The sequence below is a fragment of the Pseudomonas sp. NFACC56-3 genome, from assembly GCF_900100025.1.
Lineage (GTDB): Bacteria > Pseudomonadota > Gammaproteobacteria > Pseudomonadales > Pseudomonadaceae > Aquipseudomonas > Aquipseudomonas fluorescens_AA.
Genome location: NZ_FMTK01000002.1, coordinates 1 through 57,671, shown reverse-complemented (window position 1 = coordinate 57,671; position 57,671 = coordinate 1). Strand labels below are relative to the sequence as shown.

At 61.4% G+C, this 57,671-nt stretch carries 48 protein-coding genes and 1 pseudogene (1 of these 49 running past the window's edge); 16 read left to right on the top strand and 33 right to left on the bottom strand.

Annotated elements, in window-relative coordinates; genetic code table 11:
- On the top strand, positions 1-753 hold the 3' portion of the coding sequence (locus tag BLO80_RS03275) for a phosphate/phosphite/phosphonate ABC transporter substrate-binding protein (protein WP_092326764.1). Its footprint begins 30 nt before the window's first position; 753 of the gene's 783 nt are visible here — the last part of the coding sequence; the start codon falls outside the window, past its left edge; its stop codon occupies positions 751-753.
- A 36-nt stretch (positions 754-789) separates the two neighbouring features.
- Here BLO80_RS03275 and BLO80_RS30555 read toward each other — a convergent pair whose 3' ends face one another.
- Both BLO80_RS30555 and BLO80_RS30550 read right to left on the bottom strand, forming a co-directional pair.
- A complete protein-coding gene (locus BLO80_RS30555; RefSeq protein WP_371857799.1) occupies positions 790-1,557 on the bottom strand; it encodes a methyl-accepting chemotaxis protein in 768 nt (255 codons plus the stop codon).
- A 93-nt stretch (positions 1,558-1,650) separates the two neighbouring features.
- A pseudogene (locus BLO80_RS30550) lies at positions 1,651-2,652 on the bottom strand (cache domain-containing protein); the annotation flags it as partial.
- A gap of 374 nt (positions 2,653-3,026) precedes the next feature.
- On the opposite strand from BLO80_RS30550, the gene BLO80_RS03265 reads away from it, so the two are divergent.
- The gene (locus BLO80_RS03265) at positions 3,027-4,070 is read left to right on the top strand and encodes a GlxA family transcriptional regulator (protein WP_092326761.1); all 1,044 of its coding nucleotides are present in this window, start codon (positions 3,027-3,029) and stop codon (positions 4,068-4,070) included.
- Positions 4,071-4,157: 87 nt separating this feature from the next.
- Here the strand turns inward: BLO80_RS03265 and BLO80_RS03260 are convergent, their stop codons facing one another.
- Both BLO80_RS03260 and BLO80_RS03255 read right to left on the bottom strand, forming a co-directional pair.
- Positions 4,158-4,571, bottom strand: a complete 414-nt coding sequence (locus BLO80_RS03260) for a hypothetical protein (protein ID WP_092326760.1) — start codon at positions 4,569-4,571, stop codon at positions 4,158-4,160.
- Positions 4,572-4,862: 291 nt separating this feature from the next.
- Entirely contained in the window at positions 4,863-6,065 is a 1,203-nt protein-coding gene (locus tag BLO80_RS03255; RefSeq protein ID WP_092326758.1) for a YbfB/YjiJ family MFS transporter, read from the bottom strand.
- A gap of 111 nt (positions 6,066-6,176) precedes the next feature.
- Here BLO80_RS03255 and BLO80_RS03250 point away from each other — a divergent pair, with 111 nt between their 5' ends.
- Positions 6,177-7,052: a LysR family transcriptional regulator gene (locus tag BLO80_RS03250; protein WP_092326757.1), complete on the top strand. Its 876-nt coding sequence runs from the start codon at positions 6,177-6,179 to the stop codon at positions 7,050-7,052.
- A 204-nt stretch (positions 7,053-7,256) separates the two neighbouring features.
- Here BLO80_RS03250 and BLO80_RS03245 read toward each other — a convergent pair whose 3' ends face one another.
- The gene (locus BLO80_RS03245) at positions 7,257-7,979 is read right to left on the bottom strand and encodes a pirin family protein (protein WP_092197034.1); all 723 of its coding nucleotides are present in this window, start codon (positions 7,977-7,979) and stop codon (positions 7,257-7,259) included.
- Between the two features lie 310 nt (positions 7,980-8,289).
- Here BLO80_RS03245 and BLO80_RS03240 point away from each other — a divergent pair, with 310 nt between their 5' ends.
- Both BLO80_RS03240 and BLO80_RS03235 read left to right on the top strand, forming a co-directional pair.
- Positions 8,290-9,240: a GlxA family transcriptional regulator gene (locus tag BLO80_RS03240; RefSeq protein ID WP_092326755.1), complete on the top strand. Its 951-nt coding sequence runs from the start codon at positions 8,290-8,292 to the stop codon at positions 9,238-9,240.
- A 183-nt stretch (positions 9,241-9,423) separates the two neighbouring features.
- Positions 9,424-10,914, top strand: a complete 1,491-nt coding sequence (locus BLO80_RS03235; protein ID WP_092326753.1) for an ATP-binding protein — start codon at positions 9,424-9,426, stop codon at positions 10,912-10,914.
- Here the strand turns inward: BLO80_RS03235 and BLO80_RS03230 are convergent.
- Positions 10,861-13,665 carry an ATP-binding protein gene (locus tag BLO80_RS03230; protein WP_092326752.1) on the bottom strand — a complete coding sequence of 935 codons (2,805 nt, stop codon included), beginning with the start codon at positions 13,663-13,665 and terminating at the stop codon, positions 10,861-10,863. The two genes, BLO80_RS03235 and BLO80_RS03230, sit on opposite strands and share 54 nt — an antisense overlap.
- Before the next feature lie 258 nt (positions 13,666-13,923).
- Between BLO80_RS03230 and BLO80_RS03225 the strand changes: the two genes are divergently transcribed.
- The 7 genes from BLO80_RS03225 (at position 13,924) to BLO80_RS03195 (ending at position 20,788) form a co-directional block, all read left to right on the top strand.
- Positions 13,924-14,745, top strand: a complete 822-nt coding sequence (locus BLO80_RS03225) for an alpha/beta fold hydrolase (RefSeq protein WP_092326750.1) — start codon at positions 13,924-13,926, stop codon at positions 14,743-14,745.
- Between the two features lie 183 nt (positions 14,746-14,928).
- The gene (locus BLO80_RS03220) at positions 14,929-15,876 is read left to right on the top strand and encodes a LysR family transcriptional regulator (RefSeq protein ID WP_060741535.1); all 948 of its coding nucleotides are present in this window, start codon (positions 14,929-14,931) and stop codon (positions 15,874-15,876) included.
- Positions 15,873-16,286 (top strand): DoxX family protein, encoded by a 414-nt coding sequence (locus tag BLO80_RS03215; protein ID WP_092326749.1) that lies wholly within the window; start codon positions 15,873-15,875, stop codon positions 16,284-16,286. The genes BLO80_RS03220 and BLO80_RS03215 overlap by 4 nt, the downstream gene beginning before the upstream one ends.
- Positions 16,279-16,914 carry an antibiotic biosynthesis monooxygenase gene (locus BLO80_RS03210; RefSeq protein WP_092326747.1) on the top strand — a complete coding sequence of 212 codons (636 nt, stop codon included), beginning with the start codon at positions 16,279-16,281 and terminating at the stop codon, positions 16,912-16,914. Before BLO80_RS03215 ends, BLO80_RS03210 begins: the two co-directional genes overlap by 8 nt.
- A 118-nt stretch (positions 16,915-17,032) precedes the next feature.
- The gene (locus BLO80_RS03205) at positions 17,033-18,871 is read left to right on the top strand and encodes an amidohydrolase (RefSeq protein ID WP_024617381.1); all 1,839 of its coding nucleotides are present in this window, start codon (positions 17,033-17,035) and stop codon (positions 18,869-18,871) included.
- Between the two features lie 147 nt (positions 18,872-19,018).
- The gene (gene ycaC, locus BLO80_RS03200; protein ID WP_014337664.1) at positions 19,019-19,648 is read left to right on the top strand and encodes an isochorismate family cysteine hydrolase YcaC; all 630 of its coding nucleotides are present in this window, start codon (positions 19,019-19,021) and stop codon (positions 19,646-19,648) included.
- A 261-nt stretch (positions 19,649-19,909) separates the two neighbouring features.
- Complete coding sequence (locus BLO80_RS03195; RefSeq protein WP_092326746.1) at positions 19,910-20,788, top strand: LysR family transcriptional regulator; 879 nt, start codon at positions 19,910-19,912, stop codon at positions 20,786-20,788.
- Positions 20,789-20,844: 56 nt separating this feature from the next.
- On the opposite strand, the gene BLO80_RS03190 is transcribed toward BLO80_RS03195, so the two are convergent.
- From BLO80_RS03190 to BLO80_RS03115, 16 genes are all read right to left on the bottom strand, one after another.
- Positions 20,845-21,321 carry a hemerythrin domain-containing protein gene (locus BLO80_RS03190; protein ID WP_072406835.1) on the bottom strand — a complete coding sequence of 159 codons (477 nt, stop codon included), beginning with the start codon at positions 21,319-21,321 and terminating at the stop codon, positions 20,845-20,847.
- Between the two features lie 303 nt (positions 21,322-21,624).
- Entirely contained in the window at positions 21,625-21,900 is a 276-nt protein-coding gene (locus BLO80_RS03185; RefSeq protein ID WP_092326744.1) for a type II toxin-antitoxin system RelE/ParE family toxin, read from the bottom strand.
- Positions 21,900-22,172, bottom strand: coding sequence for a CopG family ribbon-helix-helix protein (locus BLO80_RS03180; RefSeq protein WP_092326742.1), 273 nt, complete (start codon positions 22,170-22,172; stop codon positions 21,900-21,902). Before BLO80_RS03180 ends, BLO80_RS03185 begins: the two co-directional genes overlap by 1 nt.
- Before the next feature lie 253 nt (positions 22,173-22,425).
- Entirely contained in the window at positions 22,426-23,889 is a 1,464-nt protein-coding gene (gene nuoN, locus BLO80_RS03175; protein ID WP_003203388.1) for an NADH-quinone oxidoreductase subunit NuoN, read from the bottom strand.
- Positions 23,890-23,896: 7 nt separating this feature from the next.
- Positions 23,897-25,429 (bottom strand): NADH-quinone oxidoreductase subunit M, encoded by a 1,533-nt coding sequence (gene nuoM, locus BLO80_RS03170; RefSeq protein ID WP_092326741.1) that lies wholly within the window; start codon positions 25,427-25,429, stop codon positions 23,897-23,899.
- Between the two features lie 39 nt (positions 25,430-25,468).
- Entirely contained in the window at positions 25,469-27,322 is a 1,854-nt protein-coding gene (gene nuoL / locus BLO80_RS03165; RefSeq protein WP_092326739.1) for an NADH-quinone oxidoreductase subunit L, read from the bottom strand.
- Complete coding sequence (nuoK, locus tag BLO80_RS03160; RefSeq protein WP_003180046.1) at positions 27,319-27,627, bottom strand: NADH-quinone oxidoreductase subunit NuoK; 309 nt, start codon at positions 27,625-27,627, stop codon at positions 27,319-27,321. The genes nuoL and nuoK overlap by 4 nt, the downstream gene beginning before the upstream one ends.
- Positions 27,628-27,631: 4 nt before the next feature.
- Positions 27,632-28,132, bottom strand: coding sequence for an NADH-quinone oxidoreductase subunit J (gene nuoJ / locus BLO80_RS03155; RefSeq protein WP_003180049.1), 501 nt, complete (start codon positions 28,130-28,132; stop codon positions 27,632-27,634).
- Between the two features lie 9 nt (positions 28,133-28,141).
- Positions 28,142-28,690 carry an NADH-quinone oxidoreductase subunit NuoI gene (nuoI, locus tag BLO80_RS03150; protein ID WP_003180051.1) on the bottom strand — a complete coding sequence of 183 codons (549 nt, stop codon included), beginning with the start codon at positions 28,688-28,690 and terminating at the stop codon, positions 28,142-28,144.
- 11 nt (positions 28,691-28,701) lie between these two features.
- Positions 28,702-29,709, bottom strand: a complete 1,008-nt coding sequence (nuoH, locus tag BLO80_RS03145; RefSeq protein WP_025212983.1) for an NADH-quinone oxidoreductase subunit NuoH — start codon at positions 29,707-29,709, stop codon at positions 28,702-28,704.
- Positions 29,706-32,420 (bottom strand): NADH-quinone oxidoreductase subunit NuoG, encoded by a 2,715-nt coding sequence (gene nuoG, locus BLO80_RS03140; protein ID WP_092326738.1) that lies wholly within the window; start codon positions 32,418-32,420, stop codon positions 29,706-29,708. Before nuoG ends, nuoH begins: the two co-directional genes overlap by 4 nt.
- Before the next feature lie 141 nt (positions 32,421-32,561).
- A complete protein-coding gene (nuoF, locus tag BLO80_RS03135) occupies positions 32,562-33,920 on the bottom strand; it encodes an NADH-quinone oxidoreductase subunit NuoF (RefSeq protein WP_092326736.1) in 1,359 nt (452 codons plus the stop codon).
- On the bottom strand, positions 33,917-34,414 hold the full coding sequence (gene nuoE / locus BLO80_RS03130; protein ID WP_092196990.1) for an NADH-quinone oxidoreductase subunit NuoE: 498 nt from the start codon (positions 34,412-34,414) through the stop codon (positions 33,917-33,919). The genes nuoF and nuoE overlap by 4 nt, the downstream gene beginning before the upstream one ends.
- Before the next feature lie 2 nt (positions 34,415-34,416).
- Positions 34,417-36,201 carry an NADH-quinone oxidoreductase subunit C/D gene (gene nuoC / locus BLO80_RS03125; RefSeq protein WP_092326734.1) on the bottom strand — a complete coding sequence of 595 codons (1,785 nt, stop codon included), beginning with the start codon at positions 36,199-36,201 and terminating at the stop codon, positions 34,417-34,419.
- Positions 36,202-36,273: 72 nt separating this feature from the next.
- Complete coding sequence (locus BLO80_RS03120) at positions 36,274-36,948, bottom strand: NuoB/complex I 20 kDa subunit family protein (protein ID WP_030141322.1); 675 nt, start codon at positions 36,946-36,948, stop codon at positions 36,274-36,276.
- 10 nt (positions 36,949-36,958) lie between these two features.
- Positions 36,959-37,372 (bottom strand): NADH-quinone oxidoreductase subunit A, encoded by a 414-nt coding sequence (locus BLO80_RS03115; protein WP_003203367.1) that lies wholly within the window; start codon positions 37,370-37,372, stop codon positions 36,959-36,961.
- A gap of 809 nt (positions 37,373-38,181) precedes the next feature.
- Here BLO80_RS03115 and BLO80_RS03110 point away from each other — a divergent pair.
- The gene (locus BLO80_RS03110) at positions 38,182-40,074 is read left to right on the top strand and encodes a HAMP domain-containing methyl-accepting chemotaxis protein (RefSeq protein ID WP_371914565.1); all 1,893 of its coding nucleotides are present in this window, start codon (positions 38,182-38,184) and stop codon (positions 40,072-40,074) included.
- Positions 40,075-40,182: 108 nt separating this feature from the next.
- Here BLO80_RS03110 and aceA read toward each other — a convergent pair whose 3' ends face one another.
- The 10 genes from aceA to BLO80_RS03060 form a co-directional block, all read right to left on the bottom strand.
- Positions 40,183-41,508 carry an isocitrate lyase gene (gene aceA, locus BLO80_RS03105; RefSeq protein WP_014337679.1) on the bottom strand — a complete coding sequence of 442 codons (1,326 nt, stop codon included), beginning with the start codon at positions 41,506-41,508 and terminating at the stop codon, positions 40,183-40,185.
- A 456-nt stretch (positions 41,509-41,964) separates the two neighbouring features.
- Positions 41,965-42,726: a secretin N-terminal domain-containing protein gene (locus BLO80_RS03100; protein WP_092196981.1), complete on the bottom strand. Its 762-nt coding sequence runs from the start codon at positions 42,724-42,726 to the stop codon at positions 41,965-41,967.
- Positions 42,727-42,968: 242 nt separating this feature from the next.
- A complete protein-coding gene (locus BLO80_RS03095) occupies positions 42,969-43,394 on the bottom strand; it encodes a GNAT family N-acetyltransferase (protein ID WP_092326731.1) in 426 nt (141 codons plus the stop codon).
- A complete protein-coding gene (locus tag BLO80_RS03090; RefSeq protein WP_092326730.1) occupies positions 43,387-44,553 on the bottom strand; it encodes a ribosomal protein uL16 3-hydroxylase in 1,167 nt (388 codons plus the stop codon). The genes BLO80_RS03095 and BLO80_RS03090 overlap by 8 nt, the downstream gene beginning before the upstream one ends.
- 84 nt (positions 44,554-44,637) lie before the next feature.
- Entirely contained in the window at positions 44,638-46,008 is a 1,371-nt protein-coding gene (purB, locus tag BLO80_RS03085) for an adenylosuccinate lyase (RefSeq protein WP_092326728.1), read from the bottom strand.
- Between the two features lie 168 nt (positions 46,009-46,176).
- Positions 46,177-46,800: a high frequency lysogenization protein HflD gene (gene hflD / locus BLO80_RS03080; RefSeq protein WP_060741554.1), complete on the bottom strand. Its 624-nt coding sequence runs from the start codon at positions 46,798-46,800 to the stop codon at positions 46,177-46,179.
- On the bottom strand, positions 46,797-47,921 hold the full coding sequence (gene mnmA, locus BLO80_RS03075; RefSeq protein ID WP_060741555.1) for a tRNA 2-thiouridine(34) synthase MnmA: 1,125 nt from the start codon (positions 47,919-47,921) through the stop codon (positions 46,797-46,799). Before mnmA ends, hflD begins: the two co-directional genes overlap by 4 nt.
- 59 nt (positions 47,922-47,980) lie before the next feature.
- Positions 47,981-48,427: an NUDIX hydrolase gene (locus tag BLO80_RS03070; RefSeq protein ID WP_060741556.1), complete on the bottom strand. Its 447-nt coding sequence runs from the start codon at positions 48,425-48,427 to the stop codon at positions 47,981-47,983.
- Positions 48,428-48,603: 176 nt separating this feature from the next.
- Complete coding sequence (locus tag BLO80_RS03065; protein ID WP_092326727.1) at positions 48,604-49,485, bottom strand: hypothetical protein; 882 nt, start codon at positions 49,483-49,485, stop codon at positions 48,604-48,606.
- A gap of 476 nt (positions 49,486-49,961) precedes the next feature.
- Complete coding sequence (locus BLO80_RS03060) at positions 49,962-52,187, bottom strand: NADP-dependent isocitrate dehydrogenase (protein WP_092326725.1); 2,226 nt, start codon at positions 52,185-52,187, stop codon at positions 49,962-49,964.
- A 482-nt stretch (positions 52,188-52,669) separates the two neighbouring features.
- Here BLO80_RS03060 and icd point away from each other — a divergent pair, with 482 nt between their 5' ends.
- Complete coding sequence (gene icd, locus BLO80_RS03050) at positions 52,670-53,926, top strand: NADP-dependent isocitrate dehydrogenase (RefSeq protein ID WP_060741560.1); 1,257 nt, start codon at positions 52,670-52,672, stop codon at positions 53,924-53,926.
- Between the two features lie 80 nt (positions 53,927-54,006).
- Here icd and cspD read toward each other — a convergent pair whose 3' ends face one another.
- The gene (cspD, locus tag BLO80_RS03045; RefSeq protein ID WP_092326724.1) at positions 54,007-54,282 is read right to left on the bottom strand and encodes a cold shock domain-containing protein CspD; all 276 of its coding nucleotides are present in this window, start codon (positions 54,280-54,282) and stop codon (positions 54,007-54,009) included.
- Between the two features lie 227 nt (positions 54,283-54,509).
- Here cspD and clpS point away from each other — a divergent pair, with 227 nt between their 5' ends.
- Both clpS and clpA read left to right on the top strand, forming a co-directional pair.
- Positions 54,510-54,872, top strand: coding sequence for an ATP-dependent Clp protease adapter ClpS (gene clpS, locus BLO80_RS03040; protein ID WP_003180089.1), 363 nt, complete (start codon positions 54,510-54,512; stop codon positions 54,870-54,872).
- Positions 54,873-54,901: 29 nt separating this feature from the next.
- On the top strand, positions 54,902-57,172 hold the full coding sequence (gene clpA, locus BLO80_RS03035; RefSeq protein WP_072406802.1) for an ATP-dependent Clp protease ATP-binding subunit ClpA: 2,271 nt from the start codon (positions 54,902-54,904) through the stop codon (positions 57,170-57,172).
- Positions 57,173-57,671 lie beyond the last annotated feature (499 nt).

The window sequence follows — 57,671 nt, the reverse complement described above, 5'->3', positions numbered from 1 at the left end:
CCCGCCAGGGTTTTACAGGCACAGGACGCCTGGCTCCAGCGCACCCTGGAGATTCTGGGTGAGCGCCATGAGCGAAAGCCGATCGTCGATCCCGTGTCCCATTGGCTTTCCCCTGATCTGTTGTTATCCCAGACCTGCGGTTATCCATTCGTCACGTCACTGCGGGGGAAGGTGAGGCTGATAGGGCGTCCGAGCTATGAGCTTGCCCATAGCTCGGGGGGTGACCATTGCAGTTTGCTGCTGTGTAGAGCTGATTCGCCCGTGACTGATCTGGCGGATTTGCAGGGCAGCCATGGGCTGATCAACGCCCGGGATTCCAACTCTGGGATGAATTTATTGCGCCACACGTTGGCGGGGATCAGCGACCGTGGTTTTTTCTCGAAACTCACCTTCACCGGATCCCACAGGGAGAGCATGCGAAGACTGAAAAAGGGCGAGGGCGATTTGGCTTCCATCGACAGTGTCACCTACGACTATCTGGCGAGAGACCACAGTGAGGAGATCGACGGCCTCAGGGTCCTGGTGCGAAGTGTGCGCAGTCCCTGCCTGCCTTATATAACGTCGATTCGTCGAACGGCGACGCAGGCAGAGTCTATCCGGCGCGCAATGAACGAAGCCTTGAGTCAGCTTCCCGAGATTTCCCGTGACCTGGCGATCAGGGAAGTCCTGCCAGCCAGTGAGGCTGACTATGAGTGTCTTTTGGAGTATGAGCGCAGTGCGGCCAATCGCGGCTTTTCGTTCGTATCATCCTGAGCGGCGAGCCGTCCCTGGCTCGCCATCTCGAACACGCTAGAACCTGAAGCGCCCAACCAAGCCCTTGAGCTGCCCGGAAATATCCGTCAAACGCCCCGAGCCGGTCTGTGCCGAGTGAGCGAACTCCTCGACCAACTGGGCATCGGCATGAATCTGCGCGATGTGCCGGTTGATGTCTTCGGCCACCTGGTGCTGCTCCTCTGCCGCTGTGGCGATCTGGGTGTTCTGGTCGCGAATCGAGTCCACCGAATTGCGGATCTTGTCGAAGCTGTCACGGGCCTGTTGAATGCGCTCGACGCTGGTGTGCGACACCTGCAGGCTGCTTTGCATCTGCTGGGTGACTTCCTGGGTGCGCCGGGCGAGGTTGCCCAGCAGGCTGTCGATCTCGCCGGTGGAATCGGCGGTGCGCCGTGCCAGGGCCCGCACCTCGTCGGCCACCACGGCGAACCCACGACCTTGATCGCCAGCCCGTGCGGCTTCGATCGCGGCGTTGAGGGCCAACAGGTTGGTCTGTTCGGCAATCGAGCGAATGGTGTCGAGGATGGTGTTGATGTTCTTGCTGTCCTGCTCCAACGCCTGCATGGTCTGGGTCGATTTTTGCAGGTCTTCGCTCAGTTTCAGCACGCTGCCGGTGGCTTCGCCGATGTGATGCTGGCCGTCGTGCACATCGCGGTAGCCTTCGTCCGCACTGGAGGCGGCCTGGCTGCAAGAACGGGCCACTTCGTTGGCGGTGGCAACCATTTCGTTGAACGCGGTGCTCACCAATTCCACGGCCTGGCGCTGGCGCCCGGCGGCATCGTTCATGTTCTGGGCCACGTGGCTGGTATCGGCCGCAGCGGTTTGCAAGTCGGAAGAGGCGCTGCCGATGCGTTGCATCAGTTGCGCGATCATGCCCAGGAACTGGTTGAACCAGCCCGCCAGGGTGGCCGTTTCGTCCTTGCCTTGCACGATGAGTTTGCGGGTGAGGTCGCCTTCACCTTCGGCGATTTCCTGCAGGCCATTGGCAACGCCGCGAATCGGCCGCACGATCACGCTGGCGAAACTGGCGCCCACCACGGCGAAGACCACGGCCAGCGCGGCGGCGATGGCAGCGATCAGCCAAGTCAGGCTCGCGGCCTCGGCCATCACTTCATCGCGCTTGATCAGGCCGATGAAACGCCAGCCCAACCCTTTGGAGCTGACCACATTGGCCATGTAGGGCACGCCGTCGATCTCGATCTGAGTCACGCCATCGCTGCTTTTGGCCAGCTCGGCATAGTTGGGGCCAAGGTCGGCCAGCGGCTTGAAGTTGTGCTTGGCATCGGCGGCGTCCACCAAGACGTTGCCGTTGGCTTCCACCAGCATCAGGTAGCCGCTGTCGCCCAGCTTGATGTTCTTGACCAGTTCGGTGAGCTGCTTGAGCGACACGTCCAGGCCGACCACGCCCACGACGTTGCCGCTGGCGTCGGCGACGGTGTGTACGGTGCCGATCAGCGACACATCGTCCGGCGCCCAGTAATAGGCGTCCGTGCGCACGGTAGTACCCGGCGCGGCGATGGCCGCCTTGTACCAGGGGCGCACGCGCGGGTCATAGTTGGTCATCTTCGGGTCGTCAGGCCAACTGGCGTAGCCACCGTCGCTCGTTCCCACGGACAGATAGGCGGTGGTCGGATGGCTCTTGGCGAATCGGTCGAATATTTCCAGAAGCTGTTGGTTGATCTCGGGGAGCGGTGTTTGTGCCGCATCGGCCAGGGAGTAGTTTTTCAACCCTTTGGCGGCGATGATCCGTGGATCCTTGGCGATGTATTCGACGTTCTGGCTGATGCCATCGAAGAACTGCTTCATGCCGTTGTCGATCTGGCGGATTTCACGGCCGCTGCTATCCAGGAAGTTGGCCTTTGCGGCGTCGCGCAGGTTCATTACGACAAGCACCGCCACCAGGATAACCGGGAGGCAGGCGATGGTCGCGAACGCCCATGTCAGCTTCTGTTTGATATTCATGACTTCTCCCGCGGAATATTTTAAGTGTTGGAACGGCAGAAACAGCAGTGATTGGCGTTGCGAGTCTCTGGAAGGGAAAAGCGCCTATACCTACTGCCAGTGTATCGACCAAAGTCGTAGGCACTTGAGGCTTGCCATTTTTGGCGCGGGACGATCGGTGGAGGGCGTAGGCGCGATTGCAGCTGACTTGACTAGCCTGGAAGATAGCGTGGTTTGCTCTGTGTTTTCGCCCTGCGGCTCGGGCACTCACGTGCAGTAAATCCTCATTGTCTTTAAGGTATTAACGAGGCCCTATGCCAAGCGCATTCGAGAGCGTACTCAAAAACAAGAACATGGCTTATCGACCGCTCGGCGCGGCGCCCGCCAGCCAGGCACCGATCCGTGTCGCGTTCGTATTGATGGACAACTTCTCGATGATGTCTTTCACCGGTGCGGTGGACGCGCTGGTGACCGCCAACCTGATGAGCGACATGCCCCTCTACGAGGTGCTGACGGTGGGGGTTTCAGGTGGGCAGGTGACGAGCGACCTGGGCATTGTCATCTCGACGGATGTCGAACTGGCGCAGATGTCGGAAAACCAGGACGTGCTGATTGTCGCCGGGGGCTTTCGCGTGAAGTTGCAAGGCCATCCCTTGCTGCGCCGCAAGCTGCGCGCCAATGCGGCGTCCGGGGCGATCCTGGGTGGCTTGTGGAACGGTGTTTTTTTCGTTGCCGATGCCAATCTGTTGGATGGTTTCGAATGTGCTGTCCACCCGGAGAGCCGCGCCATGATGGTGGAGGTGTTTCCCCATGTGAAGGTGTCCAGCCGGGCCTATGTGGTGGATCGGGAGCGGGTCAGTTGCGCGGGCGCCAACAGTTCGCTGCGCATGATGCTCCAATTGATTCGCCAGACGGGCGGAGCGGCGCTGGTGGGGGCCATCGAGGAAATTCTGCGTTGTGATGAGTCCGGCGACGATGTGACGGACTTGCCGCCGGTTTTCGTCGAGACCGACCCGACGCTGCCGGAAAGTCTCAAGTTGGCGTTGGAGCTGATGTGGCAGAACGTAGAGGAGCCCTTGACCATCGATGAGCTGGCGGCGTGCGTGAAGATTTCCAAGCGCCAGTTGGAACGACGGTTCTGCAGTTTTCTCGGCGCGACCCCGACGCGCTATTACCTGGAGCTGCGCCTGACGCGGGCTCGCCAGCTCATCCAGCAAACCAATCGGTCCGTGACCGAAATCGCCGTGGCGACAGGCTTCGTCAGCTCCCCGCACTTCCAGCGTCGTTTCCGGGATTTCTTTGGCGTGCCGCCTGGCAGTTACCGTTCGAAATCGGAGCGCAAGCAAGCCTTGCGCTAAAGACGCTACCGGATCGGGAAGAGAGTTTTTGGGGCGGGGAGGGCTGCGCAGCTCAGCGGGAGCAAGCTCCCGCGTCACGGACACAAATCAGCTGTTATTGCCGGTTTTTGTTTCGGTGGGCAGCTCTTCGGTTTGTGAAGCGGCTTTCGAGGCGGTCAAAGTCGTGTCCTTGCAGAGCACTTTGCCTACTTCGTCGGCTATCGAGCCGTCGACGATTCGCCCTTGCATCTGGTCGAACTGGGCTTTTTCCAGCACTGCGAGGCTGTTGTACATCCCCATGTACCGTACATTGCGGCTGGCGCAGTCGAGTTCGAGTTTTGTGTAGTTGGTGAAGTAAGCCCCCGATCTCTGTACGATGGCCTGGATGGCTGAGCCGGTGTCGGTATACGACACGATGGAGTACACGGCATCCGAATCATCGTAAAGGTACTTGATGTTCTGGACATCCGCGGCTGCACTACACGTAATCGAGATTAAAGCGAGGAACGTAACGGTTTTCATGCTTTCTTCCGTGAATAAGCAAGTCAAGGGATTAGTGGCAAATTGAGATCAATTTTGCCGGAGTTTCATGGATGGGGTCAATTAACTTCGGACGGCCTCGATGACCGCCGGTCAGAAACAAAATATTTCGGGAACTTTATAGGCCCCTCTAGCTCGTGGCAATAGACAAGCGCATTTCAGCGGGGTAGTAGGCTCTGCCCGAGACGCACCGTAGCTCCATTAGAGCAAAGCCTGTATTCGTCCAATCGCCTGACTTTTTTTAGAAGTTTTTCGTCTGAGCTGCATCGATAATCACGGTTTCAGGATTTTCGAGCTTTTTTCTGCGCCGAAAGGGAAATCGAGCATCAATGCAAAAAGAATCGCCCCGGCGGAGATCAGGAAAAGCAATCCGTGGTGCCCGCCACTGGCATTGAACAGGGCCGAGTAGGCAAACCCGGCCAGCGCCTGGAAGGTGGCGAACGAAACAGTGGCCCGGCTCCAGGCCAGTTGTTGACGATGAGGGTCAGGGACCAGTTCATGCACTCGGGCCAGGGCCAAGGGCACGATGCCCGGCGGAAACGAACCGATGATCACGGCTAACAGCGCCAGTGCCATGAAGGTGTGTGAAACCGCCAGCAAGCCGAGAGCAATCGCTTGCACGGCCAGGACCAGGCGGATGCTCTTGCGCGCGCCGAGGTGATCGGCGAGAAAACCATAGCTCACCGGTCCGATGATCGCCCCAAGGCCATACATTACCCAGACCATTGCGCCGACATGTGCGCCGGCCCCGAGGCCACGCGCCACGTAGTCGACCAAAAAGACCATCGCAGGCACGAGCCCCGCGGCCATGAACGCATACTGGGCGAACAATTGGAAAACCGCAGGGGGCATGGGCTCGTCGGGCGCAGCGCTGGCTGTTACCTGCACCGTGTCCCGGGGCCAGCCAAACCAGCTCAACCCGGTCAATGCCAGCGACAGGGCGCCAAGCCCCAGCCAGGTGGCCGGCAGGCCCAGGCTCAACAGCGGCGGCACAATCGTGCCTGAACCGGCGATGCCAAGGCCGATGCCAAGGAAAATCGCGCCACTGGCCAAGCCTTTGCGTGCCGCCGGTACATGGGGCAATACAGTCGCCGCCACCAGTACCATGATCGCGCCGCCGGCGATCCCCGACAGTAGTCGCCAGGCGAAATACCAGGTCACCGACACCGGGAAGGCACAGGCGAAAAATGCGCCGGTCACGACGATCATCATCAGCCGCAACGCGTTCCGGTTGGTCAGTCGGTGGGCCATGGGACGGCCGAGCAGGGCGCCGATCAGGTAACCGACCAGGTTCGCCGCTCCCAGGTAGACCACGTCGTTGGCGGAAAACCAACGGGCCTCGATCAATGCCGGAATCAGTGGCGTATAGGCGAAGCGCGCCAGGCCGATGCTGACGAGGCTGGCGCAGAGGCCGGCGAAAATGGGCAGCCAGATGCTTGTGGGAGGTGATTCGAGCGTAGCGGATGAGGAGGGCATGACGGCGTTTCCTGTGAAAGGTTTATAGCCTCCAGCATATCGGCTATCGTCGCTGCGTTTGCGCAGCGATTTAGCGTCAGAGTGATGCATATGTGCATCGGAGGAGGTCGAGTGAATTGGGATGATGCGCGGGTGTTTCTGGCCGTTTGCCGAGCGTCGACCTTGCGCGGTGCCGCGCGGGTATTGGGGGTGGATCAGGCGACTGTGGGGCGGCGCGTTACGGCGTTGGAGAAGTCTTTGGATGCCGCATTGTTCCTGCGTACTTCAGACGGTTACGCACTGACGGCCGTCGGCGAGGCGGCGCTCAAGGCGGTGGAGAAGATGGAGCATTCGGCGCTTGAGTTGGAGCGCCGGATTCAGGGCCTGGATGATCGCCTGCTCGGCAATGTCCGGGTCGCCACCACCGACTCATTGGCCATCGACTTCTTGATTCCGGCCATTGCCAGCCTGCATGAGCGCCATCCCGATGTGCGCGTGCAACTGGACGCGTCCACGCAGATCCTCAGCCTGGTCAAGCGCGAAGCGGACATCGCCGTGCGCAACACCCGGCCCGACAACCCTGACCTGATCGCTCGGCGAATCGCCCGTTGGCCGGTAGGATTGTTTGCGTCCCAAGCCTATGTCGAAGCCCGTGGCGTACCGTCGCCCGGCAGCGAGTTCGAGGGGCATGACTTGGTGGTTTATCAGCCGTACTGGCAGGGCAGCAAGGATTTCACCCTGGTCTCGGAGCCGATCAATCGCGGACGGATCGTGGCCAGCCTGAGTTCGAGCCTGTTGGTGCGCCGGTCGATTGCCGCAGGCCTGGGTGTCGGAGAAATTCCGCTGTACATGGGCGCGCGTGACGGGTTGCTGAGGATCTGGCCGGAGCGCACACGTGCGCTGCCTTACGAGGTCTGGCTGGTTACCCACGCGGACCTGCGCCATACCGCACGGGTGCGGGCGGTGATCGATGAGATTGTCGAGGTGTTTGCACAGGAGAATGAGTGAAGCGTCGGGGGCGGCCATCCATTCAATGTGGAGGCTCCATTACGAAACACCCTGTAGACCCTGTGGGAGCGAGCTTGCTCGCGATGGCGTCAGGTCAGCCGATCCTCATGTGGCTGACACTCCGCCATCACGAGCAAGCTCGCTCCCACAATGGGTGTTTCATAGCCTCCGTGACAATTTCTCCTACAGGGCCTAAAGGATGTTTCATGGCATCTGTGGCAGTTCCTGCGGCCGCAGATCGAACACGAGCACCTCGGCATCCTGGCCGTGACTCAAGGTCAGGACCTGCTCCTCGCGCACCCGCACACCATCACCTTCCTGTAATTGCACGCCATTGAGCTCGACAGCGCCTCGGGCCACATGCACGTAGGCATAGCGATCCGGGGCCAGGGTCAGGGTGGCGCTTTGTTCGCCATCGAACAGCCCGGCGTAGACCCGCGCATCCTGGCGCACCTGGAGCGAGCCGCCGGCGCCGTCCGGGGAGATGATCAATTGCAGGCGACCGCGTTTCTGCTCGCTGCTGAAGTGCTCCTGTTGATAGCGTGGCGTGGCGCCACTGACGTTGGGCACGATCCAGATTTGCAGGAAGTGCACCGGCTCGTCCGCACTGTGGTTGAACTCGCTGTGGGCCACGCCGCTGCCGGCGCTCATCAACTGCACATCACCGGGGCGAATGACCGAGCCCGTGCCCAGAGTGTCCTTGTGTTCCAGCGCCCCTTCAAGCACGTAGGAAAAGATCTCCATGTCTCGGTGGGGATGCTGGCCGAAGCCCTTGGCCGCGGCGACCCGGTCGTCGTTGATGACCAGCAGGTCGGAGAAGCCCTGTTCGTTGAGGTTGCGGTAGCTGGCGAACGAGAAGGTGTGGAACGAGGTCAGCCAGCCGTGGCGGGCAATGCCGCGGTCCGAAGCTTTGCGAAGGGTCAGCATGATGATTCTCCTGATGTCTGTGGGCGGCGGCTGGGGCCGTTCGCCGGGTTCAGAAGAAGGTTAATGGTTATGCCGAAGTTCAATAAGCAGGCGGAAAACGAAAGACTGTCCGTTATTAGTGGACAATCGAGAATGCCTACCGGCGGATGCCTGGCTTCGCCATAATGCTGACGAGAAACCCTGTGGGAGCGAGCTTGCTCGCGATAGCGTCGGATCAGTTGGAATTGATGTAACTGACACACCGCTATCGTGAGCAAGCTCGCTCCCACAGGGGTATTCATAGTTTCTGGATTTTTTGGCGTCTTTCTTGATGAAAACCGTTGCAATGGTGCTGTTCCCGGATTTTTTGCTGCTCGACATGGCCGGGCCTCTGGAAGTGTTTTCCATCGCCAATCGTTACCTCCAAGCGGACCTGCGTTATCAACTGTTGACCCTGGGGACTGAGCGCGGGCCGTTGCGAGCGTCCAACGGCGTGGCGGTGCAGGCCGATATCCATATCGACCAGGCATGGGCGGCGTATGACGTGTTGCTGGTACCGGGCGGGCCGGGGGCCTATAACGACCGGCATCCGGGGCTGCACACCTGGCTGCGGGCCGCGGCGCAACGGGCTACGCGCTACGGCTCCATCTGCACCGGTGCCTTCGTGCTCGGTGAGGCGGGCTTGCTCGACGGTTATCGCGTCACTACCCACTGGCATTACACCGAACGCCTGATACAACGTTTCCCCAAGGCCCAGGTGGAAACCGACAAGATCTTCCTGCAGGACCGCCGTCTGATCACCTCGGGCGGTGTCACCGCCGGGATCGACCTGGCCTTGTCCATCGTGGCCCAGGATCACGGCCGCAAAGTCGCGTTGGACGTGGCCAAGGTGTTGTTGGTGGTGATGAAGCGCCAGGGCGGCCAGGCACAGTTCAGCCCCTCGGTGGCGGCGGTGTCGACGCAGGAATCGGCCATTACCCGGGTGCAGAATCATGTGATGGAGCATCTGGAAGAACCCTTCACCATCGAGCGCATGGCCGCCCTGGCCTCCATGAGCGCGCGGCATTTCGCCCGGGTCTTTGCCCGTGAAGTGAAGATGACGCCCATGGAGTTCCTGCAGGGCGCGCGCATCGACCGGGCGCGTCAGCTGCTGGAAACCACTGACCTGCCGCTCAAGACCGTGGCGTTTCGCAGCGGCTTCGGCAGTGTGCGGCACATGCGCTTTTTGTTCGGTGAAAAGCTCGGCCTGACCCCGGTGCAATATCGTCAGCAGTTCAGTTGAGGCGTCGTGTCCGTCCAGGGCACCGTGATGTCCGTGACGCTCCCAGTGCCAGCATTGTCCTGAAATCTGCGCCTGCCAAGATTACGGCGAACCCCTTGGAAAGGATGCGCAGGAGCCCGGGGCAGACGTGTTCGGTGATCCGCCCGCTGACGCCCGCCCCGGTTATCCAGCGCTGGATCGCCCATGAACAGTTTCGTCAAACCTGATAGCGAGCCGGCGGTGGGCTTCGGTCCGTTCGCCTTCTACCGGCAGCAACGGCTGGTCACCCGTGACGGCCAGCCCCTCGCGCTGGGTGGCCGGGCCCTGGATGTTCTGCAGGTACTGGTGGAGCACGCCGGCCACTACGTCAGCAAGCAAACCCTCATCGCCCACGTCTGGCCTGACAGCGTCGTGGAAGCCATCAACCTGCGGGTGCACATCGCGGCGCTGCGGCGGGCCTTCGGCGACGGGCGGGATGGTGTCCGCTATATCCTCAACCATCCGCGACAAGGCTATTGCCTGGCGATGCCCCTGGTGGTGCAAGAAGGCGTTGAGTCGCCTTTGAGTCCCAGGGCCGAGCGACACAATCTGCCCACGCGCTTGAGCCCGGTAATCGGCCGCGACAGAGTCCTAGGGCGGCTGCTGGCGCAAGTGCCCCGTCAAGCCCTGACCACCGTGAGCGGCCCGGGTGGAGTCGGCAAGACCACCGTGGTGTTGCGGGTGGCGGAACTGCTGCTTGAGCACTTTGACGACGGGGCCTGGTTCGTTGACCTGGCGGACGTCAGCGATTCTTCACAGGTGATGGCGCGGGTGGCCGGCACGCTGGGCCTGGCGCCCGGTTCTTTGGGCCGGGGCCTTGAGTCCCGCCGCATGTTGCTGGTGCTCGACGGTTGCGAGCACGTGCTCGATGCCTGTCGGGAATTGGCCCAGGCACTGGCTACGACGGCGCCCGGGGTGTCGTTGTTGTGCAGCAGTCGCGAGCCCCTGGCCCTGCCGGGCGAAAAAATCGTGCCGCTGCCGGGCCTGGCCGTGGCATCGCCCCTGGAACCCGAGCACCAGATCGTGGCGTGCCCGGCGGTGCAGTTGCTCATCGAACGGGTGGGCGCCCGGCAACAGGGTTTCCAGCCCGTTGGCCGCGACTGGTTGATCCTGGCCCGGATCTGCCAGCGCCTGGACGGTTTGCCGCTGGCGTTGGAACTGGCGGCGGCCCAGGTCGACGCCTTGGGGCTGGCCGGGGTCCTCGAACAATTGGATTACGGCTTGTCACTCTTGAGCCTCGGGCGGCGTACGGCGGTGGCCCGGCATCGAAGCCTGGAGGCCGTGCTGGATTCGAGTGTCGAGCGTTTGAGTGCTGACGAACAAACCGTGTTTCAGCGCCTGGCGGTGTTCGAGGGGCCGTTTACGCTCAGGGCGGCGCAGGCAGTGATCAGTTGCGCTGAGCTGAGTGTCGGGCGATTGCCTTCGTTGCTATTGCGCCTGGCGAGCGTGTCATTGCTGATGGTCGAGCCGCTGGCCGACGGAGGGTGTTTTCGACTGCTGCACACCACGCGCGCCTATGCCCTGGACAAATTGCGGCGCAGTGGTCAGTGGCCCGTGTTTCATCGGCGTTATGTGCTGCAAGGCGCTTGGGGCGCGCGCCATTCAAGGCCCCAACCGGCGAGTCAGCCCCTGGAGCAGCGCGCCGGCTTCCAATAGGTCGGGAGTGTTGAACCCCTCGCTGAAACGTCGGTAGACCGGCCCGAGCAGTTCCTGCGCGGCTTGGACTTGCCCGCGGCGTTGCCACAAGCGGGCCAGGGACGTGGCGCAGCGCAGTTCCCACGCCAGGGCATGATGACGACGGGCGACGGCCAGGGCGGCCAGCAGTTGCGTTTCGGCGGGGCCTTCCAAGGAGGGCTCGTTCCGCGCCAGCCAGGTCTCGGCGCCGGCCCGCAGGAGCTCCGCCGAACACCAGCCCGCGGCGCCACTGCGGGCGCGTTCCAGTTGCGTCGGGCTGACAACGTCAGGACGCAGGGTGACGGCGATGTCCTGGATCAGTCCGTTTGTCGGGCTCGTCTCCAGGGGCTGGTCGTTGAATACGCTGTCGTAATGACAGGCCCAGTCATGGAACAGCATCACCGAATGTTTCTTGGCCTGCTGCTTCAACAGGTCGAGCCTTTCCCGGGCAGTCGGATGATCGCCGGCGTAGTGGGCGATCACGCAACCGGCCAGCGCCAAGGTGTAGCAGATCGAAGTGCCATGATTGATCTGCAAGGCGATCTGCAGCGCCAGGTTGGCGGTACGCTGGGCTTTCTCGGCAAAACCTTGCAGCCAGAGGATGCGCGCCAGAATCGTCAGCGCGGCCACGCTCTGGTCGTATTGCACGCCGAAGCCGTGGCTGAAGCGGCTGAGGCGGCCGCTCTGGGCCAGGCGCTGGATCACCTGTTCGGCCTCACGCCGCGCCGCGCCCTGGTCGCCGGTGAAATGCAGCGCCAGCACCCGCAGGCGTTGGGTGCTCAAGGACAGGATCGGGTCGCCCTGCAAACCGAGCCGGTCGAAATCCAGGCTGTGTGCCAGGGCCTGTTGGTAGTTGCCACAGCTGAGGTCCACGGTCATTTGCCCGGACACGGCCCGCAGCTCGCTGGCCAGGTCCTGGCATTGCCGGGCCAGTTGTCGGGCGGTGGCGAAGGCACGGACCGTGGCCGGCGTGCCACCCTCGGTGTGGTAGTTGAAACTGGCGTGGGCCAGCTCCAGGGCCAGGGTCAGGCGTGGGCATGGTGTGGGGTTGGCCCGCAACAATTGCAGCGCCTTGTTGACGTAGAGGCCGTGCTCCTTGAGCAGCGACAGCTCTTGCCAGAGGGGCAGGGTGCGGGCGGTCAGGCGGATCGCCACGGCGTGTGAACCCTGCGGGCCCAAGCCGCGATCGAGCGCCGCGCGGATGTCGTCGCGATAGTCGGCGTAGCGGGCGATCCACAGTCGGGTAGGGGTGTTCTCCCAATCGTTTTCCGCTTGCCCCATGAGCGCCAGGCAGCGTTCGGCATGGCGTTCCTGGCTGGCCGCCAGTTCCCCGGCTTCGGCCAGTTTTTCCAAGGCATAACGGCGGGTGGTGTCCAGCAGGCGATAGCGCACCTCTTCATCGCCGATCTCGACGTTGAGCAACGACTTGGCGACCAACTGGCTGACCGACACCAGTACCTGGTCGGGTGCGACATGCTGGCCGACGATCACCGCCGCGGCCGAGGCCAGGTTGAAACTGCCCATGAACACCGCCAGCCGCCGCAGGCAAGTCTGCTCGCAAGCCGTGAGCAGCGCGAAGCTCCAGTCCAGCGTGGCGTGCAGAGTTTGCTGGCGTGGTGCGGCGTCGGTGTCGTTGTGGAGCAGGGCGACGTTGTCTTGCAATTGCCGGTGCAGTGCTTCGAGGCTGAAGCGGCCGAGTTGTCCGGCGGCCAGCTCGATAGCCAGGGGAATCCCGTCCAGCCGCTGGCAGATGTCGACGATCAACGGCACCTCGCGGTCGGTCAGTTCGAAGTCGTCACGGCTGGCCATCGCACGTTCGGCAAACAGTTGCAGCGCCGGGTACTCCAGGGCGGGATAACCCTCGATGGGCGTTTCCCGGGGCGGGCATGCCAGGGCATCCAGGCGCTGCACGTATTCGCCTTCGGCACGCAAGCCTTCGCGGCTGGTGGCCAGGATGTGCAGGTGAGGGGCACCGCGCAGCAAGGTTTCGCTGAGCTGGGCGATGGCGTCGATCAGGTGCTCGCAATTGTCGATCACCAGTAGCAGATGCCGCTCTTTGAGCTGTCGGGCGACGGTGTCCAGCGAATCACCGTCCTGCAGCGGCAAGTCGAGCAATGCGCACAGGTTGGGGACGATCATGGCCGCATCGTTGAGCGATGCCAGGTCCAGCAGATGGGTGCCGTCACGGTAATGGCCGATCAGCCGTTCAGCGACCCGCAGGGCGACGGTGGTCTTGCCGATGCCGCCGGTGCCTACCAGGGTAATGAAACGCTTTCGGGGCAACTGGGTCACCAGGTTTTCCACCAGGGCCTGGCGTCCGATCAGGCGTGTGCGCTGCAGCGGCAGGTTGCGCGCCAAGGACGGATGAGGAATGCGCGCCAATGGGTCGAGGGATCCGAATGACACCGGCGCGACAAAGCTGTAGCCGCGCTGCGCCACGGTGACGATGTAGCGCTGCCCGGCCTGGCCGTCCCCGAGGGCCTTGCGCAGTGCCGCGACGTGTACGCGCAGGTTGGTGTCTTCCACCACGCTCCTGGGCCAGACCCGGGCGATCAGTTGCTGCTTGCTCACCACCTCGCCTGCGTGTTCGAGCAACACCAGCAGAATCTCCACGGCCCGCCGTCCCAGGCGCAACGGTTGCTCGCCCTCCAGTACCAGGCGTCGGCGCGGATGGACCCGGTAAGGGCCGAAATGCACCGTCTGTTCGACGGGCAGGCTGAGGTATTGGCTCATGGTGCTCTCAATGTTCTGGGCCCGATGCCTGGGCTTTACCCGAGCATATTCCTCAGGTTTGGTTTCAAGCGCAACGGCGCGGGCTTCCCTGCCAGGCACAGTTCCCTGTGGCGAGGGGATAAATCCCCTCGCCACAAAAGCAGTCTTAATCCGGGTTTTTAACACTTCAGTCCCGAAAAAATTAACAACGTTTAACTCACGCCCATGCCCCCTCTGACCAGACCATAAAGCGATCCACTCATCTCAAGGAGTCATGTCATGAGCACCTTCATCACCCGCGACGGCACCGAGATTTACTACAAGGATTGGGGCAGTGGTCAACCGGTGGTCTTCAGCCACGGCTGGCCCTTGAACTCGGACAGTTGGGAGGGGCAGATGATGTTCCTGGCGTCCAACGGGTATCGGGTGATCGCCCATGACCGCCGTGGACACGGGCGTTCCAGCCAGCCCTGGGACGGCAACGACATGGACACCTACGCCGATGACCTGGCCGAGCTGATCGAACGCCTGGACTTGAAGAACGCGGTGCTGCTCGGCTTCTCCACTGGCGGTGGGGAAGTGGCGCGCTACATCGGTCGCCATGGCGCCGCCCGGGTCGCCAAGCTCGGCCTGATCTCGGCGGTGACGCCGCTGATGGTCAGGACCGCGGCCAATCCTGGCGGCTTGCCCATCGAAGTCTTCGACGGTTTCCGCCAGGCCTCCCTGGCCGACCGTTCTCAGCTATACAAAGATGTGGCCAGCGCGTTTTTCGGCGCCAACCGTCCGGGCGCCAAAGTCTCCCAAGGCATGATCGACTGGTTCTGGATGCAGGGCATGCTCGCCGGCCACAAGAACACCTACGACTGCATCAAGGCGTTCTCGGAGACCGATCTTTCCGAAGACCTGCGCAACATCGACGTGCCGACCCTGGTGGTCCATGGCGATGACGACCAGATGGTCCCCATCGAGACCGCCGGCATCGCCGCCGCCAAGTTGCTGAAGAACTCGCAGTTGCTGGTGTACCCGGGCGCGCCCCATGGCCTGACCGATACCCACAAGGATCGGCTGAACGCGGACCTGCTGGCGTTCATCCGGGGCTGAAGGGGAGGTGCCGGACTTGCCCTGATGCTATGAGGCAAGCACAGATCTCATGTGGGAGCGGGCTTGCTCGCGAAAGCGGAGTGTCAGTCGACGAAGATGTTGAATGTCGGTGCGCCTTCGCGAGCAAGCCCGCTCCCACAGGGACTCCACCAACCCTTGGCATTCAACAGGACCCAAAAACCCATGAACCGCAACGATTTACGCCGTCTCGACATGAACCTGCTGGTGATCTTCGAGGCGCTGATGTTCGAGAAAAACCTGACCCGCGTCGCCGAAAAGCTGTTCATGGGCCAGCCGGCGGTGAGCGCGGCGCTGGGGCGGCTGCGGGATCTGTTCGATGACCCGTTGCTGATCCGTCACGGTCGTGGCATGGAGCCGACCCCGCGAGCCCTGGCGATCCTGCGAGAGCTGCAACCGGCCATGGACACCATCTCCGGCGCGGTCAGCCGGGCCAAGGCGTTCGACCCGTCCACCAGTTGCGATGTGTTTCGCATCGGGCTGTCCGACGATGCCGAATTCGGCCTGTTTCCGCCATTGCTGAGTCAACTGCGCGAAGAGGCGCCGGGGATCATCGTGGTGGTGCGCCGGGCCAATTTCCTGCTGATGTCGTCGCTGTTGGCCAGCGGTGAAATCAGCGTCGGCGTGAGCTACACCACCGATCTGCCGGCCAATGCCAAGCGTAAGAAACTGCGGGACATTCCTTGCAAAGTCTTGCGTGGCGACAAGCGCCCGGGGCCGCTGACCCTGGACGAGTACTGCTCGCGGCCCCACGCCATGGTGTCGTTTTCAGGCGACTTGAGCGGCAACATCGACCTGGACCTGGCCCGCATCGGCCGGACCCGCAAAGTGGTGCTGGCGGTGCCGCAATTCAGCGGGCTGCGAGCCTTGCTGGCGGGCACCGAGCTGATCGCCACCGTGCCTGACTATGCCGCCTGCGCGCTGGTGGAAGGCTGCGCGCTGCGTGCCGAGGACCCGCCATTCGAGATCAATGCGGCTGAACTGTCGATGGTCTGGAGCGGCGTGCATGACAACGACCCGGCCGAGCGCTGGCTGCGCTCGCGCATTGCCAGCCACATGTCCCAACCATTGCCGGCCGCTGCCTCGGCCGCTCCGGACGGAGCCCACCGATGAACATGACCGATGAACGCCCGTGGCAGGACCTGGGTTTGTTGTTCCTGCGCCTGAGCGGCGGGTTGTTCCTGCTGTGGGTCCATGGGCTGCCGAAGCTGTTGCACTACAGCGTCGAGCTGACCCGCATCGAAGACCCCTTTCACCTGGGGGCGGCGCCAACCCTGATCCTGGCGATTTTTGCCGAGGTGTTGTGTCCGCTGCTGATCATGGCCGGTGTGCTGGTGCGCCTGGCGTGCTTGCCCATCCTGTTTCTGCTGGCCGTGGCGCTGCTGGTGGTGCATCCGCAATGGAGCCTGGAAGAAGGGCAGTTCGGTTGGTTGCTGTTGATCATATTTACCAGCGTATTGATCGCCGGGCCCGGGCGCCTGGCGCTGAACGCGCGTTTTGTTGGAGTGCTTCGCCATGTCTGAATCTCAAACCATCTACTCTCCTGGGAGCCCGGCCAAACCCGGCCTCGATGAAATCGTGACCCTAGTGGTCAAGCACCGGATCAAGGCCGGCCAGGACGCGGCCTACGAGGCCTGGCTGCGCCGCATCGTGGGCCTGGCCGGTCAGTGGCCCGGACACCTGGGCGTGGATGTGGTGCGGGGCAAGCAGGGCGGGTTGTCGCTGTTCACCTGCGTGCTGCGTTTTTGCTCCACCGAGACCATGCAACGCTGGTTGGACTCCCCCGAACGCCGCGAGCTGGTCGCGCAAGCCACTCCCATGCTGGCCGACGGCGACCAGACCGAAGTCGGGTCGCACAAGGAATTCTGGTTCGCCCCGCTGGCCGACGCCGCCACACCGCCGCCGCGCTGGAAACAGGCCGTGGTGACGCTGCTGGTGATCCTGCCCCACACGCTGCTGGTGCCGCTGATCTGGGGGCCGGTGCTGCAACTCGATGCCTTCCTTTCCAACTACGTGGTGGCCACGTTCCTGATCACCCTGACCATCGTGCTCTCGGTGGTCTACGTGTGCATGCCTTTGGCGACACGCCTGTTCGCGCCTTGGCTGCAACCCAGGACCCATGAGCACCTGGAGCCCGGCCATGGCCAATAAGGACGATCCGACCGACCCGCTGCGCCGCCAACTGTTGGCCGCCGGGTCCCTGCTCAGCGCGGCGGCGGCTTTTTGGCCTCGTCTGTCCCTTGCCTCTACTCATCCAGAAGGAAATCCGATGAACGCCGATCTGATTCTATTCAACGGTCAATTCCATACCGTCGACCGCGAGAAACCTCGGGCCAGCGCAGTCGCCATCAGCCAGGGCCGCTTCGTCGCGGTAGGCACCGATGCCGAGGCCATGGCCCTGCGGGGCAGCGGCACCCAGGTCATCGACCTCAAGGGCCGTACCGTTATCCCCGGCCTCAACGACTCGCACTTGCACCTGATCCGTGGCGGTCTGAACTACAACCTGGAACTGCGCTGGGAAGGCGTGCCGTCCCTGGCCGATGCCTTGCGCATGCTCAAGGACCAGGCCGACCGCACGCCAACGCCACAATGGGTGCGCGTGGTGGGCGGCTGGAACGAATTCCAGTTCGCCGAAAAGCGCATGCCGACCCTGGAAGAACTCAACCAGGCGGCCCCCGATACGCCGGTATTCGTGTTGCACCTGTATGACCGCGCCTTGCTCAACCGCGCCGCGCTGCGGGTCGCCGGCTACACCCGTGACACGCCGAACCCGCCGGGTGGCGAGATCGTGCGTGACAGCAAGGGCGAGCCCACCGGCATGCTGGTGGCGCGGCCCAACGCGATGATCCTTTACTCGACGCTGGCGAAAGGGCCGAAGCTGCCGCTGGAATACCAGGTCAACTCCACTCGCCAGTTCATGCGGGAACTCAATCGCCTGGGCCTGACCAGCGCCATCGATGCCGGCGGCGGTTTCCAGAACTACCCGGACGACTACGCGGTGATCGAGCAGTTGGCCCGCGAGCAGCAGTTGACGGTGCGCATCGCCTACAACCTGTTCACCCAGAAGCCCAAGGAAGAACTCAGCGACTTCAAGAACTGGACCGGCAGCGTCAAGCTGCACCAGGGCGACGATTTCCTGCGGCACAACGGCGCCGGGGAAATGCTGGTGTTCTCGGCGGCGGATTTCGAGGACTTCCTGGAGCCGCGTCCGGACCTGCCGCCGGGCATGGAGCAGGACCTGGAACCGGTGGTCCGGCACCTGGTGGAGCAACGCTGGCCATTCCGCTTGCACGCCACGTATGACGAGTCCATCAGCCGCATGCTCGATGTGTTCGAGAAGGTCAACCGCGATATTCCGTTCAACGGCCTGCCATGGTTCTTCGACCACGCCGAGACCATCACGCCGAAGAACATCGAACGTGTGCGGGCACTGGGCGGCGGCATTGCGATCCAGGACCGCATGGCCTTCCAGGGCGAATACTTCGTCGACCGCTACGGTGCCAAGGCCGCCGAAGCCACGCCGCCGATCAAGCGCATGTTGGCCGAAGGCGTACCGGTGGGCGCCGGCACCGATGCCACCCGCGTCTCCAGCTACAACCCCTGGACGTCGTTGTACTGGATGGTCAGCGGCCGCACGGTCGGCGGTCTTTCGTTGCACGAAGAGGGCCTGCCGCGCCTGACCGCGTTGGAACTGTTTACCCATGGCAGCGCCTGGTTTTCCTCGGAGCAGGGCAAGAAGGGCCAGATCAAGGTCGGCCAACTGGCGGACCTGGCGGCCCTGAGCGCGGACTTCTTCAGCGTCGAGGAAGAAGCCATCAAGTGGATCGAGTCGGTGCTGACCGTGGTCGACGGCAAGGTGGTGTACGCCGCCGGTGACTTCGAAAAACTCGGCCCGGCCAGCGTTCCGGTGCTGCCCGACTGGTCGCCGGTGGTCAAGGTGCCGGGCCATTGGCGCCCGACTTCACCGTTGCAGGCTCAGGTCCACCAGTGCAGCGGCCCGTGCACCGTGCATGCCCACAGCCATGAACGCGCACGACTGTCGAACGTCCCGGTCAGCGATTTCCAAGGCTTCTGGGGCGCGTTTGGCTGTTCCTGCTTTGCCTTCTGACTGATCCACACAGATTCCCCTGTGGGAGCGGGCTTGCTCGCGAATGCGGACTGACATTCAGCATTTTCGTCGACTGATACACCGCTTTCGCGAGCAAGCCCGCTCCCACCAGGGTTTTGTCACAATCCATCCTAAAGGAGTCATCCCATGAGCAACGTTCCCGCCTACAACCGTCTGAACAAAGACGACGCGGTGGTCCTGCTGGTCGATCACCAGACCGGCCTGATTTCCCTGGTCCAGGACTTCTCGCCCAACGAGTTCAAGAACAACGTGCTGGCCTTGGCCGACCTGGCGAAGTTCTTCGAACTGCCGACCATCCTGACCACCAGCTTCGAACAAGGCCCCAACGGCCCGATCGTGCCAGAGCTCAAGGAAATGTTCCCGGACGCGCCCTACATCCCGCGTCCAGGCCAGATCAATGCCTGGGACAACGAAGATTTCGTCAAGGCGATCAAGGCCACCGGCCGCAAGCAACTGATCATTGCCGGCGTGGTGACCGATGTCTGCGTGGCATTCCCGACCCTGTCGGCGCTGGCGGAAGGTTTCGACGTGTTCGTCGTGACCGATGCCTCGGGTACGTTCAACGAGACCGTGCAACAGGCCGCCTGGGTCCGCATGACCGCCGCCGGTGCGCAGATGATGAACTGGTTCTCGGTGGCCTGTGAGCTGCATCGCGACTGGCGCAACGACATCGAAGGCCTGGGCAACCTGCTGTCCCAGCGCATTCCGAACTACCGCAACCTGATGAACAGCTACTCGGCGTTGACGGCCAAGTAAGCGGTTCATGCTCAATGACGCCCGCCTTTGTGCGGGCGTTTTTGTGCCTGGCATCAGGTTCTTGCGAGCGGATCCGCCGCTATCGCGAGCAAGCTCGCTCCCACATGGGTTCCCAGTGATTACAGAGCCTGAATACACCCCGAACCCTGTGGGAGCGAGCTTGCTCGCGATAGCGTCAGCCCATCCAACATCTTTCCAACCTGCCTTGCTCCATCCACAATGCCCAACTCATCCCCCTGACTGTCCACCCCAGGAATGACAATGAACCCCTTCGAAGAAATGCGCATCTTTGCCCAGGTCATGGAGTCAGGCAGTTTCACCGCCGCGGCGGACAAGCTGGGGCTGTCCAAGCAGTTCGTCAGCCGCAAGCTCATGGCGTTGGAACAGCGCCTGGGCGTACGCCTGCTCAATCGCTCGACCCGCCGGCTGGACGTCACCCCGTTGGGCCAGCGCTATTACGAAGCGTCGCTGCGCCTGCTCAATGACGTCGAACAGGTGGAGCAGGGGATCAGCGGCCAGAACACTGAGCCCCGCGGCACGATTCGGCTCAGCGCACCGCTGTCCTTCGCCATGGCGCATCTGGGCAGCCTGTTGCCGTTGTTCCTGCAGCGCCATCCGGGCGTCAGCGTCGAAGTGGACCTGAGCGACCGTTCGGTGGACCTGCTGGGGGAGGGCTATGACCTGGCGCTGCGCATCGGCGTGCTGGAGGACTCGACGCTGATTGCCCGGCGCATCGCGACCATCGAGCGGGTGTACTGCGCCAGTCCCGCCTACCTGGCGCAGAAAGGCACACCCACGCGACCGGAAGACCTGCGCCATCATGACTGCCTGCCCTATGGTCACAGCCGCCAGGTGCAGTGGCGTTTCGCGGGGGCTGGCAAACCGTTGACCCTGGAGGTCACGGGACGCATGCGCGCCAATAACGGCGATGTGCTCAGGGACGCGGCCATCGCCGCAATGGGGGTCACTTACCTGCCCACCTTCATTCTCGGCGATGCCTTGAAGGATGGTCGGTTGATCAAGGTGTTGGAGGGGTTCGAAACCGAGCCCCTGGCGCTGTCGGCGGTCTACCCGCAACACCGCCAGGGCTCACGCCCGGTACAGGCGCTGGTGGAGTTTCTGCGCGAACAAATGCAGTAAAACGCCGCAATGCATTCAGCCGTCACGGACGGGCTAAAGCATTACGGCGTTGAGAGTCAGGCGGCGAGGTTGGCGCTGCTCAGCTCTTTTTTGTACTGCGCTTTCATGGTTTCCATTTCCTCACCCAGGGCATCGAGTTTGGCTTTGCCCAGCAGCTTTTTCGCTTGAGGGAACATCTCTTTCTCTTCTTCTTCGATGTGGTGCTCAAGCAGTTCCTTGACCACTTTCACGCGACCGGCAAATTCTGGCTGGGTTGGGTCGGTGGTTTTCAAATCCGGCAGCACCAGTGAATCGACGGTGCGGTGTTCTTCCTTGGCTTCGTAATACATTTCCGCCTCATCCTTGCCGCCCGCCTGCTTGAAAGCCGGATAGAGAATCTCTTCTTCCAGACGGGTATGGATGGAAATTTCCATTTCCAGTTTCGCCAACAGGTCGGTGCGTTTTTTCACGGCGCGTTCGGTCGACTCGCTCAGTTGAGTCAGGATGGCTTTGACGCGTTCATGGTCGGCTTTCAACAGATCGATGGCGTTCATAAGTAGCTCCAGGCAATTCACGGTTACGGGTCGGCTTCAAGCGCCAACGCCGCGTATGAGATGAATTGCATCAGCCGTGCCAGCCGAAGCGTCTTAAAAAAACGTTTAAAAACAATTGGTTGTATTAAGGTGGTTTTTCATGTTTCGTGCAAGCTGCAAGAGGGCGGGAGAAAGGGTCTTGCACTTTGACTGGCAGGCGCGCTGAGTTTCTGTGGGAGCGGGCTTGCTCGCGAAAGCGGTAGGTCAGCTTGCATCGATGTTGAAGGTGCCGCTGTCATCGCGACCAGGCTGGCCGAGTCGACGTTATCGATCCTCACGTGTGTGCCACAGGCGCAGCAGGTACAGGGTGGAACCTACTATTTCGTAACGCATCTCGTAGCGGCCGACCTGAATTCTGCGCACATCCCGAGGTTCGAACTCTTCCAGACGTTCACCCATGCGCGGGTTGACCAGTAATGAGGTCGGTGCAGTCGTGAGCTGTTGTACTGTTCGTGCGGCGGCGGGTTGGTTCACCGATGCCAGAAACTCGTAGAGTCGGGCTATGTCGGACAGTGCCTTACGGGTCCACTTCAACCCCATCAGCGCGGGACCGGTAACGGAGTGTCGGTGTTGAGACTATCGGCCCAAGCCTGGACCGCCTGGTGATCAATTACACGGCCAGCGTCAACATCGGCCAGGGCCTCGTGGGTCAGACGACTGCGCTCCTCTTCCTGATCTATCCAAGCAGATAGAGCCTGTTTGACGATCCAGTTCCTGGAGCGCTCAAGGCGCTCAGCCATCAGGTCGACTTTTTCGGCCAGTTGCACTGGGACGTGGGCGGTGACAGAGCGAGTTTTCGTGGTGGTTGCCATGATGGTTGACCCCTTATCAATGGGCGGGAATAGCCAGCCTTCTCAAACAACCGCTTCCAGGCCGATGATTAGCGATTTATTTTGTATCGTTGTACAGCAATCTGATTCAAAGTTAATCATATTGAATAAGGTGGCAGCGTCAAGGACCTGAATCAGTCCGCGCTTATCTCGTATCATTCTTCGCGAACGAGAGCCAAAAAAAATGCCCGTATCTCGCGATACGGGCATTTCAGTGGTTACGACGCTTAGATGATCAACCCGTCAAGCCAGCCTGCTGGACCAAAGTCAGCAACGGCTGCGGGTACACGCCAAGGAAGAACGCCAACACGGCGATGGCCAGCAGCATCACGCCGCCTGCCTTCTGTTCCCAGTGCAGCTCGGCATCGTGACGACGCAGGTTCGGTTCCATCAGGTACAGGGTGACCATCACGCGCAGGTAGTAGAACACGCCGATGGCACTGCCCAGCACCAGGGAGCCGACCAGCCACCATTGGTGAGCCTCGACGCCGGTGGCGATGATGTAGAACTTGCCGATGAAGCCGGCGGTCAGCGGGATGCCGGCCAGGGACAGCATCATCACGGTCAGCACGGCGGTCAGGTACGGACGGCGCCAGAACAGGCCGCGGTATTCGTACAGGGCGTCGGCGTCGCGGCCGTTGTACGGCGAGGACATCAGGGTGATCACGCCGAAGGCGCCGAGGCTGGTGATCACGTAGGTGACCAGGTACACGCCGATGGCTTCCACGGCCAGGCCCTTGCTGGCGATCAGGGCGATCAACAGGTAGCCGAAGTGGGCGATGGACGAGTAACCCAGCAGACGCTTGAGGTTGCTCTGGGTCAGTGCCAGCAGGTTACCGAACAGGATCGACGCGATGGCGATGATGGTCAGCACGTTGCTCAGTACACCGCTGCTGGCCACGGGCGAGATCTGGAACAGCCGCACCATGACCGCGAACACCGCCACTTTCGACGCGGTGGCCAGGAACGCCGCCACTGGCGCCGGGGCGCCTTCGTAGACGTCCGGGGTCCAGAGGTGGAACGGTACCAGCGACAGTTTGAACGCCAGGCCGATCAGCATCATGCCCAGGCCCAGTTGTGCGATCGGGCTAGGCAGGCCGGTGGCCGCCAGGGCCTGGCCGATGCCGACGAAGCTCAGGGTACCGGCTTCGGCGTAGAGCAGGGCCATGCCGAACAACAGGAACGCGGAACCGGCCGCCGACAGCACCATGTACTTGATGCCGGCTTCCAGGGAGCGCTTGTTGAAGAAGGCGTACGCCACCAGGCCGTAGACCGGTACCGACAGCAGTTCCAGGCCGATGAACAGGCTGGCCAGGTGCTGCGCGCTGACCAGCACCAGGCCACCGGCGGCGGCCATCAGGATCAGCAGGTACAGTTCTTCGCGGTTGCCCGGGTAACCCGAGCCGCCATCGCCGAGGTAGGCGTGGGCGAGGGTGACGCAGGCCAGGGTGGCGACCAGGATCAACGCCATGTAGAGGCAGGCGAAGCTGTCGATCTGTATCAGTGGCGTGACCGCCAGTGGCGCGACTTTCAGGGCCGGCAAAATCGACAGCAAGGCCAGGTTCAGCCCCGCCACCGACAGCAGGAAGGTCTGCGAGTGATTGCGCCGCCAGGCGATCGCCAGCATCACCACGATGATCGTGGCGCTGGTGATCAACAGCGGCGCAAGCGCGATAAAGTGTTGAATCGTGAATTCCATAGCGCTCTTACCGGGCCGAAGCGAGTTGAGAGAAGGCGGTGCCGAGCCACTGCTGCACGCCATGCATCGTGGCGGCAGAGGTGTCGAGGAACGGTTGCGGAGACACGCCGAGGTAAACCAGCAGCACCGCAAGGCCGAGCACCATGATCAGTTCGCGACCGTCCATGCCACGCAACACTTCGTCCGACTTGGCCGGACCGAAGTAGGCGCGGTGGATCATGATCAGCGAGTAGACCGAACCGAACACCAGGCCAGAGGTGGCAATCGCCGTGATCCAAGGCGCACTGACGAACGAGCCGATCAGGATCAGGAACTCGCCGACGAAGTTGCCGGTGCCCGGCAGGCCCAGGGACGCGGCCGCGAAGAACAGGCTGATGGCCGGCAGGTAGGCGATGCGCGACCAGACGCCACCCATTTCACGCATGTCCCGGGTGTGCAGGCGTTCGTACAACTGACCGCTGAGGATAAACAGTGCGGCGGCCGACAGACCGTGGGCGAGCATCTGGATTACCGCGCCTTGCAGGGCCAGCTGGCTGCCGGAATAGATCCCGATCAGCACGAAGCCCATGTGCGAAACGCTGGAGAACGCGATCAGGCGCTTGATGTCGGTCTGGGCGAACGCCAGGAACGCACCGTAGAAAATCCCGATCAGGCCCAGGGTCATGGCAATCGGCGCGAACTCCGCCGAGGCATTGGGGAACAGCGGCAAGGCAAAGCGCAGCAGGCCGTAGGCCGCGGTCTTCAGCAGGATACCCGCCAGGTCCACGGAACCGGCGGTCGGCGCCTGGGCGTGGGCGTCCGGCAGCCAGGAGTGGAACGGCACCACCGGCAGCTTCACCGCGAACGCGATGAAGAAGCCCAGCATCAGCACGTACTCGGTGGTGCGCGACATCTGCACTTTCAACAGGTCGGCGTAGTTGAAGGTAATCACGCCGGTGTTGTTGAAGTTGACCAGCACCAGGCCAAGGATCGCCACCAACATGATCAGGCCGGAAGCCTGGGTGAAGATGAAGAACTTGGTCGCCGCGTAGATCCGGGTTTTCTTGCCGTCCGAAGAACTGTGACCCCAGAGCGCGATGAGGAAGTACATCGGCACCAGCATCATTTCCCAGAAGAAGAAGAACATGAACAGGTCCAGCGCCAGGAACACGCCGACGACACCGCCCAGGATCCACATCAGGTTCAGGTGGAAGAAACCGACGTGACGCTGGATCTCTTTCCAGGAGCAGAGGACTGAGAGAATACCCAACAGGCCGGTCAGCAGGATCATCAGCAACGACAGGCCGTCGAGGGCCAGGTGCACGCTGATGCCGAAGCGCGCGATCCAGGCGTGCTTGAACTCAAGTGCCCAGGTCGGATCGGCGCCAGGGGCCGGAGCGAATGAATAGTCGCCGGTCGCCCACAGCCAGAGGCCGAGCGCGAGTTCCAGGGACATGGTCAGCAGCGCAATCCAGCGCGGGAGCGTGGAGCTGGAGCGCTCCGCGATCCAGCACAGCAGGCCGCCGATGAAGGGGATCAGGATTAGCCAGGGCAGAATCATGACGGGCTCGTTTCCTTTCGCAAGTTCGCAAGGTTCATATCAGACCGCTACCAGCACGATGGCGCCGATAACCAGCACGGCGCCAGCCGCCATGGAAGCCGCATACCAACGCAATTGACCGGTCTCGGTACGGCTCAGGGCGGTGTGGCCGCCCTTGGCCATGCGCGGGATCAGGCCAATGGTCTGGTCGAGCGGGTCTTTGCGCAGAATGTGGCTGATCGCAAGGTATGGCTTGACGAACAGTTTGTCGTAGATCCAGTCGAAGCCCCAGGCGGCGAACCACCAGGCCGAAAGGAGTCGCCCGATGCCGCTGTTGGCAACCGCCGTGACGAAACGACGCTTGCCCAGGAACAGCAGGGCGGCCAGCAGGATACCGGCCAGGGCGATGGCGCCGGAGGCGATTTCCAGGCTGTGCTTGGCTTCGCCGCCGGCATGGCCGACGCTTTGTGGCAGCACATCGGCCAGCGGTGGGGTGATCAGGGCGCCAACGAAGGTCGACAGCACGATCAGCACCGACAGTGGCAGCCAGTGGGCAATGCCGTGGCCGGCGTGGGCTTCGGTCTTGGCTTCACCGTGGAACGCGATGAAGATCAGGCGGAAGGTGTACAGCGAGGTCATGAACGCACCCACCAGGCCGGCATAGAGCAGCCCTTGGTTACCACTGGCGAACGCTTCCCAGAGGATCTCGTCCTTGGAGTAGAAACCGGCGGTGACCAGTGGCAGGGCGGCCAGGGCCGCGCCGCCGACGATGAAACTGGCGTAGGCCAGCGGCAGCTTCTTCCACAGGCCGCCCATCTTGAAGATGTTCTGCTCGTGGTGGCAGGCCACGATCACCGCACCGGACGCCAGGAACAGCAGGGCCTTGAAGAAGGCGTGGGTCATCAGGTGGAAGATCGCGCCTTCCCAGGCACCGACGCCCAGGGCCAGGAACATGTAGCCGATCTGGCTCATGGTCGAGTAGGCGAGGATGCGCTTGATGTCGGTCTGCACCAGGGCGGCAAAACCGGCCAACACCAGGGTCACACCGCCGACAATGCCGACCAGGTGCAGGATGTCCGGCGCCAGGGCGAACAGGCCGTGGGTACGGGCGATCAGGTAGACACCGGCGGTCACCATGGTCGCGGCGTGGATCAGTGCCGAGACCGGGGTAGGGCCGGCCATCGCGTCCGCCAACCAGGTCTGCAGTGGCAGTTGCGCGGATTTACCGACGGCACCGCCCAACAGCATCAGGGTCGCCAGGACGATCCAGAAGTCACCGACCTTGAAGTGTTCCGGTGCCTTGACCAGCAGTTCCTGAATATTCAGCGTGCCCAGTTGCTGGAACAGGATGAACAGGCCGATGGCCATGAACACGTCGCCGATCCGGGTCACGATGAACGCCTTGAGTGCGGCGTTGCCGTTGTTGCGGTTGCTGTAGTAGAAACCGATCAACAGGTACGAGCACAGGCCCACGCCTTCCCAGCCGAAGTACAGGAACAACAGGTTATCGCCGAGCACCAGGAACAGCATGCTGGCGATGAACAGGTTGGTGTAGGCGAAGAAGCGCGAGTAACCGGCTTCACCGCGCATGTACCAGGAGGCGAACAGGTGGATCAGGAAACCCACACCGACCACTACGCCAAGCATGGTGACCGACAGGCCGTCCAGGTACAGGGCGAAGTTCGGTGTGAAGCCTTCCACCGCCATCCACTGCCACAGCACTTGCACGTACCTGCCACCTTCCGGCGGGGCGACGTTGAATTGCCAGATCACGTAGGCCGTGACGATGGCAGACAGGCCGATGGAGCCCACGCCAACCAGCGCCGACAGGTTTTCCGACCAGCGTCCACGGGAGAACGACAGCAGCAGGAAACCGACAAGAGGAAATATGAAAGTCAGGAAGAGAAGGTTCATCCGCGCATCTCGCTGGCAGCGTCAATATCGAGAGTGTGGAAGCGGCGATACAGCTGCAACAGGATCGCCAGGCCGATACTGGCCTCGGCGGCTGCCAGGCTGATCACCAGGATGAACATGATCTGTCCATCCGGCTGCGCCCAGCGAGCGCCCGCGACGATGAAGGCCAGGGCGGAGGCATTCATCATGACCTCCAGGCTCATCAACACGAACAGGATGTTGCGGCGGACCATCAGGCCGACCAGACCGAGACAGAACAGGATGCCGGCAACCGCCAGGCCATGTTCGAGAGGGATAGCAGGCATGTGATTACTCCTTCGCCTCGTTACGGCCCAAATGGAACGCCGTGACGGCTGCGGCGAGCAGCAGCATCGAGGCGAGTTCGACCACCAGCAGGTACGGACCGAACAGGCTGATGCCCACGGCCTTGGCGCCTACGGTGGTGTGGCCGATGGCCTGGCCGCTCTGGTGAGCGAACAGCACATACAGCAGTTCACCCAGCAGCAGGGCGGACAGGATCACAGGTCCCGCCCAGATGCCGGGCTTGAGCCAGGAGCGTTCCTGCTGGACCGCGGCCGGGCCGAGGTTGAGCATCATCACCACGAACACGAACAGCACCATGATGGCGCCGGCGTAGGCGATCACTTCCAGGGCACCGGCGAACGGCGCGCCGAGGGCGAAGAAGGTCATGGCCACGGCGATCAGCGAAATGATCAGGTAGAGCAGGGCGTGCACGGGGTTGGTGTTGGTGACCACACGAAGCGTGGACACCACCGCGATACCCGATGCGAAATAGAAAGCGAATTCCATCTTTCTTCCTTAAGGCAGCAAGCTCTTCACGTTGATCGGTTCGGCTTCGTTCTGCGCGGCGCCCTTTGGCTTACCGGCAATGGCCATACCTGCAACACGATAGAAGTTGTAATCAGGGTTTTTACCGGGACCGGAAATCAGCAGATCTTCTTTCTCGTACACCAGGTCCTGACGTTTGAACTCGGCCATTTCGAAATCCGGCGTGAGCTGGATCGCGGTGGTCGGGCAGGCTTCCTCGCAGAGGCCGCAGAAAATGCAGCGCGAGAAGTTGATGCGAAAGAAGTCCGGGTACCAGCGACCGTCTTCGGTTTCAGCTTTCTGCAGCGAGATGCAACCCACCGGGCACGCCACGGCGCACAGGTTGCAGGCCACGCAGCGCTCCTCGCCGTCGGGGTCGCGGGTCAGGACGATGCGGCCACGGTAGCGGGGTGCCAGGTAGACCGGTTCTTCCGGGTATTGCAGGGTGTCGCGCTTGCGAAAGCCATGGCCGAAGATCATGACCAGGCTTCGCAGTTGGGTACCGGTACCCTTAACGATGTCGCCAATATATTTGAACATGGGTCAAATCCTCACTGAACCGCGGCCGCTGGCGCGTTCATCAAAACGATCGCTGCGGTCACCAGCATGTTGATCAGGGTCAGCGGCAGGCAGAATTTCCAGCTGAAATCCATCACCTGGTCGTAGCGTGGGCGCGGAATCGAGGCGCGCAGCAGGACGAACAGCATGATGAAGAACGCGGTCTTCAGGGCGAACCAGACGAAGGACAGTTGCGGCAGGATGCCGAACGGACCGTGCCAGCCACCGAAGAACAGCGTCACCAGCAGTGCCGAGATCAGGATGATGCCGATGTATTCACCGACGAAGAACATGCCCCATTTCATGCCGGCATATTCAATGTGGTAACCGTCGGCCAGTTCCTGCTCCGCTTCCGGCTGGTCGAAGGGGTGACGGTGAGTCACGGCCACGCCAGCGATGAAGAAGGTACAGAAACCGAAGAACTGCGGAATGATGAACCACAGGTTCTGGGCCTGGTACTCGACGATGTCGCGCATGTTGAACGAGCCGGCCTGGATCACGATGCCCATGAGCGCCAGGCCCATGAACACTTCGTAGGACACGGTCTGGGCCGAGGCCCGCAGGCTGCCCAGCAGGGCGAACTTGTTGTTGCTCGACCAGCCGGCGAACAGCACCGCGTACACCGACAGGCCGGCCATGGCGAAGAAGAACAGCAGGCCGATGTTCAGGTCCGCCACGCCCCAGGTCGGGGTGATCGGGATGATCGCGAAGGCGATCAGCAAGGCGCTCATGGCCACGACCGGTGCCAGGGTGAAGATCACCTTGTCGGCAAACGGCGGCGTCCAGTCTTCCTTGAAGAACATCTTGATCATGTCGGCGGCGATCTGGAACATGCCGAACGGGCCGACGCGGTTCGGACCGTAGCGGTCCTGCCACCAGCCCAGCAAGCGACGTTCGACGAAGCTCAGCAACGCGCCGCAGACCACCACGGCCAGCAGGATCACGATGGCCTTGAGGACCGTCAGGATCACAGCGATCACTTCAGGGGTGAACCAGCTCATTGCGCTGCCTCCTGCAGACCGTCGACGGTTTTGCCGAATATCGCCGGTGGAATACCCGCCAGGCCGGCCGGCAGGGCCACCAGGCCGGCGCCCAGTTCTTCATTGATGCGCAGCGGCAGACGCAAGGTCTGGCCAGCCACGTTCAGGCTCAGCAGGGCGCCGTCATTGACGCCCAGGCGGTCAGCTTCGGACTTGGCCAGCGCCACGTAGGCGGCCGGGATGCGTTCCTGCACCGGTGCGGCCTTGGAAGAGTTCTCTTCGCTGCCGAACAGGTGATGGAACGGCACGACCTGCCAGGTGCCCGGTGCCGGGTTGAAGGCGCGCGGCACGTTGGCGAACCAGCTCAGGCCATCGCCCTGGCTTTCGATCAGGCGGGTGCCCGGGTCGCCAGCACGCAGGTGACCACCGACTTCGTCCTGGAACTTGTTCCAGGCTTGCGGCGAGTTCCAGCCCGGCGACCAGGCGAACGGCACTTGCGAGCGCGGTTCGGCGGAGCCCGAGTAACCTTCCATGGAGAACGCGAATGCGGTGTCCTTATCCTGGGAGGTCCGTGGTTCGTGGACGCTGATGTTGGCGCGCATGGCGGTGCGACCGGAGTAGCGCAGCGGTTCGCGCGCCAGTTTCAGGCCTTTGATGCGGAACGAAGCCGATGGCGCGGCATCGACGATGCGAGCCAGTTGCGGGCTGCTCGAAGCGACGGCGGCGGTGACGTGGTCCAGTTGCGTCCAGTCCACCGGCTGGTCCAGCAGGGTGGCGCGCAGGGCATGCAGCCAGCGCCAGCCTTCGTGAACCAGGATGCTGGCGTCCAGGTAAGTCGGGTCGAACACCTGGAAGAAGCGCTGGGCGCGGCCTTCCTGGCTGACCAGCGTACCGTCGCCTTCGGCGAAGCTCGCCGCCGGCAGCACCAGGTGGGCGCGGTCGGTGGTGGCGGTTTTCTGGTGGTCGGCGACGATCACCACTTTCGCGGCGTTCAGGGCGGCGTCCACCCGGGCTTTGTCGGTGCGGGTGTAGAGGTCGTTTTCCAGCACGACGATGGCGTCGGCACTGCCGTCGATCACCGCTTGCAGGGCTGCGTCCACCGATTCGCCACCGAGCATGGCCAGGCCGAGGCTGTTGGCTTCCGGCACGATCAGGCTGATGGAACCGTTCTTCTCGCGCAGCTTCAAGGCCTTGGCGATGTTGGCGGCGGCTTCGATCAAGGCCTTGGAACCCAGGGAGGTGCCGGCGATGATCAATGGGCGCTTGGCCGCCAGCAGGGCGTCGGCGATGCGCTGGGCCAGGGCGGCCGCTTCGCTGTCCAGGCCGTCGACGGCCGGGGCGCTGGCGTCCAGGGCGTGGGCCACGGCGAAACCGATGCGGGCCAGGTCGTCCGGAGCGGCGTGGACGCATTCTTCGGCGACGTCGTCGAGCTTGGTTTCAGCGAGGCTGGCGATGAACAGCGGGTTCAGCGCGTGCTGGCCGATGTTCTTCACGGCGGCGTCGAGCCATGGCTGCACGCGCATGGCGTCGGCCATGTCCTCGGCCTTGCCCTTGACCGATTGGCGCAGGGCCAAGGCCATGCGGGCGGCGGTCTGGGTCAGGTCTTCGCCAAGGACGAACACCGCGTCGTGGTCTTCGATGTCGCGCATCGTCGGCACCGGCAGCGGGCTGTCCTTGAGCACTTGCAGCACCAGGCGGATGCGTTCCAGCTCGCCGGCTTCGATGCCACTGTAGAAGTGCTCGGCACCGACCAGTTCACGCAGGGCGTAGTTGCTTTCCAGGCTGGCCCGTGGCGAACCGATGCCGACGATGTTGCGCCCGCGCAGCAGTTCGGCGGCCTTGTCCAGCGCTTCGTCCAGGCTCAGCTTGGCGCCGTCCGCCAGTTGCGGCTGGCGTGGGCGATCCTTGCGGTTGACGTAGCCATAGCCGAAACGGCCACGGTCACACAGGAAGTACTGGTTGACCGAGCCGTTGAAGCGGTTTTCGATGCGCCGCAGTTCACCGTAGCGCTCGCCCGGGGAAATGTTGCAGCCGCTGGAGCAGCCATGGCAGATGCTCGGCGAGAACTGCATGTCCCACTTGCGGTTGTAGCGCTCGGAGTGAGTCTTGTCGGTGAACACACCGGTCGGGCAGACCTCGGTGAGGTTGCCGGAGAACTCGCTTTCCAGGGTGCCGTCTTCGACGCGACCGAAGTACACGTTGTCGTGGGCACCGAACACGCCCAGGTCGGTGCCGCCGGCGTAGTCCTTGTAGAAACGCACGCAACGGTAGCAGGCGATGCAGCGGTTCATCTCGTGGGAGATGAACGGGCCGAGGTCCTGGTTCTGGTGGGTGCGCTTGGTGAAGCGATAGCGGCGCTCGTTGTGGCCGGTCATCACCGTCATGTCTTGCAGGTGGCAGTGGCCGCCTTCCTCACAGACCGGGCAGTCGTGAGGGTGGTTGGTCATCAGCCATTCGACGACGCTGGCGCGAAACACTTTCGCCTCTTCGTCGTCGATGGAGATCCAGCTGCCGTCGGTGGCGGGGGTCATGCAGGACATGACGATCCGACCACGCTTGTCGTTCTCGTCGGTGTACTGCTTGACCGCGCACTGGCGACAAGCGCCAACGCTGCCAAGGGCGGGGTGCCAGCAGAAATAAGGAATGTCGAGGCCCAGGGACAGACATGCCTGTAACAGGTTGTCTGCGCCATCGACTTCGAGCTCTTTGCCGTCTACGTGGATAGTGGCCATGGTTCAAAGTTCTTCGTTGGCCCGGTGTCAGCGGGCGTGGCTAATGGAATCTTGTTGTTCGTCCGAATCCAAACAGCCTGGGTAAAAGGCGTCATCGGACGAAAGGCGAAGGGCACGGACCCTTCGCCTTTTAAAGCGTCGTTACGCGCCGACCATGGTCGGCGTGACCACCTGATTGAGGTCCCCGGCGCGCGTTGGCGCGATGCCGGCCTCGAATTCAGGGCGGAAGTATTTGATCGCGCTGCCCAACGGCTCCACGGCACCCGGTGCGTGAGCACAGAAGGTCTTGCCTGGGCCGAGGAAACCCACCAGACCCAGCAGGGTCTCGATGTCGCCGGCCTGGCCTTCGCCGTTTTCAATGGCTCGCAGCAGTTTGACGCTCCACGGCAGGCCGTCGCGGCAAGGGGTGCAGAAACCGCAGGACTCACGGGAGAAGAACTCTTCCATGTTGCGCAGCAGCGACACCATGTTGACGCTGTTGTCCACCGCCATGGCCAGGCCGGTACCCATGCGGGTGCCCACTTTGGCGATGCCGCCGGCGTACATTTGTGCGTCCAGGTGTTCCGGCAACAGGAAACCGGTACCGGCGCCGCCGGGCTGCCAGCATTTGAGCGTGTAGCCGTCGCGCATGCCGCCGGCGTAGTCTTCGAACAGCTCGCGGCCGGTGATGCCGAACGGCAGTTCCCACAGGCCAGGGTTCTTGACCTTGCCGGAGAAGCCCATGAGCTTGGTGCCCATGTCTTCGCTGCCGTCGCGGGCCAGGGATTTGTACCAGTCCACGCCGTCGGCGATGATCGCCGGCACGTTGCACAGGGTCTCGACGTTGTTCACGCAGGTCGGCTTGCCCCACACGCCCACGGCGGCAGGGAAGGGCGGCTTGGAGCGCGGGTTGGCGCGGCGGCCTTCCAGGGAGTTGATCAGCGCGGTTTCTTCACCGCAGATGTAGCGCCCGGCACCGGTGTGGACGAACAGCTCGAAATCGAAGCCGCTGCCCAGGATGTTCTTGCCCAGCAGGCCCGCGGCCTTGGCTTCTTCCACGGCACGGTTCAGGTGCTTGGCGGCGGTGGTGTATTCGCCACGCAGGAAGATGTAGCCACGGTAGGTCTTCAGCGCACGGGCGCTGATCAGCATGCCTTCGATCAGCAGATGGGGCAGTTGCTCCATCAACATGCGGTCTTTCCAGGTGTTGGGTTCCATTTCATCCGCGTTGCACAGCAGGTAGCGGATGTTGATGGATTCGTCCTTGGGCATCAGGCCCCACTTCACGCCCGTGGGGAAGCCCGCGCCGCCACGGCCCTTGAGGCCGGAGTCTTTCACGGTCTGGACGATGTCGTCGCTGGCCATGTCGGCGAACGCTTTGCGCGCGGCGGCGTAGCCGTTCTTGGCCTGGTACTCGTCCAGCCACACCGCTTCGCCGTCGTCACGCAGACGCCAGGTCAGGGGATGGGTTTCGGCCGAACGCTGGATGCGGTTGGCGGGCCCGAAGGAAGTCAGGGTCATACGTAGCCCTCCAGCAGTTTGGCGACGCCATCTGGCTTGACGTCACCGAAGGTGTCGTCGTCGATCATCAGCGCCGGTGCCTTGTCGCAGTTGCCCAGGCAGCACACCGGCAGCAAGGTGAAGCGGCCGTCGGCGGTGGTCTGGCCCAGGCCGATGCCCAGCTTGCTCTGGAGCTCGCCGACCACCGATTCGTGGCCGCCGATGTAGCAGACCATGCTGTCGCAGACGCGAATGATGTGACGGCCGACTGGCTGGCGGAAAATCTGGCTATAGAAGGTGGCGACGCCTTCGACGTCGCTGGCCGGGATGCCGAGGATCTCGCCGATGGCGTAGAGCGCGCCGTCGGGCACCCAGCCACGTTCCTTCTGGACGATCTTCAGAGCTTCGATCGACGCCGCGCGCGGGTCTTCGTAGTGATGCAGCTCGTGCTCGATGGCCGAGCGCTCGGTTTCGCTCAGGGCGAAACGGTCAGTCTGGATAAGCGTGCTGTTCATGCTTAGCGGTCCACGTCGGCCATAACGAAATCGATACTACCCAGGTACGCGATCAAGTCCGCGACCATGCTGCCCTTGATCACGGAAGGGATCTGCTGCAGGTGCGGGTAGCTTGGGGTGCGAATCCGGGTGCGGTAGCTCATGGTGCCGCCATCGCTCGTCAGGTAATAACTGTTGATGCCCTTGGTCGCTTCGATCATCTGGAAGGATTCGTTGGCCGGCATGACCGGGCCCCACGAAACCTGCAGGAAGTGCGTGATCAGGGTCTCGATGTGCTGCAGCGTGCGCTCTTTGGGCGGCGGCGTGGTCAGCGGGTGATCCGCCTTGTACGGGCCTTCCGGCATGTTGCGCATGCATTGGTCGATGATCTTGATGCTCTGGCGCATTTCCTCGACGCGCACCATGCAGCGGTCATAGGCGTCACCGTTGGCCGCCAGCGGTACTTCGAACTCGAAGTTTTCGTAGCCGGAGTAGGGGCGCGCCTTGCGCAGGTCGAAGTCGCAACCGGTGGAACGCAAGCCGGCACCGGTGACGCCCCATTCCAGGGCCTCCTTGGTGTTGTAGGCGGCGACCCCGATGGTACGACCCTTGAGGATGCTGTTCTGCAGGGCGGCCTTGGTGTATTCGTCCAGGCGCTTGGGCATCCACTCGACGAAGTCCTTGACCAGCTTTTCCCAGCCGCGCGGTAGGTCGTGGGCCACGCCACCGATGCGGTACCAGGCCGGGTGCAGGCGGAAACCGGTGATGGCCTCGATTACCGTGTAGGCCTTCTGGCGGTCGGTGAAGGTGAAGAACACCGGCGTCATCGCCCCCACGTCCTGGATATAGGTACCCAGGAACAGCAGGTGGCTGGTGATGCGGAAGAACTCGGCCATCATGATGCGGATGACGTCGACCTTCTCCGGGACCTTGATCCCGGCCAGTTTCTCCACCGACAGTACGTACGGCAGGTTGTTCATCACGCCGCCGAGGTAGTCGATACGGTCGGTGTACGGGATGAAGCTGTGCCAGGACTGGCGCTCGGCCATTTTCTCGGCGCCACGGTGGTGGTAGCCGATGTCCGGCACGCAGTCGACGATCTCTTCGCCGTCCAGTTGCAGGATGATGCGGAACGCACCGTGGGCCGAAGGGTGGTTCGGGCCCAGGTTGAGGAACATGTAGTCCTCGTTGGCGCCCGAACGCTTCATGCCCCAGTCTTCAGGCTTGAAGCGCGCGGCCTCTTCCTCGAGCTGTTGCTTGGCCAGGGACAGGCTGAACGGGTCGAACTCGGTGGCACGGGCCGGGAAGTCCTTGCGCAGCGGGTGACCTTCCCAGGTCGGTGGCATCATGATGCGCGACAGGTGCGGGTGGCCGGGGAAATCGATCCCGAACATGTCCCACACTTCACGCTCGTACCAGTTGGCGTTCGGCCAGATGCCGGTCACGGTCGGCACGCTGAGGTCGCTCTCGGACAAGGCGACCTTGATCATTACGTCACTATTACGCTCGATCGACATCAAGTGATAGAACACGGTGAAATCGACGCCGTCGGGCAGCCCTTGACGCTTGGTGCGCAGGCGCTCGTCCACGCCGTGCAGGTCATAGAGCATGACGTACGGCTTGGGCAGGTTGCGCAGGAAAGTCAGGACTTCGACGAGTTTGGCGCGGGCAACCCAAAGTACCGGCATGCCGGTACGGGTCGGCTGGGCGGTGAACGCCTCGGGGCCAAAACGGTTGTTCAGTTCGACGACCACATCCTGGTCGTCTGCCTTGTAAGGCGGGATGTACAGAGCACTGCCTGTAGTCATGGTTATTTATCGCTTTCGGTCAACGTAAAGAATGAAGCCAGGTTCTCGTTTCTTGTACAGAGCAGAGCTGGATCAGACTTCGTCGGGGCTGCGCAGGTTGGTGACTGCGATACGCTGTTCGCGGCGCTGTTCCTTTTGCGACGGCATCTCGGCGCGATAGACGCCTTGATCGCCAACGACCCAGGACAGTGGGCGACGCTCCTGGCCAATCGACTCCTGCAACAGCATCAAGCCTTGCAGGAAAGCTTCAGGGCGAGGCGGGCAGCCGGGCACGTAGACGTCCACGGGCAGGAACTTGTCCACCCCTTGAACGACAGAGTAGATGTCGTACATGCCACCGGAGTTGGCGCACGAACCCATGGAGATGACCCACTTGGGCTCGAGCATTTGCTCGTAGAGACGCTGGATGATCGGCGCCATCTTGATGAAGCAGGTACCGGCGATAACCATGAAATCCGCCTGGCGTGGCGATGCCCGGATCACCTCGGCGCCAAAGCGCGCGATGTCGTGGGGCGCCGTGAAGGCGGTGGTCATTTCCACGTAGCAGCACGAAAGGCCGAAGTTGTACGGCCACAGGGAGTTCTTGCGACCCCAGTTGACCGTGCTGTTCAGCACGTCTTCGAGCTTGCCCATGAAGATGTTTTTGTGGACTTGATCTTCTAACGGATCGGCGACGGTTTCCCGCTTGCCAATCGGATACTGCTCGTTAGGAGCATCGGGGTCGATCCTGGTGAGATTGTATTGCATTGCCAAAGCCTCATTGTTTCAGCTTCGCTTGCCGCTTGCGCCGAGCTTCCGGAGCCCAATCAAGTGCCCCCACCCGGTAAAGGTAGACAAGACCTGCCAACAGAATTGCTATGAAAACGAGCGCTTCGACGAATCCGGTCCAGCCGCTTTCGCGGACGGACACAGACCATGCAAAGAGAAAGAGGGCTTCGATATCGAAGATCACGAACAGCATCGCGACCAGATAGAATTTGGCTGAGAGCCGCAAGCGGGCGCCACCGGTAGGCAGCATGCCGGACTCGAACGGTTCATTTTTGCTGCGGCCCCAGGCTTTTGACCCAAGCAGGCTCGACACACCGAGCATGAAAGCACACAGGCCAACAACGCCCAGAAGGAAAATGGCAAAGCCCCAATTGTGGGCCATGAGTCCTGTCGCTTCGGACATGCTGGAAATCCTTAACAGAGAGCAAAGGTCTCTGAGCTTGAATGAAATAAAGCAGTGACGATATGTCGCAGCAATCAATCGCGGTGATTTTATGGCTAAACACCGGGCAAGTAAAATTCCTATAGCGAAATTATTTATTGGAATAAGGACATAGCTTGCCTCCGGGACCCTGCGGCCCCGGCCCCGTGGGCGTTGGCCGGCTATTGATCAATAATATTTCGTGCGGAATGTAACAATGATAACGACTTCCAAATGATAATTATTATTATCTGTATCGGCCTTTTTCACAGTGCACTTAGTGTCCTGCCTGAAAGGCTGTCTTACACCGTCGCTACTGCAATTGTCAGCGTCGGACGTTTTACTCCTTTTCGGACTGCCCAATGCTGCGTTCGATCAATTTTTCTATCGGCGCGCCGAAGGGAAGGGCTCGGTGAGGGTTGGATCTGCATGAGGGACTGCTCCCACAGGTGCAGGCTTGCTCTTGCAGCGTAGGGGGGCTTCAGAGAAAACGGGTAGAAAAACCTCGGCCATCAGATCGAGGTCGCTCGGCCCAGCCCCTCCAGCAATTGCGCCTGGGACATTGGAGCGTTAAGCGAAACCGCTTTGCCAGCAAACAATCGGTAAGAGCTTGGCCTAGAGCCTTGAAGGATTGATGGCAAATAGCTATCTTTGCCGCTCTCCCATCTAATCATCTATATCAATATTGATTAGACAATCGCCCCCTTCATAGATAGCTGCGTCAGTTCCCATCGTTCGCGGCTGATTACCAAAGGAATGTCATGAATTCTTGGTTCGCGAATATGAGCGTCATGCTCAAGTTGGCTTTGGGCTTTGCCGTTGTGCTGCTTCTGACCGCTATCCTTGCCGCGACCGGCTGGTTCAGCCTGGAAAAAATAGTCGAGCGCACTGATCGAATGACCAGCATTACCGAGCTCGGCGACCTTCTTGATCACCTGCGCAGGGCTCGCTTGCAATACCAGTTGGACAAGGGCGATGAACAAAAGGGGGCATTGATCCAGGCGTCGCTGGAGCAGTTTGTCGCCAAGCAGAAAAGCCTTGCGAACGAGTTGAGAAAACCCGAAAACCTGAAAAAACTTGCGCTGATCGAGCAGGCCAGCAAGCAGTATCAAGTGGCACTGAATACGATGCGCGAGGCGTATCGCAATGACGCAGCCATGCGCAAGGAGATGGGTGTCAATGCGGTCAAGGGCGCCGCGTTGATTGCCAAGGTCATCGATGACGTAGAAGCGATGCCTGCCTCGGATGAGCGCCGTTTCGAGTTGTACAGGATCATTCTCAAGGCCAAGGAGGACGTGGCGCTGGTGCGTTATGAAGTGCGTGGCTACACCGGCAACCCCAACAGCACCACCGAACAAGCCGCCACCCGTCAGCTCGAAAATGCGCTCAAGGGCATCGAAACCCTCAACAACGCTTTCGGCCCGACCTATGCCGACACCATCAAGCAGCTGGAAACCGCACTGATTGCTTACCGCCGTTCGGTGCAGGACTTCACCGCCAGTAACCAGGCCATTGGCAAGGCCGTGCAGGACACCATCGATTTGGGTGACACCATCACCCGCCTGTCTGACGAGATGTATGCCAGCCAACTGGTCTCCCGTGACGAAGACAGCGCCCAGGCCCGCATCCTGCAACTGAGCTGCACGGCCTTGGCAATGTTGTTGGGGATTCTTGCGGCCATGATCATCACTCGCCAGATTACGCGGCCATTGCAGGACACATTGGCGGTGGTCAATCGCATTGCCGCAGGCGATCTCACCCAAGACATGGTCGTGACCCGTGGTGATGAACTGGGTGTCCTGCAGCAAGGTATCCAGCGCATGGGCACCACGTTGCGCGACCTGATCGGTGGCATCCGCGATGGCGTCACCCAAATCGCCAGCGCCGCCGAAGAGTTATCGGCCGTCACCGAGCAGACCAGCGCCGGGGTCAATAGCCAGAAGACCGAGACCGACCAGGTGGCCACCGCCATGCAGGAAATGTCGGCCACCGTGCATGAAGTCGCGCGTAATGCCGAACAGGCTTGCACTGCCGCATCGGAGGCCGATGCACAGGCCCGTATCGGCGACCAAGTGGTCGCGCAGGCCATCGTTCAGATCGAGCGTTTGGCCGGCGAAGTCGGGCGCTCCGTCGAAGCCATGGATGAGTTGGAACATGAAAGCGCGCGCATCGGCAAGATCATGGACGTGATCAAGACAGTGGCTGAGCAGACCAACTTGTTGGCCCTTAACGCCGCCATCGAGGCCGCCCGCGCGGGTGACGCCGGACGCGGTTTTGCCGTGGTCGCCGACGAAGTACGTGGGCTGGCCCAGCGTACCCAGCATTCCACCGAAGAGATTGAGAGCCTGGTGGCGGGCTTGCAGAACGGCACACGCCAGGTGTCGAGTATCATGCGAAACAGCCGCGAATTGACCGACAGCAGCGTGGAACTGGCCGGCAAGGCTGGCATCTCCCTGGGCAACATCACCCAGGCGGTTTCTGGCATTCAGGCCATGAATCAGCAGATTGCCGCTGCTGCGGTGCAACAAAGCTCGGTGGCCGAGGACATCAGCCGCAGTATCCTGAGCGTGCGCGATGTATCCGAACAGACCGCCTCGGCCAGCGAAGAAACCGCAGCGTCCAGCATCGAGCTGGCGCGCCTGGGTAACCAGTTGCAGCAGTTGGTCAGTCACTTCAAAGTGTAAAAAAAAGGCGAAAAAAAGCCCCGAACCAGTCGGGGCTTCAGATCATCGGCTTTGCGGTTAGTTTTTATCCGGTCCGCAAGGGCCGCTTGCTCGAGGCAAGCGTGTGAATCAGTGGAACTGTTCTTCTTCGGTGGAGCCGGTCAGCGCGGTCACCGACGAAGTGCCGCCCTGGATCACGGTGGTCATGTCGTCGAAGTAGCCGGTGCCCACTTCCTGCTGGTGAGCCACGAAGGTGTAGCCCTTGGCGGCATCGGCGAACTCCTGCTCTTGCAGCTTCACGTAGGCGGTCATGTCGTTGCGGGCGTAGTCGTGCGCCAGGTTGAACATGCTGTGCCACATGTTGTGAATGCCGGCCAGGGTGATGAACTGGTGCTTGTAGCCCATGGCGGACAGTTCGCGCTGGAACTTGGCGATGGTCGCGTCGTCCAGGTTTTTCTTCCAGTTGAAGGAAGGCGAGCAGTTGTACGACAGCAGTTGGTCCGGGTATTCCTTCTTGATCGCTTCGGCGAAACGACGGGCTTCGTCCAGGTCCGGCTTGGCGGTTTCGCACCAGATCAGGTCGGCGTACGGCGCGTAGGCCAGGCCACGGGCGATGGCCTGGTCGAGACCGGCGCGCACCTTGTAGAAGCCTTCCTGGGTGCGGGTACCGGTCACGAACGGCTGGTCGTACGGGTCGCAGTCGGAGGTCAGCAGGTCTGCGGCGTTGGCGTCGGTACGGGCCAGGATGATGGTCGGTACACCGGCAACGTCGGCGGCCAGGCGGGCAGCCGTCAGCTTCTGCACGGCTTCCTGGGTTGGAACCAGAACCTTGCCGCCCATGTGGCCGCATTTCTTCACCGAGGCCAGTTGGTCTTCGAAGTGAACGCCGGCGGCGCCTGCTTCGATCATGCTCTTCATCAGTTCGTAGGCGTTCAGGACGCCGCCGAAACCGGCTTCGGCGTCAGCCACGATCGGTGCGAAGTAGTCGATGTAGCCTTCGTCGCCCGGGTTCTTGCCGGCTTTCCACTGGATCTGGTCGGCACGACGGAACGAGTTGTTGATGCGCTTGACCACGGTTGGAACCGAATCCACCGGGTACAGCGACTGGTCGGGGTACATCGACTCGGCGGAGTTGTTGTCCGCAGCCACTTGCCAGCCCGACAGGTAGATCGCCTGGATGCCCGCCTTGACTTGCTGCACAGCCTGGCCGCCGGTCAGGGCGCCCATGCAGTTGACGAAATCTTTCTCGGGACGGAAGGCTGGCTTGGCGCCCTGGGTGACCAGGTTCCACAGCTTCTCGGCGCCCATTTTCGCAAAGGTGTGCTCAGGTTGAACCGAGCCACGCAGACGGACGACGTCAGCAGCGGAATAATTGCGCTTCACGCCTTTCCAGCGCGGGTTTTCAGCCCAGTCTTTTTCAAGGGCTGCAATTTGCTGTTCGCGTGTCAGTGCCATGGAGATAAACCTCGTCGCATAGGTCTTGGTGGAAAATTCCTGCTCCAGCCGACCGGGGGGTGGCGTACAAGTCGGTTCAGGCGAGGCGGCGACGGGATGAACGAGGGGCTCGAGGGGAAAGTGAGCAGGTAGGGGCGAACTGCGGGCGCATTCGGGCGTCGTGGGCCTTCAATACGAACTCAGAGTGATGCCGGGTTACCTAGTTACGCTTCCGTCCCTCGGGACAACTTCGTTCCAGTCGCAACCTCGTCAAACACACCTTGTGGGCGGTACAGACACGAATCGGCTCGCAGGGTAGTTGCAAGCGTCGACCCGAAGGCCCTTGCCAGGGCCCCTGATTAGCGGGAGCGAGGCCATCATGCCTCCGGTTTTTTGGCCCGTCAAACGTTTTGTAGTGCTTTTTTTATAGCACTACATCTTTGGTCTAATACGACTCATCAGTCAGTTTTTGGTGCTTCAGTTCAGGGTATCGACCTTGACCCGCAAAATCATGTCGTCGCGGCCTTGTGTCGAGTAGCTGCGGGTCAGGCCCTGTTTGTCGGCCTGAGTCTGGCGATTCACGCCGGCCAGGGTGATCCATTCGCCGAGGCGTCCGCTGACAGTTGTGTCGGTACTCTGAACGTTCACTACATCGGGACGTTCCTGGCTCATGCGGTCACGGTTGGTACTGATGTTCAGGTGGACGGTGTCGCCGGTGACGCTGGCGGTCACGTAGAAACCCTGGGTGACGTTGCGGTATTCGGTCTGGCTTTGCATCCGGCCATAGTTGTCGGTCTGGCTGCTGGTGAACGGGACGCTCTGGCCCACCTGGATCAGCGCCGGCTGGCCTTCGCTGGCCTGCACCTGCTGTACGCCGCCGTCGCGGCTGGCGGTGCTGCGGTTGATGATGCGGGTCTGGCTGGGGGCGGCACCGTTGATCGAGTAACCCTGGTCGCCCTGGAGGTTGTTTTCGTTGGTGTCGACCGTGATCAGCAGGCGCTTGGGCGCGGTGTCCAATTGGGCCAGGAATTGCCGGAGTTCTTCGATCTTGCCGGGCTCGGCGTTGACGATCAGTTGGTTACCGTAGGCGCTGACCTGGCCGTCCTTGCCGATGAAATTCTGCGCCACCGGCAACAGGTCGGCGCTGGTGCGGTAGTTCAGCGGCACAATTTGCGTATCGGCCATGACCGACAGGCTGCAACCGAGCAGCAGGGTGACCAGGAGGGTGCGTAGAGGCATGTCCATTTCTCCGCGAGACAAAGGCTTGATATTGCCAGTTTGTCGGCCCGGGGTGGGGCAAGTTGAATGGTAGACGGCAAAACGCCCCGGCATCGGGGGATGCCAGGGCGTTTTTTGGTAAGGCTTGAGGGCCTCATCGCGAGCAAGCTCGCTCCCACATGGGAGGCAGGCGTACATGAATCATAGGTTCACCGCCGGCCTCCTGTGGGAGCGAGCTTGCTCGCGATGGCCGCGCTGCGGTTTCAGGCCGAATGCCGCACCATGTCCACATGGGGAATCCCGGCTTCCAGGAACTCCTCGCTGACCACTGCAAACCCCAACCGCTCGTAGAACGGCGTGGCATGCACCTGGGCGCTGAGCATTTGTTGCTTGAGCCCGCGCTTCTCGGCTTGCGCGATCACCGCGTGCATCAGCGCGTCGCCCACTTTCAGGCCGCGCCAGTCCTTGAGGACCGAGACACGGCCGATGTGGCCGTCGGTCAGCAGGCGCGCGGTGCCGATGGGGAAATCGCCTTCAAACGCCAGGAAATGCACCGCGCCCTGGTCGTCGGCATCCCATTCCAGCTCGGGCGGGACGGATTGCTCGGCAATGAACACGGTCTCACGAATGCGCCGGATCTCGGCGTTATCCTTTTGCCAGTCTGCGACACGAACGTGAATTTTATTCATCGGCGAACCCCAGGCTGCCTTGCTTGACCAGCTCGCAGACCAGGCTGCGACCGTCTTCGTCGGCCAGCCATGGGCCGAGGTTTTCGCTGTGCAGGGCGTCGGCGGCGCAGATCATCTTCAGCAGTTCGCGCAGCTTGCCCGGCAGGTAACGGCTCTGGCCGCTGGCGAACAGCAGCAGGTCGTCGTCGACTTCCGACCAGGCCAGGCGCGCGCTCGGGTTGCGGATGATCACCGCACCTTGCTCCAGGCCGGCCAACAGCTCGTCATCTTCCATTTCCGGACCCACCACCAGTTCCGGGTAGCGCGGCTCGGTCATGAACTGGCCGAACCAGGTCAGCAGCAGGCGCTCGTCGCTCATGTGCTCGGCCAGCAGGCCCTTGAGGCGGTCCAGGGCGTCTTGCTGGATCTGGTGCGGGTCGGTCACCGGGCGCGCGTCGGCGTCGGTGTAGCGTTCTTCGTCCGGCAGGAACTGGCTCAGGAAGTCGGTGAAGTGGGTCAGCACTTCAGCGGCGCTTGGCGCACGGAAACCCACCGAGTAGGTCATGCAGTCGTCCACGGCCACGCCGCAGTGCGCCAGGCGCGGCGGCAGGTAGAGCATGTCGCCCGGTTCCAGGATCCACTCGTCGGTGGCTTCGAAGTCGGCGAGGATGCGCAGGTCGGCGTGCTGCAGCAGCGGGCTTTCGGAGTCGCACATCTGGCCGATCTTCCAGTTGCGCTGGCCATGGCCTTGCAGCAGGAACACGTCATAGTTATCGAAATGCGGACCTACGCTGCCACCGGGGGCGGCGAAGCTGATCATCACATCGTCGATGCGCCAGCTCGGCAGGAAGCGGAAGTTTTCCAGCAGTTCGCTGACTTCCGGTACGAACTGATCGACCGCCTGCACCAGCAGGGTCCACTCGCGTTCCGGCAACTTGCTGAATTCGTCTTCGGCGAACGGGCCGCGACGCATTTCCCAAGGGGTCTCGCCGTGTTCGATCACCAGGCGCGATTCGACTTCTTCTTCCAGAGCCAGGCCGGCCAGTTCATCGGCGTCGATCGGGCTTTGGAAGTCGGGAATCGCCTGACGGATCAGCAGGGGTTTTTTCTGCCAGTAGTCGCGCAGGAATTCCCGTGCCGTAATGCCGCCCAGGAGTTGCAGAGGAATATCAGGATTCATGTGTAACCTATTGAAAAAATATACTTTTCAGACGCGAATAAAAACGCCCGGCGCGGCCGGGCGTCTCAAAGGTAAAGCCGTGGATCAGATGCGCTTGGCTTGCGCCGCCGCGTTGCCGATGTAGCTGGCCGGCGTGAGCTTCTTCAGCTCCGCGCGGGCCTCGGCAGGCATGTCCAGGCCATCGATGAAAGTCTGCAGCGCTTCAGGGCTGATGCCCTTGCCACGGGTCAGCTCTTTCAGCTTTTCATACGGGTTTTCGATGTTGTAGCGACGCATCACGGTCTGGATCGGCTCGGCCAGGACTTCCCAGCAAGCGTCGAGGTCGGCGGCGATTTTCTGCTCGTTCAGTTCCAGCTTGCTGATGCCCTTGAGGCTGGCTTCGTAGGCAATGACGCTGTGGGCAAAACCCACGCCCAGGTTGCGCAGCACGGTGGAGTCGGTCAGGTCACGCTGCCAGCGGGAGATCGGCAGTTTGCTCGCCAGGTGCTGGAACAGCGCGTTGGCGATGCCCAGGTTGCCTTCGGAGTTTTCGAAATCGATCGGGTTGACCTTGTGCGGCATGGTCGAAGAACCGATTTCGCCGGCAATGGTGCGCTGCTTGAAGTAGCCCAGGGAGATGTAGCCCCAGATGTCACGGTCGAAGTCGATCAGGATGGTATTGAAGCGCGCGATCGCATCGAACAGCTCGGCGATGTAGTCGTGCGGTTCGATCTGGGTGGTGTAGGGGTTGAAGCTCAGGCCCAGTTCGTCTTCGATGAAGGCGCGGGCATTGGCTTCCCAGTCGATGTCCGGGTAGGCCGAGAGGTGGGCGTTGTAGTTGCCCACGGCGCCGTTGATCTTGCCCAGCAGCGGCACGGCGGCCACTTGGGCGATCTGGCGCTCCAGGCGGTAGACCACGTTTGCCAGCTCCTTGCCCAAGGTGGTCGGCGAAGCCGGTTGACCGTGGGTACGCGACAGCATCGGCACGTCGGCGAAGCGGATCGCCAGTTCGCGGATGGCCTGGGCGGTCTGGCGCATCAGGGGCAGCATCACCTCATCGCGGCCTTCGCGCAGCATCAGGGCGTGGGACAGGTTGTTGATGTCCTCGCTGGTGCAGGCAAAGTGGATGAACTCGCTGACATTGGCCAGCTCCGGCAGCTTGGCCGCCTGCTCCTTGAGCAGGTATTCGATGGCCTTGACGTCGTGGTTGGTGGTGCGCTCGATCTCTTTGACGCGCTCGGCGTGCTCCAGCACAAAGTTTTCTGCCAGCGCGTTCAACACTGCGTTGGCTTCGGCGGAAAACGCCGGCACTTCGCCGATGGCAGGGTGGGCGGCCAAGCGCTGGAGCCAGCGCACTTCAACCAGGACGCGGGCACGGATCAGGCCGTACTCGCTGAAAATCGGGCGCAGGGCCTGGGTTTTGCCGGCGTAGCGGCCGTCAACAGGGGAAACCGCAGTGAGCGAAGAAAGCTGCATGGGGTGTTCTCGGACAGTCGGGCAACGAAATGGGGCGCGTATCATACATGAAAACAAGTGCCGGTCCGTCGCCAACTGACCGGCGTGCTACGCGTAACAAGCTAAAACTGTTTATTACCGGTGGCGAGGGAGCAAGCGCCTTCGCCACAAAAAGCAGGTCGAGGCGACTTATTCGTTGCGCATCAACGGGTAAAGCTCTTTCAGCAATTTGCGGCGGCTGATCACCAGTTGCCAACGATGACCACCCAGCTGCCGCCAAAGTCGTGCCGAGCGAATTCCGGCCAGCAGCAGGGCGCGGATCTTCGAGGCATTGCTTGGCTGTTGCAGGTTGCGCATGTCGCCATGCACCTGGATGCGCTGGCGCAAGGTGCTCAAAGTGTCCTGGTACAGCGAACCGCAGGCCGCGACGACGTTTTCGTGAGCCGGGCCGAAGTGCTCGACCTGGGACTGGATCTGCGGCAGGCGTTTGCCGATGGTCTCCAGCAGGTCGTCGCGCTTGGCCAACTGGCGCTCGAGGCCCAGCATCGACAGGGCATAACGCAGCGGCTCGCGTTGCAAGGCGCTGGGGTCGCGCTCCAGAGCGCCGATCAGCGCACGATAGCCTTCGCGCAGGTTCAGGTCGTCGCCACCATAGACTTCCAAGGTGTCCTTGGGGTCGCGAACCAGCAGGCTGCCGAGCATGCAGGCCACGCCCGCTTCGGTGGCCTGGCCGGTCTTGGCGATCCTGTCCACCAGCACGGCGGCGAGAAACACGCCGCCCAATGCCGTCAGTTGTTCCTGGATTGGGTTCATGCCTGGCTGCTCCAGGGCTCTGCGACTTCGATCACGCCGCCGCCCAGGCAGATGTCGCCGTCGTAGAACACCACGGATTGGCCGGGTGTGACCGCTCGCTGCGGGTCATCGAAGGTGGCGCGGTAGCCCGTGGCGGTTTTTTCCAGGGTGCAGGGCTGGTCGCTCTGGCGGTAGCGAACCTTGGCCGTCAGGCGGCGTGGTTCGCTGAGGTCGATCGGGTTGACCCAATAGATCTCGGAGGCGAGCAGGGCGCGGGAAAACAGCCAGGGATGGTCGTTGCCCTGGCCGACGATCAACTCGTTGTGTTCCAGGTCCTTGACCAGCACGTACCACGGCTCTTCCCCGGCGTCTTTCAGCCCGCCGATGCCCAGGCCCTGGCGCTGGCCGATGGTGTGGTACATCAGGCCATGGTGGCGGCCGATGACTTCGCCTTCAGTCGTCTTGATCTCGCCCGGCTGGGCTGGCAGGTATTGCTTGAGGAAGTCGCTGAAACGGCGCTCGCCAATGAAGCAGATCCCGGTGGAGTCCTTCTTCTTGGCGGTGGCGAGCTGGTGTTTTTCAGCAATCGCGCGCACTTCGGGCTTTTCCAGTTCGCCTACCGGGAACAGGGTCTTGGCGATCTGCTCGCCGCCGACGGCATGCAGGAAGTAGCTCTGGTCCTTGTTCGGGTCCAGGCCCTTGAGCAGTTCGGTGCGGCCATCGATGTCGCGGCGGCGTACGTAGTGGCCGGTGGCGATCAGGTCGGCGCCCAGCATCATGGCGTAGTCGAGGAACGCCTTGAACTTGATTTCGCGGTTGCAAAGGATGTCCGGGTTCGGCGTGCGACCGGCCTTGTATTCGGCCAGGAAGTGCTCGAACACGTTGTCCCAGTACTCGGCGGCGAAGTTGGCGGTGTGCAGCTTGATGCCGATCTTGTCGCACACGGCCTGGGCGTCCGCCAGGTCATCCATGGCGGTGCAGTATTCGGTTCCGTCGTCTTCTTCCCAGTTCTTCATGAACAGGCCTTCCACCTCATAACCCTGCTCGATCAGCAGAAGGGCGGAAACGGAAGAGTCCACGCCGCCGGACATGCCGACAATGACGCGCTTCTTGGGTGTGTCAGAAGGGGCTGGATCACGCATAGGAATTCAATGAGTGTCTTGAAAAAGGACGCGATTCTATCAGGCCCGGGCGCGCAAGGCTAAAGAGAAGGACGGATCAGCGTCAGACTGTGGCAATGGCCGGCCAGATAATCGTCGATGCAACGGATGATCAGCTCACTGCGCCAGTGCTCGCGCCGTTCGAGCAGTTCGTCGCGGGTCAGCCATTTGGCGCCGAGGATGCCGTCGTCCAGTTGATACTCGGGGTGGTGTTGCAAGGCCTTGGCGGCGAAACAGACGCGTTGGTAGGTCACGCCGTTGCTGGGGGCGGTGTACAGGTAAATGCCTACCACGGCGGTGGGCTCGACGTCCCAGCCGGTTTCTTCCAGGGTTTCGCGCACGGCGGCTTCGATCAGCGTTTCGTTCGGGTCCAGGTGACCGGCCGGCTGGTTGAGCACCGCGCGTCCGCCCTTGGATTCTTCCACCATCAGGAAGCGGCCGTTGTCCTCGACGATGGTGGCGACGGTGATGTGGGGTTGCCAGTCCATGGGGTTCCTTTATTTCTCGCAGGGAATATGGGCCACCGTGGAAGCGAGCGTGCTCGCGATAGCGGTGGGTCAGTCGATATTAAATGAATGACCAATCGCCGTCCCGAGCAAATGTCCATGCCTATGCTCATGTTTCCCAGGTCAGCGATGCTGGCCCGTGCAAGGTTTGGACGTCCTTAAAGGGCAATGCATATCGCATTGGGAAAGTGGTGTTCGTTGTAGGTGAATTCTCGGATATCGCACAGTCTGCTGGTAAAGGATTTAATTGTCATGGTGACCTGTTTATTGAGCGTGTCGTGATCGAACTCAACGATAGCCGTCGTTTCCGAAAACCCGTCTTTTATAGTCAGGCTTGTGATGCCGGGAGGATAGCCCTTGTCCGGTGTGAGGTAGTAGTCGCTGGCCGCACTTGGATTGCCCTCGCCGTGTCGATCAACTTTTTTTACTTTTCCTGGGGACTCCTCCAGGTATACATCGCAGCCCGAAAAATAGAGATTGACGTTGGATAAAAAAGAAAATTTATCGGTGTCTTCGAAAACGATTTGCGACACCTTTTTTTGGGGGACGGGATGCACAGGTTCTGCTGAAGAGTATTGAATGATCTGGCCGTTGATCTGAACTTCGCACTCCCTGTCGGCCTCATCTCTCTTGCCCTCGGCGGGTTCACCCGGCTTGCGCATTGTAAGTTCGATCATGCGGAGAAAATCATCGAATATGAAATAGAACGCTTCGACCGAGGCGCCCGGTGAGTGGGTGGAATAGGTGACCTGATTTCCAAATTTGGTCGCATTGAATCGATATTCGGCGGATGTGCTTTTAAACAGTAATTCATGGGAGGCAGTGGCGTAGCTGTACCTCTGGCCATAGTCATTGGTACGAACATCGGTAGAGTATCTTCCACCCGTAGAGCTGATCCTGCTCACTTCATAATAGGCAAAGGGCTCATTGTCATGGTCTCTTTTATAGAGGGTTGGGGAAACTGTCAGCTCCAGAAAGCTCCAGTTACCAATAGAGAAGTGCCTTTGGGCGGGGAGGGTTACTTGCGCATTGTTTTTCATGGTGTGCTTCCTCAACGGATGCGAATCAGGTAATGAGTTTTTAGCGTGTCGTTCGTTAAAAACTCAGGCCAAGAAGGATTGCTATCGCTACACAGGCGATTTGAGCAACCCGGTTTCGCTCCACTTGAGGTCGATACCACTGTAGGCAGTTCAGAGTGCTGCCCGATCTGACGCTCTCTCGTTCTCTTGCCGAGACATCCCGCATCCACAAGCGCTGAAAGGGTGTGCTTGGATCAAGCCGGGCTTTCGGCGCTCATGCTTAACTTCATGCGCCTTCAGTGAAGAGGGCGTACTTAGAACGATGCTTTTAAGGCTAGGCTGCCTTGTTGTTCTGTCAAGGCGAGCCTGGGTAGCCAGCATGGGTGAATCAAAAGAGGGTGAAGGGCGGCTGCGCCTTCTGTGGGAGCCGAGAAACGCTGGAGCCGGAAACACAAACCCCGGCACAAGGCCGGGGTTCGTGGTGTTCCCTTACAGCGTTACACCAGCGCAGCAATCGCCGCGTTGAAGGTGGCGCTCGGGCGCATGGCCTTGCTGGTCAGCTCGGGGTTGGCGAAGTAGTAACCGCCGATGTCCACGGGCTTGCCTTGCACGGCATTGAGTTCGGCAACGATCTTTTCTTCGTTGTCGGTCAATGTCTTGGCCAGGGACGCGAACTGGGCCTTGAGGGCCGCGTCGTCGTCCTGGGCGGCCAGTGCCTGGGCCCAGTACAGGGTCAGGTAGAAGTGGCTGCCGCGGTTGTCGATGCCGCCGACCTTGCGCGAAGGCGATTTGTTGCGGTCCAGGAACTCACCGGTGGCCTGGTCGAGGGTCTTGGCCAGCACCAGGGCTTTCGGGTTGTTGTAGGTCACGCCCAGGTGTTCGAGGGACGCGGCCAGGGCCAGGAACTCGCCCAGGGAATCCCAGCGCAGGAAGTTCTCTTCGAGCAACTGCTGAACGTGCTTGGGTGCCGAGCCGCCGGCGCCGGTCTCGAACAGGCCACCGCCGTTCATCAGCGGCACGATCGACAGCATCTTGGCGCTGGTGCCCAGTTCCATGATCGGGAACAGGTCGGTCAGGTAGTCACGCAGCACGTTGCCGGTCACCGAGATGGTGTCCTTGCCTTCGCGGGTGCGGCCCAGGGTGAACTTCATCGCGTCGACAGGCGACATGATGCGAATGTCCAGGCCGCTGGTGTCGTGGTCCTTCAGGTAGGTCTGGACTTTCTCGATGACGACGCCGTCGTGGGCGCGCATCGGGTCCAGCCAGAAGATCGCCGGGGTGCTGCTGGCGCGGGCACGGTTGACGGCCAGTTTGACCCAATCCTGGATCGGCGCGTCCTTGGTCTGGCACATGCGGAAGATGTCGCCAGCCTCGACGTTCTGCTCCAGCAAGGTACGACCGGTGCTGTCCGAAACGCGGACCACGCCGTTGGCCTTGATCTGGAAGGTCTTGTCGTGGGAGCCGTACTCTTCGGCTTTCTTGGCCATCAGGCCGACGTTCGGCACGCTGCCCATGGTGGTGGGGTCGAAGGCACCGTGTTGCTTGCAGTCTTCGATCACCGCCTGGTAGATGGTGGCGTAGCAGCGATCCGGGATCACCGCCTTGGTGTCGTGCAGTTGGCCATCGGTGCCCCACATCTTGCCGGAGTCACGGATCATGGCCGGCATCGAGGCGTCGACGATCACGTCGCTCGGCACGTGCAGGTTGGTGATGCCTTTGTCGGAGTTGACCATCGCCAGGGATGGGCGCGCCGCGTAGACCGCCTGGATGTCGGCTTCGATCTGCGCCTGCTGCTCGGCCGGCAGGGCCTTGATGCGGGCGTACAGGTCGCCGATGCCGTTGTTCAGGTTGAAGCCGATCTGCTCCAGCACTTGTGCGTGCTTGGCCAGGGCGTCTTTATAGAACTCGGCAACGATCTGGCCGAACATGATCGGGTCGGAGACCTTCATCATGGTGGCCTTGAGGTGAACCGACAGCAGCACGCCTTTTTGCTTGGCGTCTTCGATTTCAGCGGCGATGAAGTCGCGCAGGGCGTTTTTGCTCATCACGGCGCAGTCGAGGATCTCACCGGCTTGTACGGTGGTTTTTTCCTTCAGGACAGTGGCAGTGCCGTCCTGGGCGATCAGCTCGATTTTCACACTGCCGGCGGCGTCGATCAGGGCGGCTTTTTCGCTGCCGTAGAAATCGCCGGTGCTCATGTGGGCTACGTGGGACTTGGAGTCCGCGGCCCAGGCGCCCATTTTGTGCGGGTGCTTGCGCGCGTAGTTCTTGACCGACAGCGGTGCGCGGCGGTCGGAGTTGCCTTCGCGCAGGACCGGGTTCACGGCGCTGCCCTTGACCTTGTCGTAACGGGCGCGAGCGTCTTTCTCGGCGTCGGTGGTCACGGTTTCCGGGTAGTCCGGCAGTGCGTAGCCCTGGGCTTGCAATTCCTTGATCGCGGCCTGCAGTTGCGGCACCGAGGCGCTGATGTTCGGCAGCTTGATGATGTTGGCTTCAGGCGTAACGGCCAGGTCGCCCAGTTCGGCGAGGTGGTCGGCTACGGCTTTGTCACCCAGTTGCTCGGGGAAGCTGGCCAGGATGCGCCCTGCGAGGGAAATATCGCGGGTTTCCACGGCGATATCGGCCGAAGCGGTAAAGGCTTCGACGATCGGCAGCAGCGAATAGGTGGCGAGGGCAGGCGCTTCGTCGGTGAAGGTATAGATGATCTTCGAGCGGGTGGGCATATTCGGATTAACTCTCTTCTTTGCTAAAGCATGCGCAGAAACTCGAGGGGCGCCGGGTAAGCGCGTTCGTTCAAAGTCATCCGTGAACCGAATGTCGAGGTTTCTTCGCGGTGATGTTGGGTGCATCAGTCGAGCGTCAAGCGGTTGGGCCGCGGTAACGGTCCGGCTTTTAAATTGGCGGAAAGTCCTGTGATAGAGCCGTCAGCCGTCGTGACCCTATGGTCAGCGGCGGCATTATACATAGGTAGCTGGCGATCTGCCGATGGTTCATAGACTTCCGTACACGTCCATTGGTCTAAACGTCGCAGTACCCCTGGGGCGGACTATGCTCATGTTTGGCGCTTTTCCCTTGGTTTTCAGGGTTGTACGCGGCGAAGTGCAACGCTTTGCCGCCGATGGGCCTAACGTAGGGTTTGCGCGCCGATTCAACTGGGGTACGCTCGAACGCAGCCAGATGTTCAATCCAAGCAATGGAGTTCAGCATGGGGTATCAAAAGATTCAGGTTCCAGCCGTCGGTGACAAAATCACCGTCAATGCAGACCATTCTCTTAATGTTCCCGACAACCCGATCATCCCCTTCATCGAAGGCGACGGCATTGGCGTCGATATCAGTCCGGTCATGATCAAGGTTGTGGACGCTGCGGTTCAGAAGGCCTATGGCGGCAAGCGCAAGATTTCCTGGATGGAAGTCTATGCCGGTGAGAAAGCGACACAGGTCTATGACCAGGACACCTGGCTGCCCCAGGAAACCCTGGATGCGGTCAAGGACTACGTGGTTTCCATCAAGGGCCCGCTGACCACGCCGGTCGGTGGCGGTATCCGTTCGTTGAACGTAGCGCTGCGCCAGCAGCTCGACCTGTATGTCTGCCTGCGTCCGGTGCGCTGGTTCGAAGGTGTGCCAAGCCCGGTCAAGAAGCCTGGCGACGTGGACATGACGATCTTCCGCGAGAACTCCGAGGACATCTACGCGGGTATCGAGTGGAAAGCCGGCTCGCCCGAAGCCACCAAGGTCATCAAGTTCCTGAAAGAAGAAATGGGCGTGACCAAGATCCGTTTCGACGAGGATTGCGGCATCGGCGTCAAGCCGGTTTCCAAGCAGGGCACCAAGCGCCTGGCTCGCAAGGCCCTGCAATATGTGGTCGACAACGACCGCGATTCGCTGACCATCGTGCATAAAGGCAACATCATGAAGTTCACCGAAGGTGCCTTCAAGGAATGGGCCTACGAAGTGGCGGCCGAAGAGTTCGGCGCGACCCTGCTCGATGGCGGGCCGTGGATGCAGTTCAAGAACCCGCGGACCGGCAAGAACGTCATCGTCAAGGACGCCATCGCCGATGCGATGTTGCAGCAGATCCTGTTGCGTCCGGCCGAGTATGACGTGATCGCCACCTTGAACCTGAACGGGGACTACCTGTCCGACGCCCTGGCGGCGGAAGTGGGCGGTATCGGTATCGCGCCGGGCGCCAACCTGTCCGACACCGTGGCGATGTTCGAAGCCACCCACGGTACCGCGCCCAAGTATGCCGGCAAGGACCAGGTCAACCCTGGTTCGCTGATTCTGTCGGCGGAAATGATGCTGCGCCACATGGGTTGGACCGAAGCGGCCGACCTGATCATCAAGGGCACGAACGGCGCGATTTCGGCCAAGACCGTGACCTATGACTTCGAACGCCTGATGGAGGGCGCCAAGCTGGTATCGTCCTCGGGCTTCGGTGATGCCCTGATCTCGCACATGTAAGCGAATCGGCGCTCGGCGCGAATGCCCGGTTCGAGTGATCGAACCGGGCATTTTCATTCAGTCGGGGTGGCGACTGCCGGTCAATGGGGCTCGGTGACCCTGACAGTGACATTGACAGGGGCGGGCGCGTCTTCGGCGAGGACAACCTTGATGTTGACCGCGTGCAGGCCCTTGGGTCCCTGGATGACGTTGAATGTCACAGGCTGCCCGGCCTTCAGGGTCTTGTAGCCGTCCATCTCGATCGCCGAAAAATGGGCGAACAGGTCTCCAATATCCTTGCCGTCCGCAAGAATGAAACCGTAACCCTTGGCATTATTGAACCATTTCACCTTACCCTTCATCTTGACGACCGACATAACCCATTTCCCTCTGCAACGCACTCCATCACTGGAGTATCATCCAGTCCATCCGCAGGCTAATCTTGTTAACAGGATAGATTCCACGGACCTTTTTAACCCATGATGGGCTCTATTGGTTGTAACACCGTTTTCCCGATAGTCAAGGTGGCTCCGGTGGTCGTGGTTGAAATCGCCCACAAGCGCCCCCATCACTGTATTCGCCAACTAAACGAACCTTTCTTTCCATGCATGCAGTCAGCCAGATTCGACTAACATTCAATCAGGATCGCCCGGATCTACACGACGACGATTCCGCAGGCATTGCTGTTCAGGAAGCAAAGCCCGCATTACAGGCGCCACCGATGTACAAGGTGGTTTTGTTCAACGATGACTACACACCGATGGATTTCGTCGTCGAAGTGCTCGAGGTGTTTTTTAACCTGAATCGGGAGCTGGCGACCAAGGTCATGCTGGCCGTCCATACAGAGGGGCGGGCAGTATGTGGAGTGTTTACCCGCGACATCGCCGAGACGAAGGCCATGCAGGTCAACCAGTACGCCCGGGAAAGCCAGCATCCGCTACTCTGTGAAATCGAGAAGGACGGTTAACGCCGACCACTTGGGTATGAGGTGAAGCTATGTTAAACCGCGAGCTCGAAGTCACCCTCAATCTTGCCTTCAAGGAGGCTCGTTCGAAGCGTCATGAATTCATGACCGTCGAGCACCTGCTGCTGGCCCTATTGGATAACGAGGCTGCCGCCACCGTTTTGCGTGCCTGCGGCGCGAACCTCGATAAACTCAAGCATGATCTGCAGGAGTTCATCGACTCCACCACGCCATTGATCCCCGTGCATGACGAGGATCGCGAAACCCAGCCAACCCTGGGCTTCCAGCGTGTCCTGCAGCGTGCTGTCTTCCACGTACAGAGCTCGGGCAAGCGTGAAGTCACCGGCGCCAACGTGCTGGTTGCCATCTTCAGCGAGCAGGAAAGCCAGGCGGTGTTCCTGCTCAAGCAGCAGAGCGTTGCGCGTATCGATGTCGTCAACTACATCGCCCATGGCATCTCCAAGGTGCCGGGGCATGGCGATCATTCCGAGGGTGAGCAGGATATGCAGGACGACGAGGGCGGTGAGTCTTCTTCTTCAGGCAACCCATTGGATGCCTATGCCAGCAACCTGAACGAACTGGCGCGCCAGGGCCGGATCGATCCGCTGGTCGGGCGCGAGGCGGAAGTCGAGCGCGTGGCCCAGATCCTGGCCCGGCGGCGCAAGAACAACCCATTGCTGGTGGGCGAGGCAGGCGTGGGCAAGACCGCGATTGCCGAAGGCCTGGCCAAGCGCATCGTCGATAACCAGGTGCCGGACCTGCTGGCCAACAGCGTGGTGTACTCCCTCGACCTGGGTGCCTTGCTGGCCGGCACCAAATACCGCGGCGATTTCGAGAAGCGCTTCAAGGCGTTGCTCGGCGAACTGAAAAAACGTCCGCAGGCAATCCTGTTCATTGACGAAATCCACACCATTATCGGTGCCGGGGCGGCGTCGGGCGGGGTCATGGATGCGTCGAACCTGCTCAAGCCGCTGCTGTCGTCGGGTGATATCCGTTGCATCGGCTCGACCACGTTCCAGGAATTTCGCGGGATCTTCGAAAAAGACCGTGCCCTGGCCCGGCGTTTCCAGAAGGTCGATGTGTCGGAGCCTTCGGTGGAAGACACCATTGGCATCCTGCGCGGCCTGAAGGGTCGTTTCGAGCTGCACCACAACATCGAATACAGCGATGAAGCCTTGCGCGCGGCGGCTGAACTGGCCTCGCGCTACATCAACGACCGGCATATGCCGGACAAGGCCATCGACGTCATCGACGAAGCGGGTGCCTACCAGCGCCTGCAACCCGTGGAGAAACGCGTCAAGCGCATCGAAGTGCCTCAGGTCGAGGACATCGTGGCGAAAATCGCGCGTATTCCGCCCAAGCACGTCACCAGTTCCGACAAGGAACTGCTGCGTAACCTGGAGCGTGACCTGAAGCTGACGGTGTTCGGCCAGGATGCGGCCATCGACTCGCTGTCGACCGCCATCAAACTGTCCCGCGCCGGTCTCAAGTCACCGGACAAGCCGGTGGGCTCGTTCCTGTTCGCCGGTCCTACCGGGGTCGGCAAGACCGAGGCGGCGCGGCAGTTGGCCAAGGCGATGGGCATCGAGCTGGTGCGCTTCGACATGTCCGAGTACATGGAGCGCCATACCGTATCGCGTCTGATCGGTGCGCCTCCGGGCTATGTCGGTTTCGACCAGGGCGGCCTTTTGACCGAAGCCATCACCAAGCAACCGCACTGCGTATTGCTGCTCGATGAAATCGAGAAGGCGCATCCGGAAGTCTTCAACCTGCTCCTGCAGGTGATGGACCACGGTACGCTGACCGATAACAACGGGCGCAAGGCGGACTTCCGCAACGTGATCCTCATCATGACCACGAACGCCGGTGCCGAAACCGCAGCTCGCGCTTCGATCGGTTTCACCCATCAGGACCACTCGTCCGATGCGATGGAAGTGATCAAGAAGAGCTTCACGCCTGAATTCCGCAACCGCCTGGACACCATTATCCAGTTCGGTCGCCTCAGTCATGAAGTCATCAAGAGCGTGGTGGACAAGTTCCTTACCGAACTTCAGGCGCAGCTCGAAGACAAGCGTGTGTTGCTGGAGGTTACCGATGCGGCCCGCAGTTGGCTGGCCGAAGGTGGTTACGATGTGACGATGGGCGCGCGGCCGATGGCTCGCTTGATCCAGGACAAGATCAAGCGTCCGCTGGCGGAGGAGATCCTCTTTGGCGAGCTGGCCGAGCATGGCGGTGTGGTTCACATCGACATCAAGGATGGCGAACTGACCTTCGACTTCGAAACCACGGCCGAAATGGCCTGATCGTTGACTGTAACAAAGCAAAAGGCGCCGAAAGGCGCCTTTTTGCTGTTACTGGCTGTTGTGGGCATGGCACAAGATTGTGTTTCATCGCTAATCCCTTGTGGGAGCGAGCTTGCTCGCGATAGCGGCGGATCAGCTTGCATCAATGCCGAATGTACCGCCACCATCGCGAGCAAGCTCGCTCCCACATCTATGGTCCTCTCAGTTTCTGCAATACTGAATTTGGATGCGTGATTGGCTTGCCGCAATCTATTCGGCGTCGAAAAGATAAATTCGCGCCGCGATGAAAATCGCGCCTGACAGTCCTGATTAGGGTAGATCGGCTTTAGAGCCGTGTGGGAGCCCAGGTTTTCTGTCAGGTCGGTAGGCCGTTTACGTCATCTGTTATCCAGCATCGCAAAACCAGGTGGGTGGTGCTCGGTAACGCAGGGTCAAGCGTTCTGTGCGCTTGGCCCTGCCTCATATATTCCATGGGTGTGCGCTAAGGCCCAGGCTATGC

Coding starts and splice junctions, on each gene's coding strand:
- BLO80_RS03210 (WP_092326747.1), top strand. CDS start 16,279: ATGTCTGAATCTCAAACCATCTACTCTCCTGGGAGCCCGGCCAAACCC.
- nuoJ (WP_003180049.1), bottom strand. CDS start 28,132: ATGGAATTCGCTTTCTATTTCGCATCGGGTATCGCGGTGGTGTCCACG.
- BLO80_RS30555 (WP_371857799.1), bottom strand. CDS start 1,557: ATGAACGATGCCGCCGGGCGCCAGCGCCAGGCCGTGGAATTGGTGAGC.
- purB (WP_092326728.1), bottom strand. CDS start 46,008: ATGCAGCTTTCTTCGCTCACTGCGGTTTCCCCTGTTGACGGCCGCTAC.
- nuoM (WP_092326741.1), bottom strand. CDS start 25,429: ATGATTCTGCCCTGGCTAATCCTGATCCCCTTCATCGGCGGCCTGCTG.
- BLO80_RS03220 (WP_060741535.1), top strand. CDS start 14,929: ATGAACCGCAACGATTTACGCCGTCTCGACATGAACCTGCTGGTGATC.
- BLO80_RS03120 (WP_030141322.1), bottom strand. CDS start 36,948: ATGCAATACAATCTCACCAGGATCGACCCCGATGCTCCTAACGAGCAG.
- BLO80_RS03065 (WP_092326727.1), bottom strand. CDS start 49,485: ATGAAAAACAATGCGCAAGTAACCCTCCCCGCCCAAAGGCACTTCTCT.
- BLO80_RS03100 (WP_092196981.1), bottom strand. CDS start 42,726: ATGCCTCTACGCACCCTCCTGGTCACCCTGCTGCTCGGTTGCAGCCTG.
- BLO80_RS03115 (WP_003203367.1), bottom strand. CDS start 37,372: ATGTCCGAAGCGACAGGACTCATGGCCCACAATTGGGGCTTTGCCATT.
- BLO80_RS03245 (WP_092197034.1), bottom strand. CDS start 7,979: ATGCTGACCCTTCGCAAAGCTTCGGACCGCGGCATTGCCCGCCACGGC.
- BLO80_RS03070 (WP_060741556.1), bottom strand. CDS start 48,427: ATGGACTGGCAACCCCACATCACCGTCGCCACCATCGTCGAGGACAAC.
- mnmA (WP_060741555.1), bottom strand. CDS start 47,921: ATGCGTGATCCAGCCCCTTCTGACACACCCAAGAAGCGCGTCATTGTC.
- BLO80_RS03235 (WP_092326753.1), top strand. CDS start 9,424: ATGAACAGTTTCGTCAAACCTGATAGCGAGCCGGCGGTGGGCTTCGGT.
- BLO80_RS03090 (WP_092326730.1), bottom strand. CDS start 44,553: ATGAATCCTGATATTCCTCTGCAACTCCTGGGCGGCATTACGGCACGG.
- clpA (WP_072406802.1), top strand. CDS start 54,902: ATGTTAAACCGCGAGCTCGAAGTCACCCTCAATCTTGCCTTCAAGGAG.
- BLO80_RS03190 (WP_072406835.1), bottom strand. CDS start 21,321: ATGAACGCCATCGATCTGTTGAAAGCCGACCATGAACGCGTCAAAGCC.
- BLO80_RS03095 (WP_092326731.1), bottom strand. CDS start 43,394: ATGAATAAAATTCACGTTCGTGTCGCAGACTGGCAAAAGGATAACGCC.
- clpS (WP_003180089.1), top strand. CDS start 54,510: ATGCATGCAGTCAGCCAGATTCGACTAACATTCAATCAGGATCGCCCG.
- BLO80_RS03180 (WP_092326742.1), bottom strand. CDS start 22,172: ATGGCAACCACCACGAAAACTCGCTCTGTCACCGCCCACGTCCCAGTG.
- nuoH (WP_025212983.1), bottom strand. CDS start 29,709: ATGAGCTGGTTCACCCCTGAAGTGATCGCTGTGATCCTGACGGTCCTC.
- ycaC (WP_014337664.1), top strand. CDS start 19,019: ATGAGCAACGTTCCCGCCTACAACCGTCTGAACAAAGACGACGCGGTG.
- BLO80_RS03060 (WP_092326725.1), bottom strand. CDS start 52,187: ATGCCCACCCGCTCGAAGATCATCTATACCTTCACCGACGAAGCGCCT.
- BLO80_RS03255 (WP_092326758.1), bottom strand. CDS start 6,065: ATGCCCTCCTCATCCGCTACGCTCGAATCACCTCCCACAAGCATCTGG.
- nuoI (WP_003180051.1), bottom strand. CDS start 28,690: ATGTTCAAATATATTGGCGACATCGTTAAGGGTACCGGTACCCAACTG.
- nuoK (WP_003180046.1), bottom strand. CDS start 27,627: ATGCCTGCTATCCCTCTCGAACATGGCCTGGCGGTTGCCGGCATCCTG.
- BLO80_RS03240 (WP_092326755.1), top strand. CDS start 8,290: ATGAAAACCGTTGCAATGGTGCTGTTCCCGGATTTTTTGCTGCTCGAC.
- nuoC (WP_092326734.1), bottom strand. CDS start 36,201: ATGACTACAGGCAGTGCTCTGTACATCCCGCCTTACAAGGCAGACGAC.
- nuoN (WP_003203388.1), bottom strand. CDS start 23,889: ATGGAATTCACGATTCAACACTTTATCGCGCTTGCGCCGCTGTTGATC.
- BLO80_RS03260 (WP_092326760.1), bottom strand. CDS start 4,571: ATGAAAACCGTTACGTTCCTCGCTTTAATCTCGATTACGTGTAGTGCA.
- nuoL (WP_092326739.1), bottom strand. CDS start 27,322: ATGAACCTTCTCTTCCTGACTTTCATATTTCCTCTTGTCGGTTTCCTG.
- aceA (WP_014337679.1), bottom strand. CDS start 41,508: ATGGCACTGACACGCGAACAGCAAATTGCAGCCCTTGAAAAAGACTGG.
- nuoG (WP_092326738.1), bottom strand. CDS start 32,420: ATGGCCACTATCCACGTAGACGGCAAAGAGCTCGAAGTCGATGGCGCA.
- nuoE (WP_092196990.1), bottom strand. CDS start 34,414: ATGAACAGCACGCTTATCCAGACTGACCGTTTCGCCCTGAGCGAAACC.
- hflD (WP_060741554.1), bottom strand. CDS start 46,800: ATGAACCCAATCCAGGAACAACTGACGGCATTGGGCGGCGTGTTTCTC.
- BLO80_RS03110 (WP_371914565.1), top strand. CDS start 38,182: ATGCTCAAGTTGGCTTTGGGCTTTGCCGTTGTGCTGCTTCTGACCGCT.
- BLO80_RS03225 (WP_092326750.1), top strand. CDS start 13,924: ATGAGCACCTTCATCACCCGCGACGGCACCGAGATTTACTACAAGGAT.
- icd (WP_060741560.1), top strand. CDS start 52,670: ATGGGGTATCAAAAGATTCAGGTTCCAGCCGTCGGTGACAAAATCACC.
- cspD (WP_092326724.1), bottom strand. CDS start 54,282: ATGTCGGTCGTCAAGATGAAGGGTAAGGTGAAATGGTTCAATAATGCC.
- BLO80_RS03215 (WP_092326749.1), top strand. CDS start 15,873: ATGAACATGACCGATGAACGCCCGTGGCAGGACCTGGGTTTGTTGTTC.
- BLO80_RS03195 (WP_092326746.1), top strand. CDS start 19,910: ATGAACCCCTTCGAAGAAATGCGCATCTTTGCCCAGGTCATGGAGTCA.
- BLO80_RS03205 (WP_024617381.1), top strand. CDS start 17,033: ATGAACGCCGATCTGATTCTATTCAACGGTCAATTCCATACCGTCGAC.
- BLO80_RS03185 (WP_092326744.1), bottom strand. CDS start 21,900: ATGGGGTTGAAGTGGACCCGTAAGGCACTGTCCGACATAGCCCGACTC.
- BLO80_RS03265 (WP_092326761.1), top strand. CDS start 3,027: ATGCCAAGCGCATTCGAGAGCGTACTCAAAAACAAGAACATGGCTTAT.
- BLO80_RS03230 (WP_092326752.1), bottom strand. CDS start 13,665: ATGAGCCAATACCTCAGCCTGCCCGTCGAACAGACGGTGCATTTCGGC.
- nuoF (WP_092326736.1), bottom strand. CDS start 33,920: ATGACCCTGACTTCCTTCGGGCCCGCCAACCGCATCCAGCGTTCGGCC.